The sequence below is a fragment of the Coprococcus sp. TF11-13 genome, from assembly GCF_003481085.1.
GTDB classification, from domain to species: Bacteria; Bacillota; Clostridia; order Lachnospirales; family Lachnospiraceae; genus Coprococcus; species Coprococcus aceti.
This window is the reverse complement of sequence record NZ_QUKK01000001.1, coordinates 288,358-346,028: the sequence shown is the minus strand read 5'-3', so window position 1 is coordinate 346,028 and position 57,671 is coordinate 288,358. Positions and strand designations below refer to the sequence as shown.

General features: G+C 44.5%; 45 protein-coding genes (2 of these 45 only partly in view). 1 reads left to right on the top strand and 44 read right to left on the bottom strand.

What is annotated here, in order from left to right; genetic code table 11:
• The 43 genes from DXD11_RS01530 to DXD11_RS01320 form a co-directional block, all read right to left on the bottom strand.
• Positions 1–1,875, bottom strand: the 5' portion of a protein-coding gene (locus DXD11_RS01530; RefSeq protein WP_117548767.1) for a YfhO family protein. It extends 741 nt beyond the left edge of the window; 1,875 of the gene's 2,616 nt are visible here — the first part of the coding sequence; it begins with the start codon at positions 1,873–1,875; its stop codon lies beyond the left edge, outside the window.
• Positions 1,876–1,909: 34 nt separating this feature from the next.
• On the bottom strand, positions 1,910–4,600 hold the full coding sequence (locus DXD11_RS01525) for a YfhO family protein (protein ID WP_158547568.1): 2,691 nt from the start codon (positions 4,598–4,600) through the stop codon (positions 1,910–1,912).
• A gap of 10 nt (positions 4,601–4,610) precedes the next feature.
• Positions 4,611–6,275 carry a DUF6541 family protein gene (locus tag DXD11_RS01520; protein ID WP_117548765.1) on the bottom strand — a complete coding sequence of 555 codons (1,665 nt, stop codon included), beginning with the start codon at positions 6,273–6,275 and terminating at the stop codon, positions 4,611–4,613.
• Between the two features lie 208 nt (positions 6,276–6,483).
• Positions 6,484–10,236: a phosphoribosylformylglycinamidine synthase gene (locus DXD11_RS01515; protein ID WP_117548764.1), complete on the bottom strand. Its 3,753-nt coding sequence runs from the start codon at positions 10,234–10,236 to the stop codon at positions 6,484–6,486.
• Between the two features lie 168 nt (positions 10,237–10,404).
• Positions 10,405–11,343, bottom strand: a complete 939-nt coding sequence (locus DXD11_RS01510) for a M14 family metallopeptidase (RefSeq protein ID WP_015533548.1) — start codon at positions 11,341–11,343, stop codon at positions 10,405–10,407.
• Positions 11,336–12,274, bottom strand: coding sequence for a M14 family metallopeptidase (locus DXD11_RS01505; protein WP_022216686.1), 939 nt, complete (start codon positions 12,272–12,274; stop codon positions 11,336–11,338). The genes DXD11_RS01510 and DXD11_RS01505 overlap by 8 nt, the downstream gene beginning before the upstream one ends.
• Positions 12,275–12,434: 160 nt before the next feature.
• A complete protein-coding gene (gene spo0A, locus DXD11_RS01500) occupies positions 12,435–13,247 on the bottom strand; it encodes a sporulation transcription factor Spo0A (protein ID WP_015533550.1) in 813 nt (270 codons plus the stop codon).
• Positions 13,248–13,390: 143 nt separating this feature from the next.
• Positions 13,391–14,194, bottom strand: a complete 804-nt coding sequence (spo0A, locus tag DXD11_RS01495) for a sporulation transcription factor Spo0A (protein WP_117548762.1) — start codon at positions 14,192–14,194, stop codon at positions 13,391–13,393.
• A gap of 245 nt (positions 14,195–14,439) precedes the next feature.
• Complete coding sequence (locus tag DXD11_RS01490; protein ID WP_279220438.1) at positions 14,440–16,515, bottom strand: SulP family inorganic anion transporter; 2,076 nt, start codon at positions 16,513–16,515, stop codon at positions 14,440–14,442.
• A 152-nt stretch (positions 16,516–16,667) separates the two neighbouring features.
• The gene (locus DXD11_RS01485) at positions 16,668–17,780 is read right to left on the bottom strand and encodes a SpoIVB peptidase S55 domain-containing protein (protein WP_118757632.1); all 1,113 of its coding nucleotides are present in this window, start codon (positions 17,778–17,780) and stop codon (positions 16,668–16,670) included.
• A gap of 105 nt (positions 17,781–17,885) precedes the next feature.
• The gene (recN, locus tag DXD11_RS01480; RefSeq protein WP_118757631.1) at positions 17,886–19,571 is read right to left on the bottom strand and encodes a DNA repair protein RecN; all 1,686 of its coding nucleotides are present in this window, start codon (positions 19,569–19,571) and stop codon (positions 17,886–17,888) included.
• A gap of 57 nt (positions 19,572–19,628) precedes the next feature.
• Entirely contained in the window at positions 19,629–20,078 is a 450-nt protein-coding gene (locus tag DXD11_RS01475) for an arginine repressor (RefSeq protein WP_117548758.1), read from the bottom strand.
• Between the two features lies 1 nt (position 20,079).
• Positions 20,080–20,934: an NAD(+)/NADH kinase gene (locus tag DXD11_RS01470; protein ID WP_117548757.1), complete on the bottom strand. Its 855-nt coding sequence runs from the start codon at positions 20,932–20,934 to the stop codon at positions 20,080–20,082.
• A gap of 10 nt (positions 20,935–20,944) precedes the next feature.
• Positions 20,945–21,748: a TlyA family RNA methyltransferase gene (locus DXD11_RS01465; protein WP_118757630.1), complete on the bottom strand. Its 804-nt coding sequence runs from the start codon at positions 21,746–21,748 to the stop codon at positions 20,945–20,947.
• Between the two features lie 11 nt (positions 21,749–21,759).
• Positions 21,760–23,637, bottom strand: coding sequence for a 1-deoxy-D-xylulose-5-phosphate synthase (dxs, locus tag DXD11_RS01460; protein WP_118757629.1), 1,878 nt, complete (start codon positions 23,635–23,637; stop codon positions 21,760–21,762).
• Between the two features lie 21 nt (positions 23,638–23,658).
• Positions 23,659–24,543: a polyprenyl synthetase family protein gene (locus DXD11_RS01455; RefSeq protein ID WP_015533557.1), complete on the bottom strand. Its 885-nt coding sequence runs from the start codon at positions 24,541–24,543 to the stop codon at positions 23,659–23,661.
• Entirely contained in the window at positions 24,540–24,773 is a 234-nt protein-coding gene (gene xseB / locus DXD11_RS01450; protein ID WP_015533558.1) for an exodeoxyribonuclease VII small subunit, read from the bottom strand. Before xseB ends, DXD11_RS01455 begins: the two co-directional genes overlap by 4 nt.
• A 2-nt stretch (positions 24,774–24,775) precedes the next feature.
• The gene (gene xseA / locus DXD11_RS01445; protein WP_158564570.1) at positions 24,776–26,056 is read right to left on the bottom strand and encodes an exodeoxyribonuclease VII large subunit; all 1,281 of its coding nucleotides are present in this window, start codon (positions 26,054–26,056) and stop codon (positions 24,776–24,778) included.
• A complete protein-coding gene (nusB, locus tag DXD11_RS01440) occupies positions 26,040–26,519 on the bottom strand; it encodes a transcription antitermination factor NusB (RefSeq protein ID WP_117548753.1) in 480 nt (159 codons plus the stop codon). Before nusB ends, xseA begins: the two co-directional genes overlap by 17 nt.
• A 36-nt stretch (positions 26,520–26,555) precedes the next feature.
• On the bottom strand, positions 26,556–26,975 hold the full coding sequence (locus DXD11_RS01435) for an Asp23/Gls24 family envelope stress response protein (protein WP_015533560.1): 420 nt from the start codon (positions 26,973–26,975) through the stop codon (positions 26,556–26,558).
• Between the two features lie 100 nt (positions 26,976–27,075).
• Positions 27,076–27,708, bottom strand: a complete 633-nt coding sequence (locus tag DXD11_RS01430; protein WP_117548752.1) for a SpoIIIAH-like family protein — start codon at positions 27,706–27,708, stop codon at positions 27,076–27,078.
• Positions 27,709–27,720: 12 nt separating this feature from the next.
• Entirely contained in the window at positions 27,721–28,329 is a 609-nt protein-coding gene (locus DXD11_RS01425; protein ID WP_118757628.1) for a hypothetical protein, read from the bottom strand.
• Positions 28,329–28,802: a stage III sporulation protein AF gene (locus DXD11_RS01420; protein WP_158547566.1), complete on the bottom strand. Its 474-nt coding sequence runs from the start codon at positions 28,800–28,802 to the stop codon at positions 28,329–28,331. The genes DXD11_RS01425 and DXD11_RS01420 overlap by 1 nt, the downstream gene beginning before the upstream one ends.
• 18 nt (positions 28,803–28,820) lie before the next feature.
• Positions 28,821–30,029, bottom strand: coding sequence for a stage III sporulation protein AE (locus DXD11_RS01415; protein WP_147360964.1), 1,209 nt, complete (start codon positions 30,027–30,029; stop codon positions 28,821–28,823).
• Positions 30,019–30,408: a stage III sporulation protein AD gene (gene spoIIIAD, locus DXD11_RS01410; protein ID WP_022216698.1), complete on the bottom strand. Its 390-nt coding sequence runs from the start codon at positions 30,406–30,408 to the stop codon at positions 30,019–30,021. Before spoIIIAD ends, DXD11_RS01415 begins: the two co-directional genes overlap by 11 nt.
• A 25-nt stretch (positions 30,409–30,433) precedes the next feature.
• On the bottom strand, positions 30,434–30,634 hold the full coding sequence (gene spoIIIAC, locus DXD11_RS01405; RefSeq protein ID WP_015533564.1) for a stage III sporulation protein AC: 201 nt from the start codon (positions 30,632–30,634) through the stop codon (positions 30,434–30,436).
• A 17-nt stretch (positions 30,635–30,651) separates the two neighbouring features.
• Positions 30,652–31,170, bottom strand: coding sequence for a stage III sporulation protein AB (locus DXD11_RS01400; protein WP_055272703.1), 519 nt, complete (start codon positions 31,168–31,170; stop codon positions 30,652–30,654).
• A gap of 15 nt (positions 31,171–31,185) precedes the next feature.
• A complete protein-coding gene (spoIIIAA, locus tag DXD11_RS01395) occupies positions 31,186–32,118 on the bottom strand; it encodes a stage III sporulation protein AA (protein WP_117548748.1) in 933 nt (310 codons plus the stop codon).
• Between the two features lie 195 nt (positions 32,119–32,313).
• Entirely contained in the window at positions 32,314–32,871 is a 558-nt protein-coding gene (gene efp / locus DXD11_RS01390) for an elongation factor P (RefSeq protein ID WP_055144922.1), read from the bottom strand.
• A gap of 250 nt (positions 32,872–33,121) precedes the next feature.
• On the bottom strand, positions 33,122–34,213 hold the full coding sequence (locus DXD11_RS01385) for a M24 family metallopeptidase (RefSeq protein ID WP_118757625.1): 1,092 nt from the start codon (positions 34,211–34,213) through the stop codon (positions 33,122–33,124).
• Entirely contained in the window at positions 34,213–35,598 is a 1,386-nt protein-coding gene (locus tag DXD11_RS01380; RefSeq protein WP_118757864.1) for a shikimate kinase, read from the bottom strand. Before DXD11_RS01380 ends, DXD11_RS01385 begins: the two co-directional genes overlap by 1 nt.
• Before the next feature lie 119 nt (positions 35,599–35,717).
• Positions 35,718–42,011, bottom strand: a complete 6,294-nt coding sequence (locus tag DXD11_RS01375; protein ID WP_118757624.1) for a DUF5057 domain-containing protein — start codon at positions 42,009–42,011, stop codon at positions 35,718–35,720.
• A gap of 17 nt (positions 42,012–42,028) precedes the next feature.
• Complete coding sequence (locus DXD11_RS01370) at positions 42,029–42,901, bottom strand: prepilin-type N-terminal cleavage/methylation domain-containing protein (RefSeq protein ID WP_117874723.1); 873 nt, start codon at positions 42,899–42,901, stop codon at positions 42,029–42,031.
• A 12-nt stretch (positions 42,902–42,913) separates the two neighbouring features.
• Positions 42,914–43,435, bottom strand: coding sequence for a prepilin-type N-terminal cleavage/methylation domain-containing protein (locus DXD11_RS01365; protein ID WP_117548745.1), 522 nt, complete (start codon positions 43,433–43,435; stop codon positions 42,914–42,916).
• 12 nt (positions 43,436–43,447) lie between these two features.
• The gene (locus tag DXD11_RS01360; protein WP_118757623.1) at positions 43,448–46,264 is read right to left on the bottom strand and encodes a hypothetical protein; all 2,817 of its coding nucleotides are present in this window, start codon (positions 46,262–46,264) and stop codon (positions 43,448–43,450) included.
• A 3-nt stretch (positions 46,265–46,267) separates the two neighbouring features.
• Positions 46,268–47,590, bottom strand: coding sequence for a prepilin-type N-terminal cleavage/methylation domain-containing protein (locus DXD11_RS01355; RefSeq protein ID WP_118757622.1), 1,323 nt, complete (start codon positions 47,588–47,590; stop codon positions 46,268–46,270).
• Positions 47,591–47,621: 31 nt separating this feature from the next.
• A complete protein-coding gene (locus DXD11_RS01350) occupies positions 47,622–48,386 on the bottom strand; it encodes a hypothetical protein (protein ID WP_117874719.1) in 765 nt (254 codons plus the stop codon).
• A 12-nt stretch (positions 48,387–48,398) separates the two neighbouring features.
• Entirely contained in the window at positions 48,399–50,012 is a 1,614-nt protein-coding gene (pilM, locus tag DXD11_RS01345) for a type IV pilus assembly protein PilM (protein WP_022216709.1), read from the bottom strand.
• A gap of 549 nt (positions 50,013–50,561) precedes the next feature.
• Complete coding sequence (locus DXD11_RS01340; protein WP_118649240.1) at positions 50,562–50,987, bottom strand: type II secretion system protein; 426 nt, start codon at positions 50,985–50,987, stop codon at positions 50,562–50,564.
• A gap of 145 nt (positions 50,988–51,132) precedes the next feature.
• Positions 51,133–51,549, bottom strand: coding sequence for a type II secretion system protein (locus tag DXD11_RS01335; RefSeq protein ID WP_055144040.1), 417 nt, complete (start codon positions 51,547–51,549; stop codon positions 51,133–51,135).
• 18 nt (positions 51,550–51,567) lie between these two features.
• Positions 51,568–52,776 carry a type II secretion system F family protein gene (locus DXD11_RS01330; protein ID WP_118757621.1) on the bottom strand — a complete coding sequence of 403 codons (1,209 nt, stop codon included), beginning with the start codon at positions 52,774–52,776 and terminating at the stop codon, positions 51,568–51,570.
• Between the two features lie 220 nt (positions 52,777–52,996).
• Entirely contained in the window at positions 52,997–54,058 is a 1,062-nt protein-coding gene (locus tag DXD11_RS01325) for a type IV pilus twitching motility protein PilT (RefSeq protein ID WP_117548741.1), read from the bottom strand.
• Between the two features lie 74 nt (positions 54,059–54,132).
• On the bottom strand, positions 54,133–55,875 hold the full coding sequence (locus DXD11_RS01320; protein ID WP_117874714.1) for a GspE/PulE family protein: 1,743 nt from the start codon (positions 55,873–55,875) through the stop codon (positions 54,133–54,135).
• A 284-nt stretch (positions 55,876–56,159) separates the two neighbouring features.
• Here DXD11_RS01320 and sigK point away from each other — a divergent pair, with 284 nt between their 5' ends.
• Positions 56,160–56,780, top strand: coding sequence for an RNA polymerase sporulation sigma factor SigK (sigK, locus tag DXD11_RS01315; protein ID WP_118757620.1), 621 nt, complete (start codon positions 56,160–56,162; stop codon positions 56,778–56,780).
• Between the two features lie 19 nt (positions 56,781–56,799).
• On the opposite strand, the gene DXD11_RS01310 is transcribed toward sigK, so the two are convergent.
• Positions 56,800–57,671: the 3' portion of a peptidase U32 family protein gene (locus tag DXD11_RS01310; protein ID WP_118757863.1), read on the bottom strand. It continues 358 nt past the right edge of the window; 872 of the gene's 1,230 nt are visible here — the last part of the coding sequence; its start codon lies off the right edge, out of view; its stop codon occupies positions 56,800–56,802.

Below are 57,671 nucleotides of genomic sequence, written 5' to 3'. Positions count from 1 at the left end.
ACCACAGCCACTCTTCATAAAATCATTCTGATTTTCAAGAGGTGTCCTGTCTGCTTTCCAGTCTACGATACCATCATCCAACATAAATCCCATCATCTCAGGAGTTTCTGCTTCATACAGATTGTATACGTCATTCTCAGCAACAAGGTTATATCCTGCGTAAGTACCATTCTCCGGACTCAGCACATATCTGACATTGTACATGAGCGCTGTAAGCGGTGTAGTTCCCGAATATATATATTCAACATTGTCAAAGTGGGCAAGTCCCATACTGGAAAACGCTCTGATCGTATTTCCATTTGCCATGGATGAATACCAGTTTGTCTGAGAATATGGCGCATAATTCTCATAAACCATAGCGCTCTTTCTGGTGCCATTTTCTGTATCCAGGGAATTGTATACTGATTCCCACTGATCTAGTCTTACAGCATCTGTCAGAAGACAGTCCTCCGTCTTGCCCGGCATTACATATAATGCATTTCCCATAATCTCAGCTATCCAGCAGCCACAGATAATGCACACAGCCACTCCCGGCTTTATGCTTCCTCTTCTGCAAAGCACGCACAGAATGGCTGCAAATGCCAGCATAAGCATAAATATAACATAGCCAAGCGGGGTACTCATCTCTCTGCTGTCAATAAGACTTGCCACAAATATTACGCCTGCCACCACAGTACTTACAGCAATATACCTCAGTCTCAGCTTACCAAGATTCATGAGAATTCGATATGCTGCAGCAATTAATATAAACGTTAATATAAATGCAAACCTGTTTCCAAGTCCATGTGTGATCGTCATGCCATGGAACACGTAATTGAGCGGAAGATAGTTCAGGGCAAGCACTAACAGGGCCATGGCTATACAGTATTTCACCCTCGTCTTCCAGTCGCACACATCAGACAGAATAAAAATGCAGGCAGCAAATATAACAATACTTCCACAATAACTGTTATTGCTGAACATAGATACACATTCCAGATCCTTCAGCGGATAGAATGAAGATATATACGCTCCAAACTGTCCCCACATCTGTGTTCCTTCAAGCCCCATATCAGTCACCGAAGACGCCGCTCTCATGACCACCAGTCCGGCAGGAACCAGAACCACTCCTGCGAGCAGAGCAGACAGCACCGAGCAGCCGGCAAACGAAAGTCCTCTGCGTAGGAAATCTTTGACATTTTCCCGTTTTTCCAGCAAGAAATATATCACGGCAAACACACATATATAGAATGAGAAATAGAAATTGCATATGATCGACGCTGCCAAAGACAGCGTGTATAACATCCATCCTTTTCCATCTGACAGATGCTCTATGCCAAGTGCCACTATCGGAAGCAGAATAAGCCCATCAAGCCACATAATATTATGTCCATATGCAAGGACATACCCGGACAGTCCATATGCCATACTGCATGCCAGCTCTATGAACGTTGCAACTGTCTGGCTGTACCCATTCTCTGTATTTTTCTTATTGGTATGTCTGAAAAAGTAAAGCGCCGTGACCGGCAGGCAGGCGGATTTTATGATGATAAGCAATACCATGGAAAGTTCCAGCCTGCTCTCTCCCAACATCAGAACGATGATATTGAACGGGCTCAGGCAGTAATACAGTAACTCCTGTACAGCATCGATTCCCATTCCCATCGACCAGATAAAGCTTCCTTTGCTACCTCCCGAAATCCATTCAAATAACATATGAAACATATTCTTATACTGCACATATGCATCATACGTCAGAAAACTTTTATCTCCAAACGGGTATGCTTTCTGCAGGAGCAAAATTACTGTATATACCAGAACTGTAACTAAGAATACAGCAGCATACATAATCCCGCTCTTTTTATGTTTGTTTACTTCTCCTTGCTTTATACCCATATCAATCCCCACTTAATTTATTGCGCTATCTGTTCTATGCAGCCTGTACCTTCTTTTTCCTGCTGCGTCTAAGATTCACCATGTATAAGACAGCTATGAGCCATCCTGCTGCAGATAATATAAGACCAAGCTTGAATCCATATGTTACATACCTGAATTCTATTGTATGTGTTCCAGCAGTCAGCTCCAGACCCACAAGTGCACCATTTGCCAGTGTTGTTATATCAGTCTTCTTTCCATCAACATACGCTGTAAAGCCTCTGTAATAAGGAATTGATGTATACAATATACCATCCTCATTTGCTGTCACCGTACCCTTTACATATGTAGATGTCACTGTGTCAAGTGAAAGCGTCCTATCCTTAATTGATTCCTTGCATTCCTGCATCCTGTCATCATGATATTCATAGAAATCTATACACGTTACTCCCTTTTTTAGGACTGTGGACAGATTGACTGCCTGTATCTCGACCTTCTGCCCACTCTTCAGCTCACCGAGATCAAGTACATCTTTTGGCGAAGGATAAGCGTCATACTCGTTTATATCTGCTATCACGTTTCCATCTACAGTTACAATATTACACAGCTTATTTGCATCCTCAAGGCTCACATACAGATGCATATCCCTCGGAGCTGTAAACGTATAAATCTGTGAGGCATGGTAATCTTCATCAAGTGACACATTCATGTATGTATAAGCATTTTTATCAGTCTTTCTCTCCAAAGTTACTCCATCCGGCAAGATCTGTCTATCCGGAGCGCTTCCTCTGTATTTCACATCAAAATCAGTCAGTTCATCCGGTGAAACACGGGTGAACACTCCTTCAACTCCCGACACATCTTTCACGAATTCATTCTGCACCTCAAACGGAACTACATCTGACACATTCCAATCTTTTATGCTGCCATCTGTAGAAAAGCCCGCTCCCACAGCATAGTCTGTTGTATACCATGCAATCTCATCGTCTATATCATACACATCGTTCTTCAGATTATATCTTTGCTCCTTTGTATACCCACCATAATATGCATCTGCATCCGATAATACATTTCTTACATTGAACATAAGCGCAGTTACCGGTGTAGTATTTCTGTATGCATATGTAGCGCCGTGATCCTGATATACCATTCCAAGCGCATCAAAAAGCCATGTCACTTTTGTATTTATGATTGAAGAGAATATATTAGTGTCTGAATAGACTGTATTATTTTGTGACAAAATCCAGGATGTCTTTCTATTAAGATCACTGTTGTCCTTTTCATTATATATGGCTCTCCATCCGTCAGTTCCGCCTAGATGCTCCTTGCCCGTAGTATATGCATCCGTATTCACATATACGGCATTGGATATCAGCTCCGCAAAAAGTATTACTATAAAATTCACAATCAGAGAATTTATCTTTATGCTGTTTCTGGCCTGTAATACAAATACCATAAACAAATATATAATAAGCAGGATCGTAACCATATAGCAGACTACATTCTGCACCTCATTATTTTCCAGAAAAACGCCCCCAAAGAAAGCCAAAAATACAACTGCGGTCAGTATCACCTCCCGAACCCCCGGCTTCGTCCAGTTCACAGCACACTCAAAAGCTGAAACAATAAGAAGTATGACAAGAATAAAAGCATATCTGTAAGAATATAGATGTGGATATGTGAACCCATGAAGAACATACAGTGCCCCTGTCAGATTCAGACAGGCAACAAGCAGCGCTATCTCCACCAGTCTCTTAACTCTTGCCCGAAGCTGTATATTCCTGTTAAACACATATACAACCGCAAGGAAAAGCAGAGACAGTCCCATATACATATTCCTTGCATACAGAGTTCTTCCAGCTATATCTATATCATGTCCCCAGAAAAAGCTCTGGAACAAATTTGCAAAATTACCAAACTTGCTAAATGGTATATCTTCTGTGAGTGAACTTGCACCTTCTCTTCCAACTATCGCAAGGAAACACGGCACAAGTACAACACATGCACTGAGTGCAGCCGTTATAGATGTGAGTGCAAACTTCACTCCACGCTTCCAAAACATTTTCCAGCTATCCTTTTTCACATCGATAAACCATATCACAGCTATCATAGCCACAAACCACGAAAAATAGAAGTTGAATACAAATGACATGAAAAGCATCACAAAATAAAGTCTCACATCACCGCCCTCAATAAGTCTCTCAACGCCAAGCATCATAACAGGCACGAGAAGAAGGCATATAAGCCAAATGAGATTATACTGATATGCAAGCATATAATCGCACATGGAATAAGCCATTCCCATCACAACACAGAGTATGTCATTCAGCCATCCGTGCTGCATTTTATTTCTGCTGGTATGCGATAAGAAATAGGTCATAGTAACTCCGCAAAGTCCAACCTGAATACACATACTGACAATCATTCCCAGCTCCATATGTGAACCGCCGAACAAAACTGCTATTAGATTGACAGGACTTGCCAGATAATAAAAGAAATTAGTATAGAAATCATATCCTAGTCCCATGTCCCAACTGAAAAAAATTGATTTTCCCTGTCTTATCCTGCCTGATAATTCCACAAAAAACGCATAATACTGGGTATTAGAATCTCCAAGCAGTATAGTATTCTTTCCAAATGGATAGCAGCTTGTCATCATCATATGTATCACTATACATATGATAGGAATCAGAAATGCCATTCCATACTTAACAATTTTTCTTGACCTGATTTTCTTTTTTTCCATAATTACTCCATCACTCCATATAACTTTGTATTTTTCCTTTTTCGACAGCATGTTGCATTATAAGTATCAATAACATAAGCAAGACCGCTGAAATACTTATTCTCCATGACCAATGCTGAATCTTTGTCCCCTTATATTTTACAACAACTTTACCTGCCTCTGGCGAAACTGATATTTCTACCAATCCATCATTTAGACATTTGCTTACCGTCAGTTTCCGTCCATCAGCCATTATTGCTTCATATCCCTTATAATAATACTTTGGAACTATGCACTCCCCCGCAGTTTTACCCGCATCAAACTCATAGCTTCCGTCTGATCCATAGCGCCCCCGTATGTAAGTATCTTCGCACTTCACCATCCCGCTGCTTTCTGCTCCGACAGATGTTGCAAGATCCCCTTCTTCTGGAAGCCACTCCCAGAACCCTATGCTGTCTGTACTTCCTGCATTATCCGCATAACCTTCCGGATAGTTCACATAGCCACCAAGTTCTATATTCCATACCATATTCAGGCTAAAAATACCGATAAGTATGCTTCCAGCCGCACATAAACATGCATTTCTTCTGTATGATGGCAACAGCTTTATTATATCCACTGACTGAAGTGCAAGACCAAGTGCCACAAAGAATTCTGTGAACATATTCAGTCTCCACGGAAACTGTATACTGACAAATGGAGTTCTGTCGATAAGTTTCCATGGAAAAATCTTTGTCTCGCATACAAGAAGCACCGCCGCTGTCACAAGGCACATCAAAGCCTTTTTATTATATACTTTTTTATATATACTGACAAATACCATAAGTGCCAGTATTCCAATCTCAATGAATGCAACCGAATACTTTCCACTCACTATCGCGAGCAGTGTCTGAGTCTCCTCATGTGTGTAAAATGCCGGTTCATTGCTTACATAGAACCTTCCATCTGCAAATTGTTCAAGTACAGGAAGCCAATAATAACATGTAAGTACTGCACACGCAAGAGCTTCCATACACACAGCCCCAATAAGTCTTCTGCAAGCCGCAATTCTTTTCCATCTCGCACACACCCAGATTATTCCCATTACTACACATAATACAAAGCTTATCGTGTGTGAAAGCATAAGACACGAATATGATACACATAAAAGGCCTTTTCTACTGTGTCCCATCTCAGTCAGGTCGTAAAGAGCAAGAAACGCCAGTGGAATAAATACCATGGCAGCAATTTCGCCAAGTGCAAATCTGGTATATACATCCTCAAGATGATAATGTCCCATTGTGTAAAGCACCATAGTGACAACACCCGCGCAACGGCTTCTGCCAATGCTCCGCCCTGTATAATACGCAGTAAGTCCCGTACATATCATCAGTACATATATATATATCTTCATTGCAATCCCCGGTGATGCCCCCAGAAGTCTGAAGAGAACGGCTGGCAGCAAGAACAAATCAGGGTAAAATATTCCCATACCGTAGCCATACCCTTCCAACATAGTCTGATATATATATACAGGGTATCCCTGCCCTGACTTTAGCGCTTTGAGGATACTCTCCACCCTGAGCATATGAACCTGCTGGTCATCACCGTATGGCAGGCCTGTCTTAAAACAAGGGATCATACATACACCACTTATCAGAAGCACCAGCAGTGCAATTCCCAGAATCTCTATTCTGTTTTTCTTTTTTTCTCTCACGCAGAATCTCCTCCCGGTCGTCAAAGCTCTGCCACATCATCCCCGGCAGTCAGTACGCATAAATATAAAGACAAACGGGGACAGGTATGGAATCTACTCTCACCTGTCCCCGTATTCTCAGTCATCTAAAACTGTTTATGACTCCTGCACATCTGTGCTATTTTTATTGGTATATCACCGGATATAATCCGTGTGACATGATTTCATCTTACTTAAAATACTCCACACCACTCTCAAATATCTTCTGGTTCTGGTCGCCATATACATTCACAGCTACAGCCTGTCCGATACGCTCTGAGTGTCCCATCTTACCGAGTACACGTCCGTCAGGACTTGTAATACCCTCAATTGCGTAGTATGAACCGTTGACATTGTAATACTCGTCCATGGTTGGGTTGCCGTTCATGTCGACATACTGTGTTGCAACCTGTCCATTTGCAAAGAGCTTCTCGCACCATTCCTTGCTTGCAACGAAACGTCCCTCACCGTGTGAGATAGGAATTGTGTATACTCCGCCGAGCTCTGCCTTCTTCAGCCATGGGCTCTTGTTTGTTACAACCTTGGTGTATACCATCTTGGACTGATGACGTCCGATGCTGTTCATTGTCAGTGTAGGTGAATCATCTGTCTGTGGTCTGATCTCGCCGTAAGGCACAAGACCGAGCTTGATGAGTGCCTGGAATCCATTACAGATACCAAGTGCAAGCCCGTCCCTCTCGTTCAGGAGCTTCATAACTTCCTCGGAGATCTTCGCATTACGGAATGCAGTTGCGATGAACTTACCTGATCCGTCTGGCTCATCACCGGCTGAGAATCCGCCTGGGAACATGATGATCTGTGAATCACTGATTGCCTTTGCAAATGCGTCAACAGAATCTCTGATTCCCTGTGCAGTCATATTTCTGAATACTATCGTCTGTACGTCTGCACCAGCTCTCTCAAATGCCTTTGCTGAGTCGTACTCACAGTTTGTACCAGGGAATACAGGTATGAATACCTTTGGCTTTGCAACCTTGTTCCTTGATGTGTAAACTGTCTTGGCATCAAAGAGTCCAGTCTTGATCTCTGTCTGTGGAACATTTGACTCTGTTGGGAATACCTTCTCAAGAGTCTTTGTCCATGCTGCAAGAGCCTCGTCCATAGTGATTGTGACATCCTTGTATGTAAATACAGGCTCCTTTGTAACCTTACCTATCTTCTTGACAGGAATTCCGAGCTGATCAAGATCTGCTGCCTTAACCTCAAGAATGATAGCGCCATAGTTCTTGGCAACAAGATCCTTCTTGCTCACTGTATCCTCAAGCTCAACACCGAGCTTATTTCCAAATGCCATCTTGCTGACAGCCTCTATTATACCGCCAAATCCAACTGCATATGCAGACTGGATCTTGCCCTCCTTGATCTTCTTGTTCAGGAGGTCATACATGTACAGAACATTCTCATATACAGGTATGTCGTTCTCGTCCTTCTCTATATCCATCTCCACAAGAACATTGCCTGCCTTCTTGAGCTCAGGTGTCACAACGTCCATGTAGCTTGCCACGTCAACTGCAAATGATACAAGTGTTGGAGGTACATCTATATCATTGAATGTACCTGACATACTGTCCTTTCCACCGATAGACGGAAGTCCAAGTCCTATCTGAACATCATATGCTCCGAGGAGCGCTGCCAGTGGCTGTCCCCATCTGTATGGGTCTGTTCCAAGTCTCTTGAAATATTCCTGGAATGTAAGTCTGATCTTGCTTACATCTCCACCTGCTGCAGCTATCTTGGCTGCTGATGTAACAACCGCATATACTGAACCATGATATGGGCTCCAGCTTGACAGATATGGGTCAAATCCGTAGCTCATCATGGTAATAGTGTCTGTCTTACCCTTGAGTACAGGCAGCTTTGCGATCATTGTCTGTGTAGGTGTGAGCTGATACTTACCACCGTAAGGCATTGTGACTGTTCCTGCTCCGATAGAGCTGTCGAACATCTCCACAAGTCCTTTCTGTGAGCACACATTCAGATCTGACAGTGTATCGAGCCATGCCTTCTTGACATCCTCAGGCTCCTTAACTGAATCAAAGTAATTGTCTGCCTTGCTTGGAACTTCAACCTTGACCTGTGTCTCCTGATGAGCACCATTTGTGTTGAGGAATGCACGTGAGATGTTCACGATGTCCTTGCCTCTCCACTTAAGGATAAGTCTAGGCTCCTCTGTAACCTTTGCAACTACTACAGCCTCGAGGTTCTCCTCCTCAGCGTATCCGAGCATAGTGTCAACATCCTTAGGATCGACAACTATAGCCATACGCTCCTGGGACTCTGATATTGCAAGCTCTGTACCGTCAAGACCTGCGTACTTCTTTGGCACCTTGTCAAGATCTACCACAAGTCCGTCTGCCAGCTCTCCGATGGCAACTGACACACCGCCGGCACCAAAATCGTTACACTTCTTTATAATAGATGAAACCTCTTCTCTTCTGAAGAGTCTCTGGATCTTTCTCTCTGTAGGTGGGTTACCCTTCTGAACCTCAGCACCACATGTCTCGAGTGAGTGTGATGTGTGAGCCTTGGATGAACCTGTTGCTCCACCACAGCCATCACGGCCTGTACGTCCGCCGAGCAGGATGATTACATCTCCCGGATCAGATGTGAGACGCTTTACAGCACGTCTTGGAGCTGCACCCATAACTGCTCCGATCTCCATTCTCTTTGCAACATAATCTGGATGATATATCTCATTTACAAGGCCTGTTGCAAGACCGATCTGGTTACCATATGAGCTGTAACCATGGGCTGCTGTTGTCACGATCTTACGCTGTGGAAGCTTGCCCTCCATTGTGTCCTTGAGAGACTTTGTAGGATCAGCCGCACCGGTAACTCTCATAGCCTGGTATACGTAACCTCTTCCTGAGAGCGGATCTCTGATAGCACCGCCAAGACATGTAGCAGCACCACCGAATGGCTCGATCTCTGTAGGATGGTTGTGTGTCTCGTTCTTGAAGAATACGAGCCACTCTTCCTCTACTCCGTCCACAACTACAGGAACAACTATAGAACAAGCATTGATCTCGTCTGACACTTCCATATCATCGAGCTTGCCTGCTGCCTTGAGCTGTTTCATACCCATAAGGGCTATATCCATGAGACATACAAACTTGTCATCTCTGTCCTTGTACATCTCCTTCATCTCTGCTCTGTATGCGTCAAATGTCTTCTCAAGAAGATCCTTGTAATCTCCATCGTCGAACTCTACATCTGTGAGCTCTGTTGAGAATGTTGTATGACGGCAGTGGTCTGACCAGTATGTATCGAGAACTCTGATCTCGGTCATGGATGGATCTCTCTTCTCCTCACTCTTGAAATAGTTCTGGATGTGAAGGAAATCCTTGAATGTCATGGCAAGTCCAAGTGAGTCATAGAGCTCCTTAAGATCTGCCTCTGCCATGTCCTTGAATCCGTCAAATATATGAACATCGGCTGGCTCAGGGAACTCTGTAACCAGAGTCTCAGGAATCTCCATACCGCATATTCTTGAATCAACAGGGTTTACACAGTAGTCCATGACAGCCTTCATCTGCTCGTCTGTCACGTCGCCCGAAAGTACATATGTTGTGGCAGTCTTGATAACAGGCTCCTCATCCTCTGCAAGAAGCTTTACACACTGCTCTGCTGAATCGGCTCTCTGATCGAACTGACCTGGAAGTGCCTCTACTGAGAACACCTTATCTGTGGCAGCAAGCTCAGGCTCACCCTCATAGATCACATCTACAGGCGGCTCAGCAAATACTGTCTCAAGAGCCTTTGCATATGTCTCATCTGATATGTTCTCAATATCATATCTGACAAGCACTCTCACATACTCAGCCTTGATACCCAGATAGTTCTTAATCTCTTCGTGAAGTTCCTTCGCCTTGACCGCATAGTCAGGCTTTTTCTCAACATACACTCTCTTGACCTTACTCATGTCATACCTCCATAGTAAAAGCGTTTTTGTTATTTTAATTCTTTAATAATAGCATTTATCTTGTTTTTTTTGTAGTAGTTTTTATCTTTTTGCCGATTTTCAGCTTATTTAAGCATAAAATTGTATCTTAACCCTGCATTTTCACCAAATATGTCATAACTTTCCATGCTAGTTATGCAGTCTTCGTATCATCTTAAATATCACCGAATTCTGGTATATCATAGGTGAATTCTGACAGTAGAATATGATTCCGTCCGTCGGTGCGTATATGTCCGTCGTATTCTCGCCCGTCATCGGATTGATGATATTTGCAATTATGTCGCCTCGTACAACCTCGTCTCCCGGCTGGACAAGCTTCTTGAAGAAGCCGGCGGCATGCTCGGACCTTATGCTGAGCAGATCCTCCTCGTCCATGATGGTGGAAATGTATCCCGCATGGCAGTTGTATCTTATAACGCCCATACGTGTCAGGAATCTGAGCACTGAGGACACCGCCTGATTGGCACTCTCACCATTGATGGTGTCGGTAACTCCCGAATATACCGAGAAAGCCTCCGTGCCGCGCATCTGCCAGTTGTAGTTGAGCGTTGCCTTATCATATGATCTAGGCTCCGCTGTCAATACATACGGCATACCGAACTGGCTGGCAAGGCTGTTGCTCTGCTTGCCTGTCTCTATCATCCTGACGTGCGGGATAAACTCACCATCCATATAGAAGCTCGCAAACTGTATTCCGTATGCGTAGCCGGTGACCTTCTCCATCACCGCCGCTGCAATACGGCTTGTCGCCTGACCTTCAGGATTGCCTGGGAATGATCTGTTTATATCTGAATTGTCTGTTATCCAGTATTTCTTGCCCACATTGAACGAGCTGTAATTGATTGATGGTATCAGAAGTATCTTCTTGCCCGACACTATGGCGCCCCTCGCCTCCAGCTCCCCAAGCTTCTTTGCCAGAAGTGAGCTTATGTAGAGCTGCTGAAATTCATTTCCTCTCATAGCACCAACTATGCATGCAGCCTTGTCTCCGCTGCCATAGGAAAATCCCTGTATCTCGTACTCTCCTCTGTAGGCTGTATTCATGGAATATATGATCTCTTTATTCATGGCCACCTCCGAAAATTCTGGCCACAAGTGACCCCTCTTCTATAACCGGATATTCTCTCAGTGAGAACACAATGCCGCTTCTCGGCGACCTGATGGTCTCCTCCACCGAGCCCGTGAGCACATTTACAATTCTTCCTATGATCTCTCCCTGCTGTATATATTCTGAGTGCTTTGCCACAGGAAGGAAGATTCCGCTGCTCTCAGCATTTACAAATACAACATCCTTGTCTTTTGCAAATTTAGGCTTATGTGCAGTCTCGACTTCGCCTTGCCATATTCCCATCTTCTTCATAAGAGAGAACAGTCCGTCCACTATCTGGTTCGAGTAATCGTAATCTATCTTGAGGGCAACTCCGGACTCCACTACCATACTCTTGACTCCGATCTCGTTGAGGGCATGTGCAAGACTTCCCTCCATGACCGTAGACGACGGATGTATCCATACAACATCCACATTCATGCACGCAACATACGGAGCAAGATCCGATGCCACGTCAGAATTAACCCTGACCTGTGGGATCTCCTTGATGTACACACTGCTGGAATGGACATCAACACAAATGTCCGCCCCCTCTATGTCCTTCATGACCTTTGCCGCTGTATACTCTCCCACAGTTCCGTCCTTTGATCCCGGAAACAGGGTGTTCATGTCTATGTCAAATACAGGCACATCCCTGTACTGAGCCTCAAGTCCCATAGGATTGATAAATGGATATACATCCACGATTCCAGTAAGCTTGTCAAAATCCTTCTTGATCCTTCTGATCAGTTCATAACATATGTACTGTCCGGCAACCTCATCCCCATGTATACCGGACACAATACACAGCCTCTTTTCATTTCCAGTTGGGAAATCCGGAGCCAGATGGTTCTTCTTCACCCTCATGACTTCCCCGATCAGCATGTTAGCTGATACTACAGTTTCTATCATATTTTGTCCACCTTGTATTATTTATTCGTTAGTAATTTTGCAAATTATCCCGGTACATAAAGAAAAGCAGGGTACTTGCCGTATCCTGCTTCTTGTACCTAAGTTATTATACATGATAACTGTCAGTTCTTCAAGGTATGTTGCCTACTCTGTGAGCCTGTTATGCCCTTTTCTTATACTCTATTCTGAGCTTGTCCGCTATGAGTGCGATAAACTCGGAATTTGTCGGTTTGCCTTTTCCCGCATTCACTGTATATCCAAACAAATCGTTGATGGTGTCTATCTGACCTCTGTTCCACGCCACCTCTATGGCATGTCTTATGGCTCTCTCTACGCTGGAGGATGTGGTCTTATATTTCTTCGCTATCGTCGGATAGAGAAGCTTTGTTATGTAGTTCAGCATGTTCACATCGTTGACCGCCATGATGATGCCCTCACGGATGTACTGGTAGCCCTTTATATTTGCAGGAATACCTATATCCCTGATGATATCCGTCACATCGCTCTCTATAGTATTCTCTATCTTGTGTGCCATACTCTTCTCTGTGAGACATGTAAGCTTGTCGTTCAGCCCTGACTCAAGCTCCTTCTTCTTCATATACATCTGTCTGAGTCTTGTCACAAGCTGCACCGGATTGTATGGCTTCAGGATATAATATGTCGCACCCATCTCAAATGCACATCTTATAAGTCTCTGTGATGACACCGATGTGAGTACCACAAATATCGTATTCTGATATTCAGGCAGTTCACTCATATGCTCCATCACTCCCAAGCCATCCATTCCCGAAAGGCAAATGTCCAGTATCACTATATCCGGCTTGTAAAGCTTTATTGATTCCACCGCTTCATCCCCGGTGCTGACCATATCAACTACTCTCATCTCGTCCTTTGATGCATATGTGGCGATCTGTTTTGCTATCTGTGTGCTGTCGCCATCAGCAATTACAATTTCGATCCCTTTGTTTCCCATAGTATCTCCCTTGTTATGTATAAATTTACAGGATTAAGCGCTTATCCCAACTACTTTATAATAATATTAAATATGATGTAATTTGTCAAGTGCTTTTAATATCATTTTTAATATCACATATTATGACAACATTTTACTACAAATTACCCTGCATTTCTCATCTTCGCTTCCAGTCTTATCTTGTCGGCAATGAGAGCGACAAATTCTGAGTTCGTAGGCTTTCCTTTGCCCGCACTTATGGTGTAACCAAACAGTTCGTTGATAGTCTCTATCTTTCCTCTGCTCCAGGCCACCTCTATGGCATGTCTTATGGCTCTCTCCACCCTTGATGCAGTTGTGCCGTACATCTGGGCGATTGTCGGATAAAGCTGCTTTGTTATAGAATTCAAAATATCCATATCCCCCACAGCTATGACTATCGCGCTTCGGAGATACTGGTAGCCTTTGATGTGCGCCGGAACGCCTATCTCGTGGATTATCCCGGTCACCACCGCCTCCAGCTCGTCCGTCTTCTGCTCATTTTCATCCATCTTCAGAAGCTGAGTCGTATTGCTTCCGTGACCTTTATATGCATCATCAAGCACACCTCTGACCTTCTTCTCATCGTATGGCTGTTCAAGCAGTCTCACCACTGCCTTGTCACCTATCGTCGAAAATACAAAGTCCAGATAATTTCTATGCTGCTTCGATGAACAGAGCACAAATTTGACATTTCTCAGGTTCTTATTTCCAGATACGCCTTCGACCATATCCGTGATATCCGTACCGGGTATAACCTCGTCCGCGATCACTATGTCTGGCTTATCTTCTGCAATTTTCTTAACAGCTTCGTCACCCTTCTCACAACATCCAATGTACTCATAATCAGGCATATCCTCAAATACGTGCTTTAGCTGTTCAATTTCTCTTTTGTCATGTTTTACCATCATAACTTTAACATGACTCATGTTATACTCCTTCCCAAGTATAGTGACGGAATAACAATATTTACTTTTTTATTCCTGTTATTCCACTACGAACATTATATATAAATGTAGTTTTCTTGGGAATATATAGAACTTCGCAAGTTACGACAGCATCAGCTTCCGGAAAACATTTTTTCTACTGCGACTGACACCAGCAGACCACATACGCACATTTAATGAAAAAATGCGGCATATCTTCCCTTTTCGGGTCGATATGCCGCGCATGATCACTTCTCTTTTGTATGTTCTTTTTCTCTGAGTCTTATGATCGCATCATAGGCCGCCGGATTGTGCTCCTTCAGGTGCTCATCCATTCGTTTTCTTCTCGCCTTATATCTGTCGACAAATTCAGGATGCTCGCTCTCAAGCCTGTGAAGAAGCTGGCTCCGCCTGCGCTCGATACGCTCTGCAACAGAGTCCTCATCCTCGCCTGTGGCCCTCACGATCTCCTCTATGTGGGCCTCCATATGCTCAAGCCATTCTTCCTCATCCTGTATATCCATCTGCTTCCAGAAACCGGTCATAAGCTGTTCAACCCCGGTTCCGTTCTTCATACTGCCTATGGATTCACGGATGTGCTTCTCTATGACATCTTCCGCATCATCGCCAAATGCCCACACAAGCTCCTGAGCCATGTGCTCCGCTCTCTTTCTCCTGATGTCATGATAACTGTTATGTACACCAACTAGTGGATATGGAGTCTCAAGGCCGCAGTCTGACAGTGCTCTCTCCATGGTCTGTCTCACGCATCCTGCCTCTATCATGTCGCCAAGTCCAAGCTTTCTGAGCTGGACGTTGAGCTGGCCTATATGCTCCGTGATATAGAGCTTCACCCCCTTCTCTTTCAGCGTATCATACATGATCCTGAGGGTCTTGGCAGCCGTCACATCCACGCTTCCCATGGCGGACGCATCCACTATTACAGCCTTTGTGTCATCCTGTACCGCATCCATGATATCCTTCTGGAATATGGCTATATTTGCAAAGAACAGATTACTGCTGAATCTGTAAATAACTATATTCTGTATCGGGTATGCATGCTTGAACCTCTCGAGCGCAAGGAATTCCTCATGTCCAGGTACCAGTCCAAGGAAGCTTCTCGGAGGGTCCGCAGCCTTCCTTATGACTGCGGCAAATGAGAGTATGATTCCTATAAGAACTCCATTTATCGTTCCAAGTACCAGCACACCTAGGAAAGCTCCGCAGAATATGTAGAATTCCACCTTACTCACCTCCCACAGCTTTGCCGCCAGATCAAATTCCAGAGCACTGTAGAGTGCGGAGATGACGATTGCCGTGAGCACCGGAACCGGCAGATAACCTATAAATCCCGTTCCACACACGAGGATCACGATCATCACTACTCCTGCAAATATTCCAGTGAGCTGTGTCCTGCCTCCATACTGCTCACTCATTGTGGTTCTGGACACGGAACCGTTTATCGGACAGCAGCCTGTGAATGCCGCTGCAAGATTTGCCATTCCAAATGCCAGAAGCTCCTGATTATCGTCTATCTTATATCTGTTCTTCTGGGCGAAATTGTTCTCAGCCAGAAGCGTCTCCGCCATGATTACCACTGCTATCGACAGACTGACCGTCATGATATTTGGAAGCATCCTCTCATCTATCTGTGGTACAACGATCTGTGGAAGTCCTCTGCTCACCTCCGACAGACATACTATTCCGTATTCATCCATATCTATCACGCAGGACAGCAACGCTCCCGCTGTCATGACGCATATCGCCATCGGAAACTTTGGTATTAATCTTCGTGAAACAAGCAGTACCGCAAGAGCCGTAAGTCCCATGATTATTGACGGCACATTTACATCTCCTATCGTCTCTGCTATGTGCTCCACAAGCTCGAACAGCTCTCCTGTTCCCGCTCCGGCTCCATAGAGCTTCGGCACCTGCATAAGTATGATGGTGGTGCATATTCCTGATATGAATCCGCCCATGACAGGAGTCGATATGTAATTTACAAGCTTGCCCGCCTTGAACAGGAAGAATACCAGCAGCCACAGCGCCGTAAAGAATGTTATCACAGGAACGACCTGCATCGCCTGCTCCGTTCCCGGCGTAACCCCCAGCGTCACCAGTGCCGCTCCGACCAGCGCCGCAGGCGCGGCATCCACACCGAACACGAACTGCCTCGACGTGGACAGCAATCCAAATATTATGATCGGGAACACCGAACCATACAATCCATATACCGCCGGCAGCCCGGCTATCTGTGCATACCCCATCGATATCGGTATGGACACCGCCGCTATGATAATTCCTGTCAAAAGATCAGGAAGCAAATTCTCTTTTTTATAATTCTTTAGTGTATGACATAATGAAATTTTTGAAACCTTGATTTTCTTGCCCTCCTGGGATGTTTGTGTGTGCCGGTCTGCCTTATGCTAAAGTCCGGCACTTCTGTTCTTAATTTTATCACTAAACAGGATTAATTTCACTCCTCCAGCATATTTTCAATAAAAATCCCATACCCCCTGGTTGGATCGTCTACGAATACGTGGGTGACGGCGCCGATTATCTTGCCATCCTGGATGATCGGGGAACCGGACATTCCCTGTACCACTCCGCCCGTCAGGTCTATGAGAGCATCATCGGTCACGTGGAATTCTATATTCTTGTCGGATGAATTCCTGTCCACATACTCTATGTCTATCTCATACTTCTCAAGCTCGCCGCTCATTCTGGAATTTATATAAGCCTGCCCCTTGCGGACTTCATGACCTCTGGCTATATACATACGCTCCGCATCGCCGTATTTTGCCTGGCAATAGCTTGTGTCCAGATGACCATATATTCCACTTGCACTGTTGCCGTCAATAATGCCGACCAAAGATCTTCTATAGGCAATGCTTCCCTGAAGTCTGCCCGGTTCCGAGGAGTACGACTTGCTTATATTTGTAATATCCGTTGTGTACACACCGCCGGTGCTGCACCGCATCATAACTCCCGTATCTATATCCGACACACTGTGTCCAAGGGCCATGAAATTTGTTCCGTCGACAAATGTAACCGTGCCTATTCCCGACACATCATCCTTCACCCACGCGCCCAGCAGATAAGCGCCATTCTCGTTTTTTTCCGGCGTTATGCTACAGACCTTCTCCTCCCCATCCCTTATATATCTCACGGACAAGCTATCACCCTGGCTTTCAGCAACAATATCAAGCAGCTCCGACCTCTTAGATATCTCCATACCGTCTACACTCACAATATAATCCCCTGTACAGACCTTTCCATCAGCAGGGCAACAGGACTCGCCATTTTCATTTTTAAAGCTGCATACATCCACCACCAAAACTCCATCCGTCTTCATATAGATTCCCATCGCCTCGCCGGACGGAACTACAGGTCGGTCAAATATATCACTTCCAAACTCCGCATCCTTCGTGGTCGCCCTTGACACTACCCCATCAAGTGTTGAGCTTGTCTTCTCTGACCTTTCAACATCCACTCGTCTGTCCACCAACACACATAAAACCAATAGTGCTGCAAGGAGCAACAGATCCGCCACAGCCACCCATATGATCACTTTCTTATATCGCCTCATAATCTATTCCTCCTACATATACTTAAAAACAACTAATAGCTTATAAAAAAAGAGTAACAGCCTTGGCTGTTACTCTTAGTATGTTGTGTTAGGAATAACTTTATATCAGTATTTTTTTGTCTTTTCTGCCATTTGTTTCATCTCACGGGCATTGCTCATGACTGCCTCAGTTATGGTCACGCCGCCGAGAAGTCTTGCGATCTCCTCTGTTGATTCCTCGTCGCTTAATCGGACGATCCTTGTCACTGTCTTGCCCTCGTCGGCAGACTTTTCTATGAGATAATGACTGTCTGCCATCGCTGCGATCTGCGGAAGATGGGTTATGCTTATAACCTGATGGCTTCTGGAAATAACTGCCATTTTTTCAGCAACCTTCTGAGCTGCACGGCCGCTTATTCCCACATCGATCTCATCGAATACAAGAGTGCCGATATTGTCCTCGGACGCCATGCAGGATTTGATCGCCAGCATGATCCTTGAGAGCTCACCGCCTGAAGCCACGTCATATAACGGTCTCAGCTTCTCGCCGACATTTGTCGAAATGACAAAATAGCAGTCATCGATTCCATTTGCCGTACACTCCGGAAGCCTGTCAAATACCATGTCGAACCGAACCTCCATGAAACTCAGATCAGCAAGTGCATCTCTGATGTCTCTGCACAGATTCTCAGCCTGCTTCTGTCTCTCAGCAGTAAGCGCATCTGCTGCCTTGAGCATGGCTTTCTCCGCCTTTTTTATTTTGTCTGAAAGTCCTGCTATATATTCGTCATATTCAGACAGCCTTTCATATTCCTTCCTGCTGTCCTCCAGATATTTGAACACCTCTTCCAAGGTGCTTCCATATTTTCCCTTTATATCATTGATGACGTCAAGCCTGGACTCAACACTTCTAAACTCAGAATCGTCAAAGTCCATGCTCTGCATGTAATCATTTAATTCAACGTTAAAATCATTCAGCAGCGCGTCAATATTTTCCAACTGACTATACAGACCGTCTATCTCTCCGTCGAGATCCTTTATACCCTTCATCGATGCCAGCGCTCTGCCGATCTCATTTCCCGCAGATGAAGAAGATTCATAACCTGTAACGCTGTATACATCCGAAGCTGCCGCAACTATATCGCGTGAATTGACCATCCTGTTGTACTGATGCTCAACATCTTCGTCCTCACCAGTCTTTATATTTGCTGACTCGATCTCCGCAATCTGGTACTTGAGGAATTCTACCTTTCTGCTCCGCTCCGCCTCATCCATCGAGAGCTCGTCCATCTCACGCCTGAGTGTGACGTACTCTCTGTGACACTCTGCAACCTTCTGCTTCAGGGGATCTATGGATGCTCTGCCATATTTATCCAGAAGCTTCATATGCTCCGCTTTCTTAAGGAGCGTCTGCTGCTGGTGCTGCGTGTGCATATCTATGAGAAGCGCAGATACCTCCCTGAGCTTTGCGGCGGTCACCGCCATATCATTTATAGTGTTTATGGTTCTGGAATTATTTATTCTCCGCGTGATGAGTATCTCGCCATCCTCCGATGGCTCCACTCCCAGATCTCTGATCTGCTCAATCACCTGGGGATCATCCACCAGGAAAAGCAGTTGACAGAAGCCCTCCTTGTCAGGCTCCCTGACTATATCCTTCGGAAGCTTATCTCCCATACCAATCTTCAGGGCTCCCATGATTATGGACTTACCCGCACCGGTCTCACCGGTAAGTATGTTGAGATTATCGGTAAAATTAACATTTGCATCGTCTATGAGTGCAATATTCTTGATATGTACATTAAGTAACATTTGTATCCTCCTGTTGACGCACAGACTTTATTACACATAACATATTACAGAGAGCTGTCATCTCTGCATCTTATCTATCGTCTTCATGACCGAATCGGTCATCTCCCGGCTTCTGACCGCCAGGAATATGGTGTCGTCCCCGGCTATACTTCCGAGGAGTCCATTTATCTCCACATTGTCAAGTGCTGCGGCAACTGCCATCGCCATGCCCGACACTGTCTTGATCACTATCAGATTCTCCGCCGGCACCATGGATAATATGCCAGCCCCGAGAACCTTTCTGTACGACTCTATGGACTCATGTGTTGCCGACTTTCCCAGAGTGTACTTCTGCCTGCCACCCGCCACGGCAACCTTGGTGAGGTTGATCTCTCTTATATCTCTCGATATGGTGGCCTGGGTCGTGGAAAAGCCCGCCTCTGCCAGCTTCTCCAGCAGTTCATCCTGAGTCTCTATATCATATTGTTCGATTATCGACAAAATCTTCGCCTGTCGCTTCTGTTTCATATCACTTTCCCCCAAGCTTGTTTCTAAGTATCTCGTAGAAATTCACATCACTCGCCTTTACGAGCTGCGTGGTTCTCTTTGACACGCATATATCAAGGATATCGCCTGCTGCCAGCTCGAAATCATTTCCACCGTCAAATGAAACTATCGCCTCGGTGTCCTGCGTCTTCCTCTTCTTGGCGATCTCTATTGAAACCTTTGCATCACTAGGAAGCACAATACTCTTCGAAGTCAGCGAATGTGGACATACCGGAGTGATGATCATCAGTCTTGCCATAGGATCCACGATCGGACCTCCGGCTGAGAGATTGTAACCCGTGGAGCCAGTGGGGGTCGATATGATGATTCCATCTCCATCATAGGCATTCAGAAAGCTTCCATTTACATAGACATCAAGACCTATAAGTCTTGAAAATCCTGCCCTGCTGATAACTATATCATTGAGTGCCCTCTTCCTGCACTCCTTGCCATCTCCTGTTCTGACTGTTCCCCTGATCATCATTCTGTCCTGCATGGAATAATCATCCGCAAGCAGTCTGTCTATGATGGTCTGCCAGTTGGTGATCTCCCCCTCAGTGAGGAATCCCACCGTTCCAAGATTTATCCCGAACAGAGGAATCTCCACATGGCTGGCACTGGATGCCACATTGAGGAGTGTTCCATCCCCTCCAAGAACAAGTATACAGTCAAAGCTCTCAAGCTCATCCGTAACCTGCTGCTTGTCACATGCACTGAAGCTGTAGCAGTCCATGGCTTTACACGCACCATTTTGCGATTCAATATACGCTGTGAGCTCCGACGTTATACGATTATCCTCATCCTTATCCGGGTTATATACTATATAAAAATTCTTCATATCGTATCCTCTATGACTTGTTCAGTTCGTTGTGGGACTCCTCCACCAGAGCCTTTATGTCGAATTCCTCATCCGTCTTCGACTCATCCTTTGATATGTGGAGCAGATATTCTATGTTGCCCTCAGGTCCTTTTATAGGTGAATAGCTGAGGTGCAGTGTGCGGAATCCTATGCTTCTGGCATAACCGACTATCATCTCCACAACCTCAATATGGGTTGAAAGCTCTCTGACAACGCCCTTCTTGCCGACCTTCTCTCTTCCCGCCTCGAACTGCGGCTTGATAAGGCACACGATCTCTCCACTATCCGTAAGCAGCTCCTTTACCGCTGGAAGCACCTTTGTAAGAGATATAAATGACACATCTATCGAAGCAAATTCAATCTTATCGTCAATATCCTCAGGTGTGACATATCGTATATTTGTTTTCTCCATACAGACAACTCTCTCGTCATTTCTGAGCTTCCATGCAAGCTGTCCATGACCCACGTCAACGGAATACACCTTCACCGCACCATTCTGCAGCATACAGTCGGTAAAACCACCAGTGGAAGCACCTACATCCATGCACACCTTACCCGCAAGTTCCACGCCGAAATGATCCATAGCCTTCTCAAGCTTCAGGCCTCCACGGCTCACGTATTTGAGGGTGTTGCCCCTGACCTCTATCTTAGCAGTATCGTCAAATGTCGTGCCGGCCTTATCCTCTTTGTTATTGTCAACATACACTATTCCTGACATGATGATGGCTTTCGCCTTCTCTCGTGAATCTGCCAGTCCCTGTTCTACAAGGAGAACATCAAGTCTCTTCTTCATCTGTCTTCCTCTTATTCTGTACAATCTGTCGATATTATATGTTTTATCCTGTCATACAGCGAATCCGCGTCAAGCTTCAGCATCCTCCTGAGCTCATCCACGCTTCCATGCTGTACAAATGTATCCTCAATGGCACACACTGTCACATCCACATCAAGGTGTCTGTCCATGACATACTCCTCGACCAGAGATCCGTATCCGCCATGCTTTATCTCTTCTTCAATAACCACTATATGTTCATGATCCCTGCTGAGCTCATCTATCATATCAGTATCTATCGGCTTCAGAAATCTTGCATTGACAAATGTGACATTTGTTCCCTCTGCCAGCAGTCTGTCATATACCTTCTCGGCCTCCTGAACCATGTTGCCAACAGCCACTATGGCAAGCTTCTGTCCCCTGTGGATCATCTCGCTCCTGCCATACTCAATATCCGCATTGTATTCCTTAAGTCCATAATAAGCCTCTCCTCTGGAATACTTGAGCGCAACCGGACCATCGTAAGCAACAGCCCACTCCATCGCTCTGGTGAGCTCATATCTGTTCTTCGGCGCAATGATGGTCATGTTCGGAATATGTGACAGAAACGCAGTGTCAAATATGCCCTGATGTGTATCGCCATCTGCACCGACAAGCCCTGACCTGTCAATGGCAAATATGACATGCAGCTTCTGCAGGCACACATCGTGTAAGATCTGATCATATGCCCTCTGCAAAAATGACGAGTATATCGCAACCACTGGCACCAGTCCCGACGCAGCAAGTCCCGCGGCAAACGTCACCGCATGTTCCTCCGCGATGCCAACGTCAAAAGCTCTGTCCGGGAACTCCGCGGCAAATGCCGCCACTCCTGTTCCCTTGCCCATGGCAGCCGTTATGGCCGTTATCCTTGGATCAGCCTTGCCAAGCTCCACCAGCTTTCTGGCAAACACTCCTGTGTTTGTCATGGCCTTCCGGTCCTTAATAACCTTTCCAGTCTGTATATCAAACGGATCAACGCCGTGGAAATAGCTAGGGTGTCTCTCGGCATGGGTATACCCCTTGCCCTTCACTGTCTTCACATGCACAAGGATCGGTCTGTTAAGCTTAAGCGCCTTTCGGAAAGTGGCCTCCATCACATCTATATCGTGTCCGTCTATAGGTCCTATATATGTGACTCCCAGCTCCTCGAAGAACATCCCCGGCACAAATATCTGCTTGATGGAATCCTTTGACTTCTTCAGTCCTCTGGCAAGATGTTCTCCAGCCACAGGGATCTTCATGAGGATCTTCTCCACATTGCCCTTAAAATCATTGTACTGCTGCCCAACACGTATCTTGCTGAGATATGTGGACATGCCGCCAACATTCTGATCGATGGACATATTGTTATCGTTCAGCACAACAAGGCAGCCGGTCTTGATATCCGCCATATTATTCATGGCCTCATATACCATGCCACCTGTGAAGGAGCCATCTCCGATCACTGCGGCAATCTTCTCATTTGTACCCTTGATACTTCTGGCACACGCCATTCCAAGCGCAGCGGAAATGGATGTTGAGCTGTGTCCTGTATTGAACGCATCGCACGGGCTCTCACTGGTCTTCGGGAAACCGCTCATTCCTCCAAACTGTCTGAGAGTGCCCATCTCATTCTTCCTGCCCGTCAGTATCTTGTGGACATAGGACTGATGTCCCACATCCCATATAAGCTTATCCTCAGGGAAATCCAAAACCCTGTGAAGTGCCATGGTAAGTTCCACGCATCCAAGATTCGGAGCCAAATGTCCACCGGTCTCGCTCACATGCGACACCAGAAATTCTCTGATCTCATCCGCCAGCTCCGGCAGATCTTCCCTGTCTATATCCTTTATATCGTTTGGTTTATTTATTCTATCCAGTATATTCATATGCACACCACGAGAGGAGTCCTATTTATCCCTGTTTATCAGCCAGATGACCAATTCCTTCAGAAACTCATTGTCCCCGCCTATCTCTTCCAATTCTCTTACTGCTCTCTCCGACAGCTCAGTCACATAACGTCTGGATTCATCAATTCCATGTATCGTGACATATGTAACCTTGCCATTCTCCTCATCACTCAGCGTCGGCTTTCCAAGAAGCGCACTGTCTCCACAGACATCCAGAATATCGTCCTGGATCTGGAATGCCATGCCGACGTCCGATGCTATCTTGTGTACCGCCGCAACCTTAGCCTCGTCTGCCCCCGCAAGTATCGCGCCTATCATCATGGATGCCTCTATGAGGGCTCCGGTCTTGTTCTCATACACATATTCAAGCTGCTCCTTTGAGAGCTCCTTGCCGGTCATCTCCACATCGACAACCTGACCGCCTATCATGCCGTTTATCCCCGGCTTCTGCGCAAGCACACACATCGCAGACGCCACAGCATGTATATCCTCACCCATGCCAAATGCCTTACATGCGGTCTCATATGCATAATTGAGCAGCGCATCCCCCGCAAGAATGGCCATCGCCTCGCCAAATACCACATGGGATGTCTTTCTTCCGCGCCTGTAATCGTCATTGTCCAGAGCCGGAAGATCGTCATGTATGAGTGAATATGTATGTATCATCTCTATCGCAGCCATGAACGGCTTTATAACCTCTGACTTGCCGCCGAACAGCCTGTATGTCTCCTCCATGAGCATGGGACGAAGCCTCTTTCCACCCGCCTCTACCGAGTACGCCATGGCCTCACACACTGTCCTGTTAAATCCGTCTGCAGGTGGCAGATAGCTCTCAACTATATCGTTGATCCTTGCCGCCTTCTCCGCTATAAGTTTATCTATCATGCTTCCTCCTGACCCGAAAGTGTTATCATCTCTTTCTCAACATCGCACAGGTAATTCCTGCATCTGTTTATGAGCTGGACGCCCTCAGAATAAAGCTCCATGGACTCCTTGAGCCCCGTATCAGTATTCTCAAGCGCAGCCGCTATCTCATCAAGTCTGGCAAGAGCCTCCTCTATGGACACATCCTGAAGAGTGTCCGCTGTATCCATATTCTGTGTATCTTCTGCCATATCTATTCCTCCTGCCCGGTCACGTCAGCCACGACCGCCTGTATTCTTCCATCATGAAGAGTTATCTCTATATCATCCCCAGGTGTGATCCCTGACACAGATCTGACAGGCTCACCATCCGATGAAATATATCCAAATCCATTTATGAGCTTAGCTGTAGGCGAAAGGCCATGTATCCTCTCCGTCATGACCGCCAGGGCATTCCTTGTCATGTCGTACTTTCTGCCCATCGCGCTCTTCATCCTGTCATGAAGCCTGTCACAGTGCACCGATCTATCCTCTATCTTATCCGCCATCAGCCCATTTATCTGCTTCTCTATTCTGTCAAGCTGCTGCCTCTGACTGTCCATTCTTCCGGATGGACTCAAAAGTCTGAGCTGCCTGTCATAACCATCCAGACTCCTCGCAAGTCTGTCTATCCTGCCGGATATCAGCATGGTGAGCTGTTCAAGTCTCCTGTCAAATCCGGCAACTGTCTCTGCCACCACCGGAAGCGCATGCATGACAGCCGTGGACGGATTGGATTCTCTCCTGTCCGCAACCATGTCCGCAACTGTGGTGTCTATCTCATGCCCCGTAGCCGATATGATAGGCGTCTCCGCATTGAATATGGCCCATGCCACCTGCTCCTCATTGAACGCCCACAGATCCTCCTTGGAGCCTCCGCCTCTTCCAACGATTATGAGGTCGAGCCCCATGGAATCAAGTATCTCGATTCCTCTGGATATATCCGCCGCCGCATACTGTCCCTGCACGGTCGCAGGATAACAATAGAGCTGGGCATACGGATCCCTCCGTTTTGCCACTGCACGGATATCGCTTATCGCAGCCTTTGCCCCCGCCGTCACTATACCAATACGCCTCGGGTAGGCGGGAATAGGCTTCTTGTATTCCTGCGAAAACAGCCCCATGCCGTCCAGTCTGGCTATGAGTCTCTCCAGCTTGGCATTCACCTCGCCGTCACCCACACGCACCAGCCTGTCTACATAGAGCTGATACTTTCCGTCTCTCACGAAGACATCAATATGACCAAATGCATGAACCTTGTCTCCGTTCTTCGGAGCAAACTTGAGTCCATATACCTGTTTTCCCGCAAACATAACAGCCGCCAGAACTCCGCTGGGATCCTTGAGACTGAAATACATATGACCTCTCTTGTCTGTTCCGAGTCCTGTGATCTCTCCCTCAACCCCCAGACTGCCAAGCCACGGCTCGCCGCTGACCAACTCCTGTATCCTCTCATTGAGTTCCTTGACTGTATATATGTTATTCTGCTGTGGCATCTGCGCCACTCTCCTTCTTGTCCTTATCACCGGATACAAGCTTTGCAAGAAGTGCATTCACGAACTTGCTCGCCGATGCATCACAATACTTCTTTGCCAGCTCAACCGCCTCATTGATGGCGACCTTCTCCGGTATGCTCTCATCGTACTTCACTTCATAGACACCAAGCCTTAATATAGCCAGCTCCTCCTTGCCTATACGAGGAAGCTTCCAGCCTTCTGATATCTGTGAAATGATCTCATCTATCTCTGCTTTCTTAGAGATGATATTCTTAACCTTGGTGGTTATATAATCTCTGTCCTCATCGCTGACTATTCCGTACAGAAGCGGATCGTCCTCCTCATCTCCCGGCATCTCAGGGTCAAATGCAAAATCAAGCTGATCCTGCATGCCCTCAGCGTCATTGAACTCCAGTGTAAATACTATCTTGAATATCCTGTCTCTTATCTCTCTTCTAGTCATATCTTCCTCTCCACTATATAAAGCTTTATCTGTATCCTATCTGCCGTCTCCAACACGTACACCGGCTATCCTTATGTTGACTTCCTCAACACTCAGTCCTGTCATAGTCTCTATAGCCTGCTTGACCTTATCCTGAACCTGGCCTGATACTGATGGTATGCTGTACTCGTACAGAACCTCTATCGCAATATCAACCTTTACCTTGCCGGGAAGAAGCTCTACCTTAACGCCCTTTGCAGGGTTCTTCTTTCCGAACTTTGAGGCAAGCTCATTTGGAAGGTTGCCTGTAAGTCTGTATACACCTTCAACCTCTCCGGCTGCAAGCCCTGCTATGATAGCCACTACGTCATCCGCTATCTGGACTTTGCCCAGAGAATTGCTCTCTTCTATATTGTAAGAATTATCCTGAACCGCGCTGCCTTCAATCACGATATCATCATTCAACTTATCACTCATGGTCATACCTCCCGTTTCGTATGGGTTATTTGAATCTTATTATAATCTGAAGGCAGCTATTTTGCAAGTATATGCGATTCACGGCTTATCCTTCCGCTGTCTATTTGCCACCCATGACAGATATTGCAACACTGCTTATATCATACCCTGTTTTTCGGATAACTATGTCCTCTATCTGTGCTCTCTCGGTATCCGACAGCGATTCCACATTCAGCGACACGTCAACAGCCTCATCACTTATCGTCACTATGGCATCGCTATACCCCTTTGCCGCCAGAACTGTCTCGACATCTGTCTCCTTCTCTATGGTATCGTTCAGCTTCACATATGTATCTGTCGCCTCCTTCTTTGCCGAATCGCTGAGTGCCTCATCACCTATCACATCCATCAAAGCTTCCTTGCTCCTTGATCTGCTCTGCTCACGGTTCAGCTTTGCCGCGGCCATATTGCTTGTCACCTGTGCACTGGTGAGTACAGCGTCACCGATCTCATCCTCCTGGCCATTGAGCTCCACATCCTCGGTCTGGCCATTCTCATCCTTCACCGCCTGTGAGTTCTCATTTTCCGCCATGGACGAGAGATCCTCATAGTTGATCACCTCCACCTGTTTTTTGTCAGCTTTTTCCTTCTTCTTGTCCTTTCCTGCATCCGCAAAGCTCATGTAACCGGCCACCCCTATCATAACTGCAAGTGCGATGACCGCCAGTCTGTTCTTTCCACTGAATTTCTTCATAGTCCCTCCACATTAATTTGCTTCTAATATCACAATCTTATGCGTCGGCACGTCAAATAATGCCTGCACTGCATTCGTTATCTTCAGCGTTGTATCGCCATTTTCCACCCCCTTGCAAATGATAACCACACCCTCGGTCTCCGGCTCCCTGTACCTGACCACATACGGCGAGCTCCCACTGCCCTCACTCACCATGACCGTCTCCTCCGACACGCTTCTCTGGCTGCTGTCGCCGTTCTCACTGGAACTGCTTCCGGAGTCCTTGAGTGCTATGTTCTCACCGCTGTCCTTGACCGTTATCATCACTCTCACATCCGATATTCCGTCCACCTGCTCAAGCACTGATGTGAGTCTCTCCTCCATATACTCCACATAATCCGTGGTATCCCCTGACATATTCCGGTCATTTCCGCCGGTCACATCCGCGTCTGTCTCATCGGACTGTCCGGTCCATCCGCTCTTTTGGTCATTTTTATCAGTCTTGCTGTTATTTGCCGGCCACACAACTATCATCAGACATATCCCTGACAGCAAAATGAGCAGCAACTTGTATAATCTGTTGTTGCTGCTCTTCAATATATTCATAATCCCCGATATTCCCTTTTTCTTAGAATCCTCCACTACAGTCCCTCCTGCATATGATCTGTATTGCCCCTCCTGATGGTAATCCTGTTCTCATCAACGCCGTATTCCTCTGACACCGCAGATCTTATCCCGTCTGTGTCTACTTTATCAGACTGTATGGATATCTCCATGCTGTCTATCCCAAGCTCCTCCCCGGTGACTATACGCACCACCGCATCGGCATTACAATTGTCAGATATAAACCGCTCCACTACCTCCTCCATGGCCCTGACATACATCTCATCATCGCCCTCGGCCACGTCCATTCCAAGCGATTCACTGTATGTATTGAACTCTATCCTGTCCGCATACCCAAGCCAGCCTATTACAGGATTTATCACAACCATCATCATGACAAATCCCACAGCCGCCTGGACATATCTGCGCATCTTTGGATCCGGGGCAATATACAGCACGACAGAAAAAAGTATACTGCACACAACTATATTTTTCAGCCACTCAGCAAGCATGGGCATCCTCCATCCGTTCTATGATATGTTCACCGACATCAGGGCTATGCTTATGATGAACATCATCACGCTTATTCCGCACGCCCTCAGCATAAGCTCCACTGTCTCCGCCATGATGCCTGCTGCCTCGGCATATCTTTTGTCTCCTACCGGCTGCACCACCGCGGCGATGAACCTTAATATGAACATGATGACGATTATCTTGATCATTGGCACTGCGGCCAGTATGACTATCATGATCGTACACGCCATCCCCATACAGTTTCTGATAAATTCTCCTGTGCTCACCATCACACTGATGACAGCGCTCACCGTGGACATCCCTGCACCTTTTCCCAATGTCCTGAGTATGCCATTTCTTGAAAGCCTGTCCATGGACGGTGCTATCATGCTCTTGACCACATTTATCCCGGTTACCACCGCAAACATTGTCCGCATTCCCCACACCGCCAGGCTCTTCATAAGCCCCGCCATCCGGGAGAAATAATCCTCGCTTCCAAGATTATTTATGAGTGCTATGAGCCCGCCGCATTTGATGAGGGGGAGTATGAACCTTATTATCACATTCTGGCAAATGTATATCACCAGGATTATGACCGACTGTGAATATCCGGCACTCTCCGGACCGCTCACATATAACACAGACGAAGCATACATGGGATAGAACGCTTTCATGAACTCCGTGACATCTCCTATGGTGTCCTGCACGATGGACTGCACTAGGACGAAATCCCCCAGCAGCAGCGATAACAACACCATGTATGTAACCATGAAACCATGGGCGGATACATACTCGCCCATATTTCCCGCAAGCTGGGCAAATGTACTTCCGAGCACGATCACCGCTATGATCTGCAGCGCCAGCCCCCTGCTTGTCCTGACCTCGTATATGACACTGTCGGAAAACACTTTTAGTGCCATGTCTATGGTGTAATCCACGTCACCACTCTTTAGGGACTCGTATATGTCGTAGAAGGTCACGTCGGATTTGTCTTTTGTGATCTCATTGAGGCTTCCGATGACGGAGTCGTCCTCCAATATATCTGAGTTAATATCAGAGTCTCCTTCCGTGGTATTTTCCTTTTCATTCTCAGCATAAAATTCTGGACAATATTTGATATCTGTATCATATGATTCAACTTTACTCTCATTACACACATTTGCCGCATCAGGCACTGACACCCCCATAAAGAGCATCATCACCACCACTATCAAATTACCCCTCAACTATGGTCACCACCAGATCTATAACTCCCATGAGTATGGGCATACTAAGCAGAATAAGAGTTATCTTTCCCGCCATCTCCACCTGGGATGCCATGGCATTGCAGCCGGCATCTTTGCAGATATCTGATGAAAATCGGCATATATACGCTATACCTATCATTTTCAGGATCACGTCTATATATGAAATATTCACCGACACGTACGCAGTCAGCCTGTCTATGTACGAAGCTATAAGTCTGAACCTGCTCACAACAAAATACATGAGCATCACACACCCGGCTATGGACAACACGATCCCGTACCCGGAATCCAGTTCTTTTATCTTCACCGCTATCAGAACCACGATCACCGCAGCCAGAGAAACCGCCATGAGATTCATCATTTACCCCCACATCTACTCTCATTTATTGTCCTATATTTACAATATCCATGATCTCGTTGAACAGGTCACTTATGTACGGGATAACCCAGGAAAGCACAATGATGAGTCCCGCCAGATTGAGCAGATAGGCGTGCTCCTCCTTGCCTGAATGTTTTAGTATCTGGTTGAGCAGTGCCACCAGAATTCCCACTGCACCTATTTTTAGAAGTATCTGGATCGTCATCGTCTCTCCCTCTTAACCTACATGAGCAATATAACTATGAATACGCCTCCAAGCAGCCCAAGTGAATTGGCAAGCCTCTTTATCCCGGAACTTCTGGCGCGTTCCCGCTGGTATCTGTCCGTAATTATATCTTCCACAAGATTTATCCTTGAGAGCTGTGCCTCAACGTCCATATCTCCCATTATCTTTCCAAGCCTGTCCACATCCGCCAGCACCTCCAAGCTCAGGGCACTGTCCCGCCTCAGCATCGCCAGTGAGTCTGTCCACAATTCTGCAAATGGCCTATCCCTGTTCTTCTCAGACATCTCCGCCAGACCGTTCACCCATTTACCAACATTTCCCTTAAGACGCTTTGCACTGTCGGCGAGTATCTCCGGGAGCTCCGATCCGGCATACATGATCTGCCCCTTGAACAGTTGTATGAAGAGCAGCATTTCCTCCATCTCCTTAACCATGCGCCCATGCAACTGCCCTATGGCATGTCCCACCATAAATGAGGCATATACGATCAGACAGCCTCCTATCGCCTTAACCATGTCCTTGCCTCCCATCTAATCGTACCAGCAAAGCCGGTTGCCCTGGCCGTCAAATATATCAGAGATCTGTCCTGCCTTATCGCCTCCAAGCACAACATACCTCTCAAAAACCCTGTTCTCCACAAGACGCCTTATCCCTGCCCTGTCTCTCACATCATCCATGGAATAGCCATGTGCAGTTGCAAGCAGACGGCAGCCACAGTTTATCACGCCGAAAATAGCATCTACATCCTGCTGCCCTCCTATCTCATCGACCGCTATGAGATCAGGCGCCATGGTTCGAACCAGCATCATCATTCCTGAAGCTTTTGGACAGCAGTCAAGAACATCAGTCCTCATTCCGACATCATTCTGCGGAACACCCTTGTAGCACGCCGCTATCTCCGATCTCTCATCAACCACACCAACTGTCATTCCTCCGTCAGACACTACTCTTATGATGTCCCTGAGCAGTGTGGTCTTGCCGTGACACGGAGCGGACACTATGAGCGTGTTCATCAGCTTGCCATCACCGTATATGTATGGCAGGACATCACCGCTGCATCCCTTGATCTCATGTGCCACCCTGATATTTAGAAATGATATGTGTCTGATGCATTTGATCCTTGTTCCATCGAGTATGATCTTGCCCGCAACTCCTACCCTGTGTCCACCGCACACGGTGATAAAGCCCTGACGTATCTCATCCTCATAGGCATACAGGGAATGATTGCAGATACATTCCAGAGTGTCGTTCACATCCCTGGCAGTCACTATGTACGCATCCTTCATATTACAGGTTCTTGATCCGCAGGAATCAACATATATCTCCGAGTCCTCGTATCTAAGTATAAAGGGACTATTCACCCTCAGACGTATCTCCCACAGTCTCCCATAATCAAGCCTCAGCTTCTCAACCATGCACCTGATCCTGACGGGAAGCAGATGCAATATATCTTCTCCACACATATGTATCGTCCTTCTTCTATATAACACTGTCTGTACAGCTACATAAAAAGTATATTCAGAGGGTGGATAGGTTAGAACCTTTGGTTGCTTACAGCGCAAAAAAGTCCCGGCGATTCAAATATCCTGAATCACCGGGACTCTTATTCTTCTTATATGTTATCGTAGGTAGTTATATCCTAATGCTGGTAACAATTATTATACTCTTGAAAGATACTCGCCAGTACGTGTATCGATCTTGATCGTGTCACCCTCGTTAACGAAGAGAGGTACTGATACCTGTGCGCCTGTCTCAACTGTACATGGCTTTGTTGCACCTGTAGCTGTATCACCCTTAACACCTGGCTCGCACTCTGTGATAACAAGCTCAACGAAGAGAGGTGGCTCTACAGCAAATACGTTGCCATTGTGTGAACAGATCTTACACATCTCGTTCTCCTTAACGAACTTAAGTGAATCACCTATAGCTGCTGAGCTGATAGGAATCTGATCATATGTCTCTGGATCCATGAAGTAATAAAGATCTCCGTCATTGTACAGATACTGCATGTCCTTTCTCTCGATGTGAGCCTTCTCACACTTCTCTGTTGGACGGAATGACTTCTCTACAACACCGCCACTCTTGATGTTCTTAAGCTTTGTTCTAACGAAAGCTGCACCCTTTCCTGGCTTAACGTGCTGGAACTCTATAATCTGATAAATATTTCCTTCGAATTCGATTGTAACGCCGTTTCTAAAATCGCCTGCTGAGATCATCTCTGCCATAACTATCTTATCCTCCTTAAAGATATAAACTTCTTGTCACATTTTATAATATATGAAATAAATTTTCAACTATTTTTTACCATACCATCAACCTTTATCAGGTAAGTCTACGTTTCTGCGCTTTCTACTGTCGTATATACACAGCAATACAAACGCACATACTCCTACAGCACTCACGATGACTCCCGGTATAAGACCTGCGGTATGATACCTGAGTTCTATATCGTGATAGCCGCCACTACTAAATCTCTATCAGCTTCTTCTCTGATCCTGTAAGATTCCTGTAACCATCCTCCGTCACAACAACCAGATCCTCTATCCTGACACCAAACTGTCCAGGAATATAGATTCCCGGTTCAACTGTTATGACCATGCCAGGTTTCAATATGTCATCACACTTAGGTGAAAATCTCGGATTCTCGTGTATAAACAATCCCACCGAATGTCCAAGTCCATGTCCAAAGCAATCTCCATATCCGGCATCGGCTATTATACGTCTAGCAACAGCATCAACATCGTTACATCTGACTCCTGGTTTTATCATGTTCATAGACTCCGTCTGAGCCTTGAGTACCGTATCATACACATATTTCATTGAATCAGATGCCTTTCCTATTGCTACGGTTCTGGTCATATCTGAACAATATCCCTCATATATACAGCCAAAATCCATAGTGAGGAAGTCCCCCTTATTCAGAGTCTTATCCGTAGGAATAGCATGCGGCATGGATGAATTCATTCCAGATGCAGCTATGGTGTCAAAACTCAAGCCTTCCGCACCATTTTTCTTCATATGATACTCCAGTTCAAGCGCAACATCCTTCTCTGTAATGCCAGGTCTGAGATATTCCAGTATATGTGAAAATGCCTTGTCTCCTATCGACTCCGCTGTATGGATATTCTCGATCTCCTCATCTGTCTTTATCTCTCTTAAGGAATCCAGCTTACCATCAAGACTTATCCATTCCACACCGGATATTCCTGTCGAATATTCCGAATACTCTCTATAGCTGATGCTAAGATTCTCAAATCCAACTCTCAGATTCCCAGAATTTTTTCTCTGTCCATCAAGAATAGATGAAATACACGCAACATATCCTTTTCCAGCAATATCCGCACATTCATATCCTTCACACTCGCGCTGAACCTGCTCTGTATATCTCGAATCCGTTATGACTGTCTTACCTGATCCTGCCAGAACTATAATGCCCTCGCCGCGGTACGATGCTATATATCTCATGTTGTACCTGTCAGTGATCAATATCGCATCAAGATTCATCTCATCTATTATCCTTCTGACCTTTTCATAAGCAATTGCTGTGTCCATAACCATCATCTCCCACCTTCTATATAAGAACTTATTTCCTGTACTATCTCATCTATTTCAATTCCTGTAACCGGAACTATGATATCAGCGGCAGCTTCATACACCGGTCCTCGCTGTCCCATAAGTTCCCTCACTCTCTGATCTACATTTTCTCCCTGCAGAAGAGGTCTGGTCGTATCTCCCGCCAGTCGTCTGACTACCTCCTCAGGCTTAACATCCAGATATATTATTCTTCCCATTCGCCTGAGTTCATCCACATTCGCCTGTCTCATAGGAAGTCCACCTCCAGTGGATATAACCGTATGTGACAGCCGGCTGTTCAATTCCTTAAGAGTATCTGTCTCAAGCTGTCTGAAATACTCTTCCCCCTTGTCGGCAAATATCTGCTTTATGCTGCAACCAGCCTTGTCCTCTATATAAGAATCCACATCCAGCAGATCAAAGTTCAGCTTTCTCGCAAGAGCTTCCCCGACAGTTGTCTTACCACATCCCATAAATCCTATGAGGATCACATTTTCTCTGATTGACTGCAGCAACCTGTCGTACACAATATCAGCAACATCCTCTGATATAGATATATCATTCCAGAGCTCATATGCAATTATTCCCTGATAAAGGAGCATACGCAAACCATTGTACGCCAATGCTCCAGCCTGTCTGCAAAGCTTGATAAACTTTGTCTCAAACGGATTATATATGAGATCGATTCCCACACTGACTCTGTCGTAAAAATGTGGATCATCGATGACTACCGCCTCATTTTTCGGTGCCAGACCTATCGATGTGGACTGGAATACCACGAACTTATTATCTACATTCTCCTGCAGTAACTGTCCATAATCACCAAGTCTCATGGCAGTCATTGTCTCTCTGCAAAAATGACCATTCATGTCCTCTGCTATCGTCTGTGCCTTCTCGATCGTTCTGTTAAGGATATATACCTTATCCGCACCCTTATTCATGCACATATATGCCACAGCTCTCGCTGCACCGCCTGCGCCAAGTATGATAACCTTTTTACCGTCAAGTTCCACTCCGTAGGACTCCAGTTCTCTGGACAGCCCCATCATATCTGTGTTATATCCCTTATAACCGTTTGCAGTCCTGACAAGAGTGTTGATCGCACCTATTGCCGCTGCCCCCTCATCTATATCCACAAGTGAAGCCATTATCTCATTCTTGTGAGGTACAGTGGCGTTCATTCCCAATATATTCAGTTCAAACGCTCCCTTTACAGCATCCGCCAGCCCCTCCTTATGGGTGTGGAACGGCACATACACTTCATTGATTTCCAATATATCGCTGAGTGTGTTGTGTATAAGCGGTGACATGGTGTGCTGAACCGGATCACCAAGCAAACCCAATAATCTTGTCTTTCCATTTATCTCCATATGTATCTCCATCCTTCAGTCTCTTATTTTGAACAGAGTCAGTATAACACAAAAAGAAACCGGAGTATATAACCACCCCGGTTTCTATATTTATTGCTATTATTTATACTATATACGCATTATGCAAATACATTCTTCTTCTCGGCAATGAAATCTCCAAGTGCCGGAACGTCTATAGTATTGTCTGTCAGGTCGAACAATGGATCTGCGGCCTTAACCTTGATCATTGTATATACAGGAACTGTCTTGCCCTGGTAATATACCTCCACAACGATGTATGTGTAATTTCCACCATATGGTGCATAACACGAATCATCAGGTGTAAGGGCTGTACCATTGCCATTTCTCACAATATCCTTTATATCGCCTGCAATTGATGTTAACTTGGCTGTACCAATCTTATCGTATGACTTAATCATCTTATCAGTATTCTCTGTATAGCTTGGTCTGATTGAGTAATCGGAATCATCGTAATCCAGATCATAGTAAATGTTAACCTTTGTTACCTTTGTCTTCTCCGGAATTCCAATCTTATAATCAAACTCAGGATCATCTGTCTTTGAGTCAACCTCACTTACATATACAGTCTTTCCTGATGAAGCAAGTGCCTCTGCATCCTTTGGAAGCTCATCCTCTGCAGCCCATGTCTGCTTTGGATCGTAACACTTGATAGTTGGCATCTCTGGTACTGCTGATGCACTGTTTACAATAACGTTGATGAACAGCTTTCTCTCATCATTGTTTCTTGTACGTCTACCTGTAACTGATGAATGTCCGGCACCACAATATGTGATCGCACCACTGCCATAAGCTGTAGTGTAGATGAAGTAAGCCTCCATTGCATCTCCAGGATCCGCTGCATACTTTGATGAACGCATCTTACTGTTCGATGAGTTATTTGAACCTGCAAGAGTATACCATACTGTTATGTTGTCACTCTCAAGATCAAGTGCAAATGCCTGCTGATGTGTACCCGATATGTTCAGTGATGAACTTATGTTGTATGGATACAATGTTACAAGACCTGAGTTAAGCTGTGTAGCCTTAACTGTCTCAGCACAAGCTGACTGATCCTGGTTTGAAGCCTGTGACCAGGCTGTTGCTGCCTTATATGACTCCTGTGCATATACATATGGAAGTGTAGTTGTTGCACCAGCCATATTACCATTGTAGTAAAGTGCTGTCATTGCAAGTGCACTTACATATACCTTCTTATCTTTTCCAAGATATGGCTGCCAGTATGCGTTCTTCTCAACAAATACATCCATAATGTTAGAATTCATACTGTTCAGTAATCCTTCGCCTGCAGTAGGATTATTTGCATATGGTGTCAGGTAATACAAGCTGCTATCCGGTGATGTATATGTCACATCATCAACTGTTCCATCTGCTGTGTATGTAACTTCCAGTGTACTTGTATTAACAGAAGCCTTGCTGTAAGAAACACTCTTAACGTTATACTTACCAAGCTTAAGTGGATTGTCATACTTAACAACATTGTCTGTTATATCAACATGGAATCTGTTCATTCCTACTACTGATAAAAGTGACTTTGTAAGGTTAACTGCACCTGCATTTGCATATGGTGACATTGAATCATGGAAGAAGAATAAATCTCCTCCTGCTGATACATAGTCAAGTATGTACTGACATGTTTCCTTCTTGAAGTCAACCTTAAATCCACCAAATGAATCCGATGGTCCAAGAACAAGTATTGAGTACATGTTCTTCATAAAGCTCTTACCATATGAACGTCTGAGGTAAGTATTGTACTTATCCTTTGCCTCAAGTTCTGCGTTCTTTGCTGTCACATAATCTGAATAATACTTAGCAAAATCAGCTCCGAAATCATCTGACATCTTTCCTGCTTTGAAGTCACCCTCACAGTGATTCATTGTGTTGTACTTTGGCCAGAATATCAGATAATAATCGCCTGTATCCTGCATATACTGAAGGACTTTCTTTGTCTCTGCATTGCTTGTCCTGAAATTATTGATAAATGTACTGTAATTTGTAGTTCCTGTATATTTACCATCAATATAGTCTATTGCATTCTTGAGATAGTTATCAAGAATCTTCTTTGGCGTTGCAACCTTTGCTGACGCTGCTGAATATTCTGTAAGTGCAACAGCGGCAAGGCTCTCGTACTCTTCCTGACTATGTCCATCAACCTTCTCACCCTTGGCAAGCTTCTCAGCCTCTTCTACCATAGTATCAAGGCAATCATACTGAGCATCTACTCCATCTCCTGTCTTGAATGAAGCTCTATCACTTGAAGCAACCACAAGATCAAGATTTATGTCATAATCCTCTGAAAGCTCATCTGCAAGATTCGAATAATAATCATCCGCATCTGTGTTTGTATCAAACTCATATACGCCGAATCTGTTTTCATGTCTTCCAAGAACTGCATACTGAGTAGTTGAAGCGTTATCAAGCTCTGCCATGTTTGCAAATACATTGTACTTTGCAATCTTGTGAGCTGTCTGTGACTCAATATCAAAGTAAAGTGTATCAGTTGCTCCCCATGAGGTTGCCGTCTGTCCCTCTGCCATTGTCTGAACCTGAAGAACATTTATCTCACTCTTTGATACGTTATTATTTACTATCTTGCTGAGACCTGTAGAAGAAGCAACTATATTGCCATCCTCATCTGTTATCTCAAGATACCATGCTGCTGATCCAAAGAACTCAGAGTCAAGCGCTACTGTCAGTGATTTCTCCTGACCGTTTGTGATCTTATCCCCAAGACAATAATCACCGCCGCCCTTCTCGAACTTTGTATTCTTATCAACATCTACAAACAACTTGTAGTTATATACTGACTTGTCACCATCAACCTGGAATGTAAACTGTAGTCTGTTGGACTTGATATAAGTCTGCTGTATTCCCTGCTGATATGTAACTGGTTTTGTAGTGATAGTAAGTCTTGTTCTATGTGCACTTCCTGTCACCAGTCTGTTAAGAGATGCTGAAGTTGCATCATCATAGACTACCTTGTAATTATAATATACAGTATCTGTTCCCGGACGCTTATACCATGACTGATCCTGTACGTCTGAGTCCATATAATCAGTTTCCTTGAACTTACCTCCAGCAAGTGACTGAACACGCTTTGTCCATAAACTGTTACCGTATATTCCATCCTTATCACTTATATACTGTGTTGCATCCTTATCGAATCCCCACAGAATATTTGATCCATTTGCTCCTGTATGTCTTGCATAGAGAGTATCTACCAACTGATACATTCTTGATGATGGATCGAGATAATAATTCTTTCTCTCAAGCTTTCCATCTTTATACCAATATCCCTGAAGGAGCTCAGCCTGTGAAAGCTTATCACCATTTGCATTTGTACCCTGCATATTCTCATATACGCTGGTAAGCTCATCACTTATGATCATCGGTCTGCCTGATGCCATGTATGTGAGAAGCTCCTGATACTTTGTATTTGTCAGGTCGTTACCATTCTCTGCAAGATATGTTGTTGTGTAATACTTGTCACCAACCTTTGGTGATGCAAGCATATTTGTTGATCCTGATATAGGTGCTGTATCTGGGCTATATGTAGATGCATTCATCAACTGACTGAGTGTACCTGTGTGGTAATACATGATGAATGTTGGGAATATCTGATATGTGTAACCCGACGTAGCATTACCGATATCATTCTGTCCTTTGTACATCTCCGCTGGATTTCTATCCATAGCACTTATATCGCCACCGATATATACCAGATCGTATGTCGCTGCTATATCTTCCTTCATACCAATGAGCTGCTCGGTCGAAACCTGAGTGAGCTGAATATCTCCAATGGATATACCATCGATAGCGTACGCTATCTTCGCCTTGGTAAGATCAAAATCATAATACTCTGTTCTGGCTGCCAGCTCCTGCTTGGACTTACCACTTACTACATCAGATGGAACTGTATAATAGTTTCCTGTTATTTTAGTTGTTCCATCACTTCTTGTTGTATAAGCTGTACTTACAGTATCCTGAAGTGCTGCCACCTCAAGATCAATCGGATAATCCGGCTGAATCTCAAGTACCTTGAACTTGTTATCAGAGCCATCGCGATACACACTGGCATTGATAACATCAGCCACTGCCTTTGCCGATGGTGAATCAACTACCGGAATGGTTGGATCTGAATCATCGCCACTGCCATCTCCTGAGCCCTTTCCGTCACCGGCCTTAGAAGAAACTATAAAATACTGTCCACTCTCGACTGCACTGCACAGATCCTTGAATACCGCTGTGCCTATCTCCTTGTTATATGTACCCTTGTCAATAAATACAAAGTCATACTCTGAGAGATCAAGCTTATCATAAGTACCATTCATGAATACTGCCTGGGTTTCGAGATATTTGTCATGCAGACCAGTAACATACGAAACTACCTTTGCCGCATCTGAGAAATCCAGATTAGTATATACAAGATCACTCTTATACTCATAATTGAGATCTGCATTACCAATATTCTCCTGGAAATCCTTATATGTAACTATTACATTCTCATCTGTTGTTCCTGCTGCGTCTATTCTGTATGTGTATCCTGATACATTGTCCTCGTCAACTGTCTTAATATTGAAATCATACTGATAATCAGTATCACTTCCGTCAACAAGACCGGAATTATCAGCTACTCCAACCACAAGATCATCATAAGAGAACTTGTCATCACTGACATCTCCTCCAACTACAACCTTGTAGCTATATTCAGGGCTGAGTCTGTCAAAGCTGTATGTGTATACAGTCTCCATAACTGTGTTGCCATCAGCATCCTTTATCTCCTGACCATTCTCGTCAAGTTTCGGAACCTCTTTCATCTCAAGAGGAGCCTTCATAAGAATATCTACTGATGTTCCTGCCAGATTAAGCTGTGTTCCATTTTCTACTACAAGATATGCATACATATCTGCTGCTGGATCCACTGCATCACCTGCATCATCAGTACATCTCACTGTACCGGAAACTGACTTTGTCTTGACATCCTTATAGTATGATGTTGCAAAGTTGACATTCTTAAATGCCTTACCGCCATTGGTCATCGCCTCTACAAGATCGGCACTGTCAATAAGGTAAACATCAGCACCACTTGGCACATATCTTGAAAGACCTGTACCACTGCTTGAAGTACCATTCGCATACATATGTCCTGTCAGATCGCTGTTTGGAGCCTTCTGTACAGATTCCCATGTATTTGTCTTCGCATTGAATGTGTAATCAGCAGAAGCCATGTCTCCACGTGTAGCACTGCTATTCTTCTCTGTGATTTCACTGAACATTGCACTGCCGGCTCCGTCCTCTGAAATCACAAGTATCTTGGCATTATCAAAGTTCCACGACTTTCTGTCTCCTGTAAGACCTGATCTTGAACCAGCCTTATCATATGTGGAATCCTTGATATTATCCGGTATGTTACCATCAAGGAAATCAAGTATTGATACACCCTCATACCACTTATAGTATGTTCCATAGTTAAGGTAATCGCTACCACCCTCGCTGGCTTTTCTCTCTGCCTGAAGAATAAAGTCAGAGATCGTCTTTGTTGTCTTGTTTATATCAGGAGTCGTCTTGTTATCATCTGCCTCCTGATAAAGTGTCTTAAAGAAATCCGGCTCTGTAACAAGGACATTATCATATCTTGCCACAGCACCCTTGGTGATCAGCTTGTATGCAAGTGCACCCATTCTGTAATCATCATTATTTCCTGTTATAAGCTCTGGCTCTGATGTACACAGAGTTCCTGTACACAATGCTATAGGATGTGAGTTTGCTGTAGCATACGCATCCAGCCAGTTATACAGATCCTCGCTTATATCATTTGATGTGCTGGCATAATCACTGGCACCATTTGCCCAAATATATATGAAATCCGCCTGATTGAGGATTCCCTGGGCTGTTGTATCCATGCTGTTCAGCTCGCTGACTGTACAAGTTGTAAGAGTCACCGCACCGGCAGCCATGTTATCGCTTATCGTCTTATATCCATTGAACACTGCAAGTCTGAAATACTCACCTGCATATACATATCTCCAAAGATATGTTGTTGAATCGTATCCTGTCAGCTTCTTCGCATCACCTGAAAACTTGCTATCAGTGACAGTTTCCTTCAGCTTCTCATCCATATCTGCATTGCCACTATATGAATCAGGTACTATCTGGACGATTCTGAATTTGTCCTCTCCTGTCTGTTTCTTGCCAGCATCGTTGGAGTTCTTAACTGCCAAATCGATATTGGACAATCCCGTCAGACTTGTAGATGTACTTCCGCTGCCGTTCGTATCACTCAGGGAAGCCTGAGAATCGGAGTTAGCCAGTGTATAATTCACAAATATAGAGCTGACTACAAGTGCGAATATAATAGCTATAGATGATAAGACTATTTTTTTATTCTTAAACACTGTATTTTCCTCCTCTATTAATCCCACTCATGCTTCTTGAGCACGAATGAATTTCTGAGTCCAACTACACTTGTTACTTTATATGTCTCTTTTGTTTTTGTGTCTTCAAATCCAATAATCACTGCAACACTATTGTCTGCAGGATTGACCTGAAGCTGAAAGCTTTTCACGTTGTTAGCAAGCACTGTACCTTTCTTGGAGCTTGCATCCACATACTTTGTACACGATGAAAGCACCGACTGTGCCTGATTTACCTTTGCTGAATCGCTGCTCTTGAGATCCTGCTTTGCCTGATTAAGCGTTTCATCACTCATCTCCTGTCTGAAAACATACAATTTCTTGTCTGTCTTGCTGTAGGTAATCGTACAGAATGCAGTCTTATCTAGCTCAGATGAATACTGAACCCACAGATAATCAGCATCTATAAATGTGTGCACATCCTCTGAAGCACCAGCGCCGCCAAAAGGCTTAACATCCGCTATATCATAGCTATTGCTTTTTTTCTTTATCACACCGCTATCTGACACTATATCCTGGATTACATCAGCAACGCCTCCCTGCTTACGGAGTGCGCTTCCCGATCCTGCGGATTTCACATACGTATCCTCAGGAACAATAAAGCTTCCTGTAACCTGAGTGAATGATGTTCCAGTCTGTACGTAAGCAGTTCCATCAATCTTGATATCACTTGCCCCCATCAGTATGTCTGCTATCGCATCATATGTCTCAGTCGCCTGAGACTGAAGCTTCTGTCTGGACGACTGCTTCTTATGTGACGCAACAGTTGTAGATATAAGGGACATGACAGCAACCATGAATATTCCCAAGATTGCCATATACAGTATAAGCTCTATGAATGTGAAGCCCTTGTCTTTATTTCTACATATCATTCTTCACACCCCCTAATTCTTTCCATATGTATGACCGCCTGTATACTGGTTCAGGTTGACCCTTCCAACAGTATTGTTGCTGTTATACTTGCAGAAACGATACTCTCCATATCCAGTCAGCACCTGACTGTCAGATTTCCTGATAATAATAACCTGCTCTGAAAGAGGAGTAGTCACTGAATCTGCATCGTAATCGTCAGCATAATATATCGTAACTCTCTCCAGCACCTTGTCAGGTGCAGATGAATTAGCAGTAAATGACTCCGCCCTTCCATCAGCGCATATACCATAGAAAATATCGTAATTAGCACCATTCTGGACTATCCTTACCGCCTCTCCACTTTTTTGCGTCCTAGTTCTCATCTCAAGCGCCGACAATTCACTGTCAAACTTCTGCAGTGAAGCAGTTGCCTGAGACGCTCTTATTGATGATATAGTGAGAAAGCCCACGCCTGACATTACTGCAATTATAGCAATAACAATTATCATCTCTATAAGCGTGTATCCATTATTTGATTTTATACAATTCTTCATCAGCTACACCCCCTATTCAACATTCTTCTTCCAGTTCTGGAATACAAGAATATCTTCATATGAGATGTCTGATATTGATGCTCCTGTTACCTCTGTGTTACCTTCGCTCTTGGATGATGTATAGTTCTTCAGCACCTTTGTTGTAAGCGTATTGAGCTTTTCGTCTGTGCTCTCTGAACACTGTTCAAGAAGATTTGCAACAAATGCAGCGTCTGCTGATATTGACATATTATGGTCAATTATAAGCTTTGATCCAGTGATTATCATACCTCTGAAGCTCTTAACATTCTCATCAAATCTTACATTACCACCGGCAATTATAATTCCCTGGAATGATCCATCACCATTGTTTGGCTGGAGCTTAACATCACCAGAATTGATAACTATGGTTTTAGCCTCATTATCTGTTGCATTTCCAATTGTATTCTCAATTGAAAGGTTCCTGCTAAATACATAAGCAAAATCAACATAGTGATTTAAAGGAGTGATACTGTAATCATATGAATATTCATCTTTATCCTTATTATATGTACTTGTATATCCACTTGCTGACTTGCTATAGCCTGCAATCTCCCACGCATTTACATCAGGCTTAGTTGCCTCATCCTTCTTGTTGAGAACTGACAGATGATCCTTCATATTTATATACATATATGAGAGGAAATTACTTGTAGTCTCTTCATCATTTGCAACTGAACTTCCTGAAAGCTCTGCAGCATCCGCCTTGAGGTCATTAAATACCTTTTTATTGTTGTCTGAACCCTTGTTACCAAGGATGTTAGTAAACACCTTGCCTGTTGAAACATTATCAAGCGCTGTAGCCACATCCATTGTGGTAGTTGTGGATGCTCTCAGGAACAGCGAATCATCGTTATTCTGATCTGTGACAGCACCGCTTGCATTTATCTTGCCCTCTGCCGGAAGAACCAGCTTAACCTGGAACTGCTCATATTTCTGTACATTATAGAGTTTACTGCTTATCTCATCACCGTAATCCTGAAGAAGCTTGTAATATTTCTCAGCAAACTTCTCAGCATTGCTTACATTGGATGAATCCTTTCCATCCTCAATATACAGATAATAATAATCATGTCCTGAAACAGTCTGCTTAATTGCTGTTACACCCTTATCTCCCTCTGTAGCAAGATCATTGAGGAAATCATCATACAGATCAAGTATGTTCGCATCTGCCTCAAATGTCTTTGGGAACTGAAGTGTAACTGTAGTGATTCCTGTGTCAGGGTCAACCTTCTCAGTGTTGTTCACTACAGACCACTGGGTAAGGAACATAAGCTGGTTTGTCTTCACATCAAGAGACTGTCCTGTGGAATAATCCTCCAGTGTGGTGAATGCATAATCTGCATTCTCATCAACTGTTATATTCTCGTCATCCTCAGGAACACTGGACGCTGCAATCTTAGAGAACTCAATGTATGACTTACCTGCTATATACAGTGAATTAAGTTCCTGAAGATCAAGTGTTGAATTCTTACCATTTACTATGATCGCACTGTCACTGAAGTGTGATCTCAGCTTATATCCGGTTGCCAGGTATCCCTTCTGTCTAAGATAATTCAGGCTTCTTGTATCCTGAGCATTGTAGCTATATCCAAAATAGCTGCCCTGAGTAAACTTAAGACTCGCCTTCTCTGCGTTAAGCTCTGTATCATCAAATATGTATGCATCAGCAGAAGCCTTAAGAGAACCGCCATCCTTTCCACCTATGACAATATTGTCTGCCCAAAGCTCTGAAAGAGTCTGTGTACGACCTGAAAGGTTTATCTCTGCTCCATTGTATGCTGCAAGAGAACCTGAACACACAACAACATCAGAGTTGAGTGTAAGTGATGTATTTTTTCCATTTACAAATATTCCGGAATAAGCACTGCTGTCCTTTGTTCCCCACATTGTACTAGGCTTACTCTCATATTTGTTCGTAACCTTTGTCTCGGCTACATCGTTATAATCCTTATTGTAATAATCGCTTGCTGCGTAGATATTACCCTTTACCTGCGCATCTGTTGTCTTATTATCATTGTCCTCGCCAACTTCAACACCCATATCTGCAAGTATCGCATACTCATACAATGTATTGCTAGCTACACTGCTTGTATCAAACGATACATTATATTCAGGCTCCGTGAGAACAATATCCGTAGTGATAGACTGCTCATAGGTTCCTGCTGTTGATCCCTGCAGATCCACACTTCTCTTAACACACACATTCTTGAATGTGACAGACTGAACCTTGTCATTTTCGTAACCCGACTGCTTCTCCGTCTTAATTTCTCCATTATTCTTATAATACTGAGTTGTTGTCTTGTTATTAACATCAGTATATATAAGCTTCATGTTCGATGTATCAAGTCTGACACCATCCGGATTGTCCACTGCATCATACTCATTAGATATGAAAGACTGAAGTGTATCTGTCACGTTCTTAAGACTCTTATAGTTTGTATCTGCAACAAAGCCTGTCATGAAAAGCTTTTTGAAAAGCTCATTTGCCGATTTATTGTCAAGGGTAGTATACGCCTGAGCCTTAGTATCATACACAACAACCAATTCAGCCGTAGTTGTATACGCTGAATAAAGGTGCTCATTGGTCGCTGCGCCTACCCCCGCATACATCTCATCAAGTGCAGTTTCTACCTCATAAAAGTTATTCAGGGAATTCAGCTTATAAAATTTGAGCTTGTATGTCATCATAGCTCCCATAAGTATCGCTGAAGCAAGAATGCACATAAATGTGGTTGCGACTATTACAAGGACGAAACTTGAACCGTGATCATCGTTATGCCTAAGCTTTCGCTTTAATCTCTCAATCATCTGTTACTTCCCCCTTGTTCCAGTAACCGTCGTCTTGTTTCCTTTACTATCTGTCAAAGTAACTGTTATATCGTACATATATACACTGTCACTCTGATCCTCTGTCAAACGAGCTACAGGATAGTCAGAATTAACATTGTCAAAGTCAAAGTTGGCATATACATTAAGATCTGACGACTTTGCTCCCGCTGCCAGCTTAAGTCTCACCTTGACATCTGACATCTTGGTGTCCTTTCCTGCATTCGTATATGTAAGATCATCAACGTTCGCCACATTGAACTGCTCACGTATGATCTTCTTGTATGTATCGCTGAGCTCTGCTGTCGTCTCGAATACATACACATCCGCCTTCTCAGATATTCCTGAATTATCCACCGTTATGGTATCTGTCGTACAGTATGAACCATTGTATATCGCCGGAACATAGAGAAGATACACAGGTGGCAAACCATTCGTAAACTCCTGCTTGTATACTATTCCATCACCATATAAGGTGGTAGGCTTGTATACATTTTTGCCTGAGCTCTCATACTGTGATCTGATAACTGAGACCGTTGTATAATCTGTGTATTCCACATAACACTCAACTGTATATGTGGATCCCAGCTTTGATATCTTGATCTTGGTATTCTTCTGGAAATGATCCTCATCGAATGTTCCACCACCGGAAAGATAATGGTTGTACTGCACATCATACTTTCTCAGCACGTCAAGCTTCGCATCCAGGAAATACTGATATGCGAGATTATCAAGATTGCTGCCTGTTGCGGCTACATTATAGGTGGCACCTATAATGATAGCCGACTGTTTGCTGTCCAGATTTCTGATAGTTCCCGATTCCGTAGCATTAGTCTGTATGGCGCCACTTTCATCGCTTTTGAATGTCGCACCACCATCAAGACCTGCAAGCACATATCCATTCTTAAGGACCTGATATGCCGCATCATTCACATCCACCTGACAGGTGTAGGTCTCATAAGATTTTCCTATGGATACATCGTTGCAGGTATAGGTTGTGTCCGAATATTCCGCCGTTTTAGAATTCGGCAATGTAATAGACTTTCCCGATGGTGTTCCCTTTGTAAAGGAATATGTCTTTGTTCCATTGCCATCAGGAATATTCACATTTCCTGACAGATCAGCGGTCTTAAAGATCTCCATGATCTCCTCAGCCTTCTCGACTGCATACTGCTTCTTCGTCGATGTAGTACCCGTCTTCGTGGCTGTGATCAATGCATTGGTTATCGGATAGATCAGAATGGCAAATATGGCAGCAGCGATTATAATCTCTACTAAACTAAATCCTTTATTGTTTGATTTAACCATTTATTTGTTCACTCCATTTAAGTGTATGCATCTACTGGGCTGTTGTTGTGGTCGTAGTCGTAGTAGACTTTACTGTTGGGTTTCCAAAGATGTTGTTTGTACCTGTCTGTACATTCACATCTGCGTGATCTGTAGTTCTGTCATCACCGTTTACTGCATATGAGGTTATCGTCATATCTCCCTCATACTTTCCTGTCTGTTCGTTGAATGCTATAGTGACATCGTCAAGAGTCATTCTGTAATCACCATTCTTGATGTAGTCGATGACATCCTTGATATCCTTGTAGTCTCCCTCGTATGTGACAGGGAATGATGCTGAATAGCAGTTGTAACCTGATGCTGTAGCTGCTGACTCATCTATAGTCACGTCAGATGCTGCTGCATCTGTTGAAGCACTTGAATTATCAGCAACGGTAACGTCGCCCACAGCGCCTGCGCCAAGTGTATAGAAAAGTGTCTCCTCACCCATTGTTACACTAGGAAAGTTGAACTTATACTTATCCTTTACACCCTGTAAATACATGATCGTGTTATCCTGATACAGCTCTGATGGAAATTCTGCAAGAACAGCCTCATAGTCTGCCTTGTACTTCTCAGTGTCAGCTATGTACTGCTGTCTGTTCGCATCCTTCTCAAGCAGGCTGTTGTAATATGTCTGTCTCTCGTTGTACTGACTCTCAATACTCTTCTTGTCATCGAAATTGCCCATGGCAAGAAATCTTATAGGAAGCACTAAGATAGCAATTCCCAATAAGAATAATAATAGATTTCTCTGTCCCTTTGTGATTGAATCCATGATAGTCCCTCCTTAATTAACTGATACTTCATCTGTTGAAGTCTCGGTATCATCTGCATTTACATCCTTGTAGATACATGTAACTGTAAAGTCGTATGTTGTATCCCCGCTCTGCTGATCCACATTCTCAGTGACAGACTGAACGAATGAATTGTCTATGCACTCTATATCCTTGAGGTTTATTGCAAATGCAGCTATATCCTCGTACGACTTCGTGTTACCTGTGAAACTAACCTCTGTTGAAGATGAATCAAACGCTGTAAGACTGATTCCCTTTGGCATCTTGTCCTCAAGCTCCGCAATAAGTGTTCCAACATTCTCATTGAGGTTCTCTGTGTAACTGTACATATTCTGAGCATCCATGTATACACTTTCTGCATCTTCATAGTCCTGAACAATCTGCTCTATATCCTTGATTGAATCAATATCTCTATTCACCTGATCAAGTTTTGACTGAGCCTTATTCTTAGCTATAAATGAGTACGCTGTAACACCACCTGCAACTATGACTGCTATGATGATAAATGCTATAACCAGTGGTGTTGTGTCAACACTGCTTGCACCACCCTTGCTGCCAGTCTCACCAAGCTCGAAGCCCATAGGGTCAAAGGCAGCTCCGATAGGAACCATGAGATATACAGGATTATAAATCTTGAGATCAATCTTTGGGTCAAATTTGATGTTATACAATGTATCCATTACTCTGGTTGATACATTGAGCTGAACCTTGAACAAGCCGTCGATTCCCTTGATAAGGGCTCCATCACCTGTGAGAAATACATCATCAATAGGCTTATCAGGATTCTTTGATGTGAAGAAGTCCATCACACGGCCGATATTGTTGATGAGATATCTGAATGCTCCTGTTATAGCATTGTCATCGAAATCAACTGTGAGAAGTCTTTCGTTCTGGAGAAGAGTCATAGCTGTAGTTGCATCCACGCCCTTCGCATCCATAACTTCGTTGACTACCACATTGGTACCGTACGGAACTGTTCTCTGAAGGAGAAGTGTATCTCCTTTTACGATGTTGAGCACTGTTGATTCACTGCCCAACTGGATTACCATAGTTGTCATTGCCTCTGTTGTCTGAGTCTTGATCAACTGAAGCATTGCATTACCAATATAATCAAGTGCTACTACTTTCAGTCCAGCCATAGCTGCGAGATCATAGTATGATCTTACCATGTTCTCTGGTGCAGCGACTGCAAGAACTCTGAGCTGCTTGTTATTCTCTTCATCAGTAACTGTCTCAAGCACTGTATGAGACACTACGTAATCCTCTATATTAACAGGGAAATACTCTGATGAGTTTGCATTAATAATTCCTTTGATTTTGTTCTCCTTAACGAAAGGTACAAGAACCTCTCTGTTAACGATCTTTGTAGAGGTAAGAACGAATATCGCGTTCTTGTTTGTTATTCCATTTGCTGAGAGCTGAGACTTGATTGCCTCTGCTATTCTCTCTTTGTCTCTGATCACGCCATCCTCATAGGCATCTTCCGGTGTCTCGAAGATGATAGCGTTGTGTATCGTTGACTGCTTCTTGTTTGAAGGTGTAACTTCAACGATAGTAATACTTTCATTTGTAATGTCGATTGTTAAGACTTTATTATTACTCGCCATTTTTATAGCCTCCCTCGCTAATCAGTAGTTTTGTATGGAAAATTCCACATTGCTTTGAGTACCAGCTTACCGCTGTTCACCCCATTCATATAATTGTTCCGGATAAGTGCTTTCCGGATAAAGGTCAACATTCTGTCACCCTTTTAATAGCTCATCTCATCCACATAATGACCCTTTTATATAGAAGAAACTCACCGAAAAATAAGTACCAGCTCTACCTAGGTAAGCCAGTTGCCGCCATAAGTCATGCTATGTGACTTGTCACATATACAAAAAACCGCTGACTGCAAAGAAAGAGTGAGTACAAAGGATCAGACTGTATAACAATTATTCCTTCATATTCAGCTCCGTGTAAAGATATAGCAACCGGGGAAAATCCCCAGCTACTATAAATATAAATAGTAGAAAATGTGTCAGCACCTGACGATGATCACACTCACTGCCTGTACGAGGTTGCAATAGGTATAATCACCGTCTTGTGCTACACTTATGTAACACCTATCTTGTTCTCATGAACAATCCGTAAGTTTACACAAGTTTGTCAGGATCTTACTTGTACTCAGCACATACATCTGGGTAAAGCTCTGAACCATTAACTGTTACAGTGAAAGTAGACTTGTCTGAGCTAAGTGTAAACATAAATGACTGATTCTTATCATACTTTGGCTTGTATGCAGCTGAACCAAGCTGTGATACAACCTCGCTTGTAAATGCAGCACCAGTTCCTGTTACTGCAACAGGCTTTGTTGTTGATAATGTATAATCACCAGCATCTGCTGCATCGTAAGCTGCCTCTACTGAAAGTGCGTTTGTAACTGCTGTTGCGATTGTCTGTGCGTTTGATACATCTGTTGATCTTCTTGACTTAGCGATGTACTTGATAAGTGCTGGTGCAAGAGCTCCAGCAAGGATTGCCATAATAGCAATAACGATAATTAACTCTACTAATGAGAAACCTTTGTTGTTTTTCTTCATAATATTACTCTCCTTTTTAGTTGTTTATTGTGTGTTGTTATGTGCTTTGCACTATATCAAACCGGCATCCTCGTTCTACCGGGTTTAACCTTTTTAGTTATCATGCAGGTCATACATGATATATCAAATAGCTACCAGACGTATGTTACTTGTAAGCATCACACACATCCGGATACAGCTCTGAGCTGTCCACCTTTACGGTGAATGTAGCCTTATCACTATTGACTGTGATAGTGAACTGCTTGTCCTTGTCATACTTTGGCTTGAATGTACTTGTCCCAAGCTGACTTGTGACTTCTGATGTGAACGCATTCGATGTGCCAAGCTGTGTGCCATCGGTATTCACCGGGTAATCACCAGGTGTGGCATCATCATATGCCTTCTCTACCGATAAGGCATTGGCGACTGCCGTCGCTATAGTCTGGGCGTTCGACACATCGGTCGATCTTCTTGACTTTGCTATGTACTTTATGAGCGCCGGTGCAAGTGCTCCGGCAAGAATAGCCATGATTGCTATGACTATGATAAGCTCCACCAGTGAAAAGCCTTTGTTTCTGTTCATCTAACTTTCCTCTTTTGATTATACATTGTCCATAGCGTTGTACATACTCATGATAGGTCCATATACCGCTGCAACTATCATGCCAACAACACCTGCAAGAAGAACCATAATCATAGGTTCCATAGCTGCTGTAAGCGCATTTGTTGCCGCCTCAACTTCTTCGTCATAGTAGTCAGCAACCTTGCTGAGCATCTCCTCTATATCTCCTGTCTCCTCTCCAATCTTTGTCATGGCTGAGAGCATAGGTGGAAGCATCGTCATATCCTTAAGAGGCTTTGAGAGTGGCACACCCTTGGATACCTGAATCTTAGCATCCATAAGACCATCTCTGATAATCTTGTTGTCCATCATCTTCGCAACCTGCTCAACCGCATCTATCATGGATATACCTGACACCATCAGTGTGCTCATGGTCCTGGCAAATCTTGCACACGCCGTCTTCACATTCAGGTTGCCAAATATAGGTGCCTTAAGTCCTATGTTCGCAAAGAGCTGTTCACCAAACGGCGTCTTCTTGAAGAACTTAACACCGAATACTATCGCCGCAACTATGATTATGAGCAGCCACCACTTATACATGACAAAATCTGCCGCAGCCATCATCATACGAGTTGCGAGTGGAAGCTGAGTTCCCATCTCTTCAAACATACTTGAGAAGTTTGGTATAACCGCTACCAACACTACTATGATAACTATAACCATAACACAGAGAACTACGATAGGATATGTCATGGCACCCTTGATCTTGGATGACAATGCATTGTCCTTCTCGAAATGCTCTACCAGTCTGTCCAAGCAAATCTCAAGATTACCAGACATCTCACCGGCTGCCACCATGTTGATCATGATAGGCGGGAATACATCCGGGTTAACTCTGAGCGCATCCGCCAAAGTTCCACCTTTCTCTACATATGTACGCGCATCTGCTATGGCCTTTCTCAGTGTCTTGTTCTCGATCTGATCTCCCATCAGCTCCAGTGCGGATATGATGGTAACACCAGCCTTGATGACCGCTGAGAACTGTTTACAGAATACACCCAGGTCTCTTGACTTGACCTTCTTCTTAAATCCTATACCCCCAAGCGGGCTGCTCTGCTCTGTCAGGCTCATAATCGAGTAGCCTTCTGACTTCAGCTTCTTCTCAGCACCGTCTCTGTTAGGGGCCTCGATGGTACCTTTTTTATTCTTACCATCTCTGTCAACAACCTTGTAATTAAATACTGCCATTGTCTCTCCTCCGACCCAATCTTAATATTCTTACGTTTTCATGTATCTACACTTTAAAAGCGCAATAATGCAACATAAATTATATGTAAAATATCTTACTATACCACACAGATTTAATCAACATTTAATTATTTGCACGTTATTTTTTAGGCAATATGCACAATGCAACTTGGTTATTATACCACATTTTTCCATATGGTAATCGATTATTCCATATATCTTACTGTCCGTTGATCTTCTTTCTCAGGTACTGCTGATCCTGTGCGTATGTCATGGCAACCTCTCTTGTGACGGTTCCTGAAGCATACAGATCATACAATGCATCGTCCATAGTGATCATACCTAAGGCTCTGCTTGTCTGGATAGTTGACTGGATCTGATGAGTCTTGGCTTCTCGTATCAGACTTCGTATAGCAGGTGATGCAAGCATTACCTCGAAGGCTGCAACTCGTCCGTTGCCGCTCGCTATAGGAAGAAGTGACTGTGAGATAACTCCCTCAAGAACCATCGCGAGCTGAACTCTTACCTGCTGCTGCTGGTTTGTAGGGAAGATATCTATGATACGATCGATGGTACTTGCCGCACCGATTGTATGCAGTGTGGAGAATACCAAATGTCCTGTCTCGGCAGCGGTTATGGCTGTGGAGATAGTCTCAAGATCTCGCATCTCTCCTACGAGGATGATATCAGGATCCTCACGGAGTGCTGCACGGAGTGCATTCGCATAGCTGAGTGTATCCATACCAACCTCTCGCTGGTTAACTATTGCCTTGTTGTGATGGTGAATGTACTCTATAGGATCCTCCAGTGTGATGATATGATCCGTAAGGTTCTCATTCGCCTTATTTATAATAGAAGCAAGTGTGGTCGACTTACCAGAACCTGTAGGTCCTGTTACGAGAACCAGTCCTCTCTTTCTCTTGTAGAGCTCCACAACCTCCCTTGGAATACCAAGCTGGTCAGGTCTTGGGATCTGTGTCTCAACTCGTCTGTACGCTGCTGCCATGTTTCCTTTGTCCATGAATACATTGACACGGAAACGTCCGGTCTCAGGTGAGTCGAATGAGAAATCGACCTCTCCTCTGTCCTGAAGTATGGCCTTATGCCTATCCTTCATAGTAGATCCAATTGCCTCTGCCGCATCAGCAGGTGACAGTGCCGGAACCTCAACCTCGGTGAGCTTACCGTTGATTCTGAGCTTAGGTGGTATACCTACAGCTATATGAACATCTGACGCCTTTGCTTCTACAGAGAAGGCAAGTAATTCCTTCATGTCTAACATAACTTGTCCCTTCCTTTCCCTTTTGCATTAATAATTACAATTTATATATAATCTCATTATATATCTCTTATATCTTACAGCTCTCCCATATCCACTCCCTCGGCCACGGTCACTGTACTGTGAACAATCTTGTTCATCTCTGCTATGGATGTGATGCCATCAAGAACGTGCTTGGCAGCTCCCATCTTCAGTGTGAGCATTCCTTCCTTGAGGGCCTGCTTCTCAATGACATCCGCTGTGGCTCCGGAAGCGATAACAGCCTGAAGCTCTCTTGATACAGGCATCATCTCGTATACACCGATTCGTCCTGAATAGCCTGTGTCGTTACACAGTGGGCATCCCTGTGGCTCGTAGATGATGACATCCTCCTCGTCAGCCGGAACACCGAGCTGAACTCTCTCATCATCCTCCACAAGTCTCGGCTGCTTACATGTGGTACAAAGTCTTCGCACAAGTCTCTGTGCAATAACTCCAACAACAGCATCACCGGCGATGTATGACTCAATACCCATATCGATAAGACGGGTGATGGTCGAAGCCGCTGAGTTAGTATGCAGTGTCGATACAACCAAATGTCCTGTGATAGCGGCCTGTACGGCGATTCCTGCTGTCTCACCGTCTCGGATCTCTCCTATCATGATGATATCCGGATCCTGACGAAGGATAGATCTGAGGGCTGCCGCGAAAGTCATGTCCGCTTTGTTATTAACCTGCACCTGATTGATACCGTTGATGTTCGCCTCGACAGGGTCCTCAACGGTGATGATGTTAACATCCTCTGTGTTAAGCTCACTGAGTGATGTGTACAGTGTAGTTGATTTTCCTGATCCTGTAGGTCCCGTTACAAGGATGATACCATGTGGGTTGCTGAGGATATTATCGAAAACCTTCTCCTGCTCTGCATCGAAACCAAGGGCACTCTTCGGTTTTGTCAGACCGTCCTTGGATGTAAGTCTCATAACCGTCTTCTCTCCGAAAACTGTTGGAAGGATAGAAACACGGACATCAAACTCTCTTCTGTCAACCATGATGGTGATACGACCATCCTGTGGTTTTCTCTTCTCTGCTATATCCATACCGCCTATGATCTTGATACGGGCTGTGATACCTGCCAGTATGCTGAGGTCGTATGACATAACCTGCTTAAGTGCACCATCTATTCTGTATCTGACTCTGACGCTGTTCTCCAGAGCCTCTATATGTATATCTGACGCTCTCTGTCTTACTCCGCCTTCGATGATCTGCTTAACCAGAAGTACGATAGGGGAATTATCGATTTCTTCGTTGCCCTCTTCCTCGTCGCCTCCGCCGAGCACATTCTGCTGCTCCTGTCTGTAGGCCTCAGCAGCCTCCATAGCCTGAGCGCTTCCGTAGTACTTATCTATAGCGTTCTTTATACCCTCCTCCGAGGCGAGCATCGGCTCAACCTGAAGGTTGGTGACAAGTCCTATATCGTCCATGGCCATGATATCCATAGGATCCGCCATGGCTACCTTGAGGATGTTCGGGTTATCAGGATCTATCTCTATAGGTATGGCCTGATACTTGGTGACCATGTTCTCAGGCACCATGTGTATAACCTTCTCCTCGATCTTAGCTCCCTTGAGCTCTATGTAGTCAATTCCCAACTGGGTTGTAAGTACCGTAATCAGCATGTCGTTACTTATAAATCCCAGATCAACCAGGGCGTTACCGAGCTTTCTGCCGGTCTCCTTCTGCTTTGCAAGTCCTTCCTGAAGCTGCTCCTCCGTGATAGCCCCCGCTGCTACAAGGACATCTCCAATTCTGATCTTCTTACGTCCCACGCTTAATCGCATTCTCTAAATACCCTCCTCACGTCTCTCGCAATCCTGCGCACAGGCAGAATTATCCAAATACCTAAAGCGTATTATATCACAGTATTTTCACATTTTAAACATTTTGTACATATTTTGATATATTTTTTTGCACATTTATCAGATTTCGGCAATTTTACAGGGTGGATAAGCACTATTTCTGCACAATAAACATATTATATAAGCAAGCTGACTGTACTAATTGTAAAATAGCCCGTCCAACAAATGTGCAGCCGGTACAATCAATTTACGGGAGCAGTTAATATATGGAAGCGTTTAAAAACCCACTAACTCCCGAAGAAGAAAAAAAATATATTGCGCTGTGCCTGTCCGGTGACAAGGCTGCCCGCAGCATTCTGATAGAGTACAATCTCCGTCTGGTCGCCCACATATCCAGAAAGTACAATTCCGCCGTGAGGGATCCCGAGGATCTTCTGTCCATAGGCACGATAGGTCTCATCAAAGCCATAGACAGCTACAGACCCGACAAAGGCTGCAAACTGTCAGGATACGCCGCCAAATGTATCGAAAACGAGCTTCTCATGACTCTCCGCCACGAGAAGAAGAAGGCGCGTGAGGTCTCGATCTACGATCCCATCGGCACTGATAAAGAGGGTAACGAGATCGTCATCCTTGACATCATAGGTTCGGAGAACGTCAACGTTCTGGACAAAATGATACAGGATGACCACCTGTGCCTGCTCCCCTCCTGCATATCATCGCTCCTCTCCTCCAGAGAAAGAGAGATCATATATATGCGCTATGGTCTCGGCGGGCAGTCACCTCTCACCCAAAAGGAGGTCGCCTGTACGCTCGGAATCTCCAGATCTTATGTATCGCGCATAGAGAAAAAGGCTCTCGGGAAATTAAGAGGATGCCTGGATTGACATCCAGACATCCTTATGATCACTCTTTTCTTCTCAGTATAATACCGGTCTCAAGCTCCTTATCAAGCTTCACCCTCAATTTCTGCTTTGGATGTGGCGCAGAGTCCATACTGTTTCCTTCCTCGTCGTATATCGCCTGAACCTCGCACTCTATATTTGTTCCATCAAAGCCCATGGCTTCAAGCTTCTCTCCCACCAGAAACTTATTCTTCTGCTCAAAGCATACACAGCCATCCGGGGTAACCTCTCTCACAGTTCCAATATACGTATAGTTTTTTACATATGTGTTGCTATCATATATCTGTGATTCTGAGTCTGTCTTCCCGAAATAAAATCCCGTTGTGAACTGCCTGTATGTGCATTTGGCTATCTCTCTCTTGTAGTATTCCATGTTTGCTCTGTACTTCTCTTCTGACTCCATATAATCATCTATGGCTTTTCTGTAGGTTCTGGCAACGGTCGCCACATACAGAGCAGTCTTCATACGCCCCTCTATCTTGAAACTGTCTATTCCGGCTTCCATCATCTCCGGGATGTACTCTATCATGCACAGATCCTTGGAGTTAAATATATATGTTCCTCTGTCGTCCTCGTTGACAGTCATATACTCTCCCGGTCTGGTCTCCTCGACGATGGAATACTTCCATCTGCACGGATGGGTGCACGCACCATGATTCGCATCCCTGCCTGTGAAGTAGTTGCTGAGAAGGCATCTTCCTGAATATGATATGCACATAGCGCCATGGATAAATGACTCTATCTCCATATCGTCCGGTATGTTTGCTCTTATCTGTGATATCTCCGCAAGGGACAGTTCTCTGGCAGACACAACCCGCTTTATGCCGTGGTCATACCAGAACTTGTATGTCATGTAGTTCGTGTTGTTGGCCT

Bases quoted from the DNA above. Each gene is read 5' to 3' on its own strand.
- sigK (WP_118757620.1), top strand. From the start codon at position 56,160: ATGGAAGCGTTTAAAAACCCACTAACTCCCGAAGAAGAAAAAAAATAT.
- DXD11_RS01360 (WP_118757623.1), bottom strand. From the start codon at position 46,264: ATGATTGAGAGATTAAAGCGAAAGCTTAGGCATAACGATGATCACGGT.
- pilM (WP_022216709.1), bottom strand. From the start codon at position 50,012: ATGGCGAGTAATAATAAAGTCTTAACAATCGACATTACAAATGAAAGT.
- DXD11_RS01475 (WP_117548758.1), bottom strand. From the start codon at position 20,078: ATGAAACAGAAGCGACAGGCGAAGATTTTGTCGATAATCGAACAATAT.
- DXD11_RS01330 (WP_118757621.1), bottom strand. From the start codon at position 52,776: ATGGCAGTATTTAATTACAAGGTTGTTGACAGAGATGGTAAGAATAAA.
- DXD11_RS01485 (WP_118757632.1), bottom strand. From the start codon at position 17,780: ATGAGGCGATATAAGAAAGTGATCATATGGGTGGCTGTGGCGGATCTG.
- nusB (WP_117548753.1), bottom strand. From the start codon at position 26,519: ATGACTAGAAGAGAGATAAGAGACAGGATATTCAAGATAGTATTTACA.
- recN (WP_118757631.1), bottom strand. From the start codon at position 19,571: ATGTTACTTAATGTACATATCAAGAATATTGCACTCATAGACGATGCA.
- DXD11_RS01430 (WP_117548752.1), bottom strand. From the start codon at position 27,708: ATGAAGAAATTCAGTGGAAAGAACAGACTGGCGGTCATCGCACTTGCA.
- xseA (WP_158564570.1), bottom strand. From the start codon at position 26,056: ATGCCACAGCAGAATAACATATATACAGTCAAGGAACTCAATGAGAGG.
- DXD11_RS01435 (WP_015533560.1), bottom strand. From the start codon at position 26,975: ATGAGTGATAAGTTGAATGATGATATCGTGATTGAAGGCAGCGCGGTT.
- spo0A (WP_117548762.1), bottom strand. From the start codon at position 14,194: ATGAGTCATGTTAAAGTTATGATGGTAAAACATGACAAAAGAGAAATT.
- DXD11_RS01455 (WP_015533557.1), bottom strand. From the start codon at position 24,543: ATGATAGATAAACTTATAGCGGAGAAGGCGGCAAGGATCAACGATATA.
- DXD11_RS01525 (WP_158547568.1), bottom strand. From the start codon at position 4,600: ATGGAAAAAAAGAAAATCAGGTCAAGAAAAATTGTTAAGTATGGAATG.
- spoIIIAD (WP_022216698.1), bottom strand. From the start codon at position 30,408: ATGAATCTCATGGCGGTTTCTCTGGCTGCGGTGATCGTGGTTCTGATA.
- DXD11_RS01350 (WP_117874719.1), bottom strand. From the start codon at position 48,386: ATGGATTCAATCACAAAGGGACAGAGAAATCTATTATTATTCTTATTG.
- DXD11_RS01510 (WP_015533548.1), bottom strand. From the start codon at position 11,343: ATGAATAAAGAGATCATATATTCCATGAATACAGCCTACAGAGGAGAG.
- DXD11_RS01505 (WP_022216686.1), bottom strand. From the start codon at position 12,274: ATGATAGAAACTGTAGTATCAGCTAACATGCTGATCGGGGAAGTCATG.
- DXD11_RS01335 (WP_055144040.1), bottom strand. From the start codon at position 51,549: ATGAACAGAAACAAAGGCTTTTCACTGGTGGAGCTTATCATAGTCATA.
- spoIIIAC (WP_015533564.1), bottom strand. From the start codon at position 30,634: ATGACGATCCAGATACTTCTAAAAATAGGTGCAGTGGGAATTCTGGTG.
- dxs (WP_118757629.1), bottom strand. From the start codon at position 23,637: ATGAATATACTGGATAGAATAAATAAACCAAACGATATAAAGGATATA.
- DXD11_RS01420 (WP_158547566.1), bottom strand. From the start codon at position 28,802: ATGCTTGCTGAGTGGCTGAAAAATATAGTTGTGTGCAGTATACTTTTT.
- DXD11_RS01515 (WP_117548764.1), bottom strand. From the start codon at position 10,236: ATGAGTAAGGTCAAGAGAGTGTATGTTGAGAAAAAGCCTGACTATGCG.
- DXD11_RS01465 (WP_118757630.1), bottom strand. From the start codon at position 21,748: ATGAAGAAGAGACTTGATGTTCTCCTTGTAGAACAGGGACTGGCAGAT.
- DXD11_RS01355 (WP_118757622.1), bottom strand. From the start codon at position 47,590: ATGGTTAAATCAAACAATAAAGGATTTAGTTTAGTAGAGATTATAATC.
- DXD11_RS01340 (WP_118649240.1), bottom strand. From the start codon at position 50,987: ATGAAGAAAAACAACAAAGGTTTCTCATTAGTAGAGTTAATTATCGTT.
- DXD11_RS01320 (WP_117874714.1), bottom strand. From the start codon at position 55,875: ATGCGATTAAGCGTGGGACGTAAGAAGATCAGAATTGGAGATGTCCTT.
- DXD11_RS01325 (WP_117548741.1), bottom strand. From the start codon at position 54,058: ATGTTAGACATGAAGGAATTACTTGCCTTCTCTGTAGAAGCAAAGGCG.
- DXD11_RS01385 (WP_118757625.1), bottom strand. From the start codon at position 34,213: ATGGTTATGGACACAGCAATTGCTTATGAAAAGGTCAGAAGGATAATA.
- efp (WP_055144922.1), bottom strand. From the start codon at position 32,871: ATGATCTCAGCAGGCGATTTTAGAAACGGCGTTACAATCGAATTCGAA.
- spoIIIAA (WP_117548748.1), bottom strand. From the start codon at position 32,118: ATGTGTGGAGAAGATATATTGCATCTGCTTCCCGTCAGGATCAGGTGC.
- xseB (WP_015533558.1), bottom strand. From the start codon at position 24,773: ATGGCAGAAGATACACAGAATATGGATACAGCGGACACTCTTCAGGAT.
- DXD11_RS01400 (WP_055272703.1), bottom strand. From the start codon at position 31,170: ATGGTTAAGGCGATAGGAGGCTGTCTGATCGTATATGCCTCATTTATG.
- DXD11_RS01365 (WP_117548745.1), bottom strand. From the start codon at position 43,435: ATGAAGAATTGTATAAAATCAAATAATGGATACACGCTTATAGAGATG.
- DXD11_RS01380 (WP_118757864.1), bottom strand. From the start codon at position 35,598: ATGGAGATAAATGGAAAGACAAGATTATTGGGTTTGCTTGGTGATCCG.
- DXD11_RS01370 (WP_117874723.1), bottom strand. From the start codon at position 42,901: ATGATATGTAGAAATAAAGACAAGGGCTTCACATTCATAGAGCTTATA.
- spo0A (WP_015533550.1), bottom strand. From the start codon at position 13,247: ATGGGAAACAAAGGGATCGAAATTGTAATTGCTGATGGCGACAGCACA.
- DXD11_RS01470 (WP_117548757.1), bottom strand. From the start codon at position 20,934: ATGAAGAATTTTTATATAGTATATAACCCGGATAAGGATGAGGATAAT.